The organism is Candidatus Eremiobacterota bacterium, from assembly GCA_031082125.1.
Taxonomy (GTDB): Bacteria; Vulcanimicrobiota; CADAWZ01; order CADAWZ01; family Ess09-12; genus Ess09-12.
The window spans coordinates 230687-286616 of the sequence record JAVHLM010000005.1 but is presented as its reverse complement, the minus strand read 5'-3'; the positions used below and the strand labels follow the sequence as shown (position 1 = coordinate 286616).

The following is a 55930-nucleotide window of genomic DNA, read 5'->3' as shown; positions in this document are numbered from 1 at the left end:
ATTTTTACAATAATCCAAGCTTCTTTAACATCAGGGACATCCTGAGGCAACAGCACACCTCTATACTTATGGTACGGCAGGCGGGAGTATAATTCTCTTGTCTCACGCCCCTGCTGATGCTATAATGAAAGAGGTGGCGCTGTGGCTGTCAAACTACGCTCCCACGGAGATGACGGGTGGAAGATTATCCTGCAGAGCTTTCTCCCCGAGTTCCTGGACTTCTTCTTCCCACAAGTGAGCAGAGATATTAAACGAGACCATTACGAGTTTCTGGATGGAGAGCTGCAGAGCCTGTCCAGGCGGGTCGGCACGGGGAAGAGGATTACCGACAGGCTGGTGAAAAGCCTGGATGAGAAAGGATTCAGTAGGCATGCCCGCAGGGATCTCTACCTCTTCATCGATTGGCTGCTGGCTCTGCCGGAGCCTCTTGATATAGAGTTTGTCGAAGAGATGAAAGTGTACGAGGAGGGGATGCACATGGCATATATCTCATCTGCCGAAAGGATTGGTATAAAGAAAGGCATTGAGAAAGGCCTGCAGAAAGGCAAGCTGGAGACTGCAGTGAACATGGTCAATGCCGGCTATGACAGGGAGACAGTGAAGAAGCTCACGGGTCTCACCGACGAGCAGCTTGCCGGGATTGACGAAAAGAAGCCGTAAGTCACAGAGAGCCGGACTCATCAACCCGGGCATTTTCAGAGGCGCTCACAGGGCGGCACCGATGACCCCTGGAATCTCATCACGCTCTGCGAGGCCTGCCATCTTAACCTTCTGCACGGCCTGGGAACCCTCATGGCAAGAGGTAAGGCGCCCCACGGCCTCACCTTCATATTCGGCTCCCTCTCAGAGGGCGGGCCCTTCCTGGTCTATGAAAAAGGTGTGAAGATCCCGGTGCTGACAAAAGTGCTTGGAAAACTTTGATCTGGGCCTCCCCCTCTAGAAGGGTTTTTCGAAATTTTGGAGAAACATTTTTCTCTGCTGTGCACGTTCGCAAGAATTGCATGGTTTTTTTTCTGAACAAGAATCGTATCAGGCAAAGGAGGGATAGCAGTGATATCAGCAAAAGGCCTCACCAAGTTCTACGGAGAGAAGTGCGCCATCAATGACGTCACCTTCGAAGTGGAAAAGGGTGAAATCCTGGGCTTTCTCGGCCCCAACGCGGCGGGAAAGACGACTACCATGAGGATACTGACAGGCTATTTTCCTCCCACAAGCGGGGAGGCCAAAGTGGCCGGCTACGACATCTTTGAGCAATCGCTTGAAGTGAGAAAACGCATAGGCTACCTGCCGGAAAACTTTCCCCTTTACAAGGATATGAAAGTCGTCGAGTTCCTCCACTTTGTGGCCGCCATTAAAGGAGTCCCCCCGAGAGAGAGGAAGAGCTCAATTGCCGCCATCATCGACAAATGCGGCCTCTCCGAAGAGGCAGAAAACCTGATAGGGAGGCTTTCAAAGGGGTACTGCCAGCGCGTGGGCATCGCCCAGGCAATCATAAACGAGCCCGACGTGCTCATCCTTGATGAGCCCACCGTGGGGCTGGATCCCAACCAGATTGTCGAGATAAGGACACTGATAAAGAGCCTTGCCGGAAAGTCCACCGTCATACTCTCCTCCCATATCCTTGACGAGGTGGCCAAGACCTGTGAGCGCGTCATAATCATCAACAACGGCAGAATTCTTACGATAGACACGCCGCAGCACCTCTCCGACACCCTCCAGATCTCCGACAGGGTCTACCTTGAAGTGGCCGGGCCGCAGGAGAAGATCGAAAGCCTTCTTCCAGACATAAGGGGAGTCTTGAAAGTGGACAAGGTGACGCCTCTCAGGGAGGACATTTTTGGCATCAGCCTTCAAACGGAAAAGAACATGCTCATAAGGAAAGAAATTGCTGAAAAGCTTGTGAATGAAGGCCTTGCCCTCTATGAGCTCCGCCCCATTCAGCTCACCCTTGAGGAGATATTCACCGAGATCGTGAAAAAGGGAGGTGTGAACAATTGATTACCATACTGAAAAAGGACCTCGCCAACTATTTCAAGTCGCCCATCGCCTACGTGACCACGACTTTTCTCTTGCTCCTCTGCGGCTACCTTTTCTTCATAAGGGTAGTCCATTACAGCATGGTGAGCATGCAGGCGATGATGAATCCTATGTATGCAAAGTCGCTTCTCATCAACGACCAGATCGTCGTGCCCCTTCTCAACAACACAGCCTTTCTGATGCTCTTTTTCACGCCCCTTTTCACCATGCGCCTCTTTTCGGAGGAGAAAAAGCTCGGCACCCTTGAGCTTCTCTTCACCTACCCCCTCACGGAGACCCAGCTCATTTTCGGGAAGCTCTTCAGCTGCGCGGCAGTAGTGCTCCTTGGCGGCCTCCTCACCGCCACCTTCCCTCTCACCTTGTTCAAATACGTGCAGAACATGGACTGGAGCTCCGTCATCACGGGTTACCTGGGCATTGTGCTGATGAGCATTGCTGCCATTTCAATAGGCATGTGGATATCATCACTCACCGACAGCCAGATCGTTGCTGCTTTCAGCACCTTTGCCTCTCTCTTGATGTTCTGGATTATCGGGTGGACAGGTACCGCATCACCGGGCCCCCTGTCAAAATTCCTCACCAGCATCTCCTTTCTCGATAATTTCGATAATTTCACCAAGGGAGTCATTGATCTCAACAGCGTGCTGTTCTTCGTCTGTTTTTCCATCCTGTTTCTCTACCTTACTTACTACAACCTCATCTCCAGAAAATGGAGAGGTTAGGAAAGGAGGCGCACCATGAAGAGAGCCATTAAATACGAACTGAATGCCATCGTCACCACCCTCATCGTCGTGGGGATACTTGTCTTTGTTATGCTTATCGCCTACAAGCATCCCAAGAGCTATGATCTCACCAAGAACAGGAAGCACACCCTTTCAGAGCAGACCACGAAGCTCCTTAAAAGCCTCACCACCCCGGTGAAGGCCATAGGCTTCTTCAACAAGGGAGATGAGGAGAAGGCAAAGGATCTTCTGCAGCAATACCGCTATGGGAGCAGCAAATTCTCCTACGAGTTTGTTGATCCCAACAAAAATCCCCTCCTCGCGAAAAAATACGACATCACCCTGGCGGGCGTGATAGTCCTGGAATCAGGCGACAAGAGGGAAAAGGTGCGCACCGTCGATGAGGAGAGCCTCACCAACTCCCTTCTCAAGGTGACCAGAAGTGGGAAAAAGGCGGTGTATTTTCTCACAGGCCACAATGAGCTGTCTCTTGACGATTCCCGGGACGAAGGGCTCTCCATCCTGAAGGAATCCCTGGAGAAGGAAGTGTACGAGGCAAAGCCCCTCAGCTTCGTGAGCGACAAGAAGGTCCCCGACGATGCAAAGATACTCGTCATCGCAGGACCCAGGAAGGCCCTTTACAAGGAAGAGCTGGACCTCATCAAGGCTTTTGTCGATAAGGGAGGGAAAGTATTCTGGCTCCTGGGAGGCGAATTCCCCGAGGCCACGGGGGAGTGGCTGAAGCAGTACGGCATCAAGGTGGACAAGGGCATCGTCATCGACCAGGTAAGCCGCTACTTTGGCGGCGACGTCGTAATCCCGGCCATCATGCAGTACGGATCCCATGCCATTACAGAGGGCTTCAGGCTTGTATGCTTCTTCCCCTTCACCAGGTCCCTGGAGATTGAAAAGAAGCTGCCCGCCGGCGTGACGGTTGCAGAGCTCGCCTTCTCAAGTCCCAAGAGCTGGAACGAGACCGGCCTGAAAGAGGCCGAGGCCACCTCGGACAAGATAAGATTCGACCCCAAGACAGAGCGCCAGGGACCTCTCTGCGTGGCAGCGGCAGTGACGAGCAAGACAGCCGGTGCCCCTCCACCCCCGCCGCCTTCGCCTGGTGCCTCACCGGCGCCGAAAGAGGAGAAAAAAGAGGGGCGCATGGTGGTCTTCGGGAGCGCCGAGATAGCCGACAATGCCTTTGTCACTCAGTCCGGCAACAGGGACCTTCTTATGAACGCCATGGGATGGCTCGCCGAGGAAGAGAGCCTCATATCGATCAGGCCCAAGGACGAGAGCGGCCAGCCCCTCTCGCTCACTCCGAAGGACATCAGCTTCATCCGCTTCTTCACCGTGCTCTTCTTCCCGCTGCTCTTCATATTCATCGGCATCTGGGTAAGGATAAGGAGGGGTTAAGGTGAACACGAGAGTCACGCTCATACTGGCAGTGGTGCTTCTCCTTATAGGCGGCTTCTATTATATCTATGAGGTAAAGATGGCCGCAAAGAAGGAGGAAAAGAAAAAGACCGAGGGAAAGCTTCTTTCCTTTGAAGGGAAAGACGTGACAGCTCTTGAGCTTGTAAAGGACAAAGAGGTGCTGCGCTTTGAGAAACAGGGAGGGCGCTGGATGATGACCTCTCCGGAGAGGACCCTGGCCTCCCAGAGCATTCTCGAGAACATGATAACCCTTCTCTCCGACATGAAAAAAGACGAGACCATCGAGGAGAACCCCCAGGACCTGACGATGTTCGGCCTCAAGCCGCCCCAGGTGACCGTGAAGGTCATGACGGCAGGCGCGAAGGGAAGCCCCGGGGAGCAGAGCATCCTCATCGGGAGCAAGAACCCCTCGGGAAACCTTTATTACGTGCAGCTTCCCGGAAAGCCTGCCGTGATCACCATCAACTCCACTCTCTCTTCAAATCTCGAAAAGAGCGCACTGGAGTTCCGAGAGAAAGACGCCCTTCCTCTTGAGCCGGAGAAGGTCTCCAAGGTCACCGTTCAGCTGCCCGACAAGACCTTCACGCTGGAGAACCCCCAGAATTTCTGGACGGCCATAAGGAAAGATCCCTCCTGGAAGCTCACTGCCCCCATGACGGCAAAAGCGGACCGCGCCAAGGTGAGCTCCTTTCTCTGGGACGTGAAAAACCTCAAGGCCGAAACGTTCGCCGGCGGGAAAACCAAGGTGGCTGTCTCCCCGGAAGACACCGCCTATACCATGAAAATCACCATAGACCAGAAAGACATGCCCCAGGAGACCCTCCTCATAGGGACACTGGACAAGAAGGCAAAGATCTTCGCGGCAATGCGCCTCGCGGGGGGAGAGAAATTCACCGTGAAGGAAGATGACGTGAAAAAGCTCTTTAAGTCAGGTGAAGATTTCATGGACAGGCATCTGCTTGCCGTCGATCCCCAGGATATCGACTCCTTCGAGCTCAAAACCGCCACGACGACGGTAAAAGCAAAAAGGAACAAGGAGGGATGGGAGATTACCGCGCCACCGAAGGTAAAAAAAGAGGTCCCCTCAATCGACTCGCTTATCTGGAAATTTGAGAGCGCCCTCTATACCGAGAAGGGCGAGAGCGGATCAGGCAGGGAACCGGCCCTCACGGTGACTCTCACCGGCAGTGACAAGGCGCAGATTGCCACACTGGTCTTTGAAAAATCACCTGAGGAGAAAAAATACTTCGTGCAGGTCACCCCTGGCGAAGGGGGATATTATGTCGTGAATGATGACATACCGGAGCTCGCGAAGACGGTGATGGCTGATATTGAAGCGGCGGTCGCGAAGGCGCCCGGGACGACACCTTCCCTGCCGGCAGCTTCTCCGTCACCTGTGGCTCCAGGGCTCCAGAGTCCTGTGGCGCCCCTTCCTTCCCCGTCATTGTTCCCGGCACCACCGGCCCTTCCCAAGGCGACGGCCCCTGCGCCGTCAAGTACTCCCTAGGGTTTTCCCAGGGCGCTTTTCACGGCTTCAAAGAGGGAGAGGAGAAATTCCTCCCTTTCACCGCCGGGAACCTCAAAGCGCTCTGCGAGCCTCGCAAAGAGCTCGCGGAGCTTCTTTTCCGATTTCTTTACCACCGCGGCGGCGATCTGGTCGCGGGACTTCCACTGCTTTTCCTTCAGATCCCAGAACATGTCCTCAGGATTGTAATAATAAGGCGCTTCAAGGAACTCGAGCTTTTCCTTGAGGCTCGGTATGGCATAGCCCTGGTCCACGACCATTCCCTTGATAAACCGCAGCTCCACCATATCATTGGGGGTGTATTTTCTCGCTTTTGTCCCCGATTTTCTCTGAAGCTCCGGGTGAAGAAGCTCCTGGCTCTCCCAGTAATTGATGAGCCTCGTGGTGATGCCCAGATGCTTCGCGGCATCGCTCTGAGAAACATAGAAGAGATCTTCCGGGAACAGGGGAAGCTGGGAGCCCGTCACTATCTTCCTGGGCATCGAAACAGGCCTCCTCGCGAGATTTCTCGAGAATCATGCATAATGCTGAATACCAACAATTTTTGTTGATATATTACCAGATTTGTCAATTAATCTACAAAAACCTGCTCTTGACAAATATTTTTTGTTGAGTATAATAATAAAGCAGTGGGGGAGTCCCACTGCATAAGTACCAGGAATTTAACGGCCCAGTGATTGCCTCCTTAGAGGGCAAACCTTCTCTCTTCGACCCTGCACAAGGGTCGTTTTTTTATGCCTTTTCGGAGACCGGTGCCGCGGGGCTCTCCTCGCCTCCCCCGGCCGACGGGGGAGGTTCTATTATCTGAGTGCTCTCGTTCTCTTTCAGAAACTCGAGGAGCTCGGCGCGATCGCCGCCATTATGGGGATATACCGCTATCTTGACAGTGACCTTCACGTTGAATTCGTAACCGCTGTCGTGATGCACAAAAATGTGCTTTTCTATCTGCTCTTTCACTTTTTCTCCCGCACGACGCGCCCCTTCAAGAGGAGTCTCGGGGAGAATGACCAGGACACAGTCGCCGTATCTTACGCCCACATCGATTGAACGGGTGTACATCTTGACAAAATTACCGAGCTGCTTGAGCACGCGGTACTGCATGTCCTGCTTCACTTTTGCGGGAATCTCTGCCGCCAGGAGGAGAAGAGAAAGCTCTCTCCCGAAGCGCTTGGCCCTCAATAACTCCTGCTCAAGCCCCACCTTGAGGTACTGCTCGTTATAGAGCTTGGTGAGCTTGTCTACCTCCACCTTATCCATGCCGTTTCCTCCTAAAGTTATATTTATGGCGACGCACATTCATTATACCACAGAGGGGCTTCCCCGGGAATCCTTCGGAAAAATTTATCTTTTTACTGGTTCCAGAGAGCGCCTGTCCCTAATAACTTCTCCACGTCATTCTGGAATTCCTTGGTGCAGGTCACCCAGAAGTCCTTTTCAAGCTCAAGGAGATTCTGGCCGCCTGAGCTCTCCAGCTGCAGAAACACTGGCATGCTCCCCCGTGAGCGCTCAAGAAGCTCCTTGAGGGGCGCAAGCTGGAGCATTTTCGACGGATCAACCCTGATATAGCATTTGTTCATTTTCCTTGTCTCCCGCCATGTAAGTGTTTCGACAGCATCAATGGCTTCCAGAGGATGGACCTCTTCGGCGATTATCTTTACCCCCTCCGAGAAGGCCTCCTCGTCGGCGACAGCCTCGGCTTCCTCTTCGGAAAGCTCCACCTTCCCCTTCACTATGATGAGGCCGTCCTCCTCAAGGTAGTCTCGCCCCTGATCATAGACCTTGGGAAGGACTACCACCTCGGCGGTACCGCTGAAGTCCTCTATTTTCACAAAGGCCATCTGCTGCCCCTTCTTTGTGCTTATCTTTTTGACGGTCTGGATAAGGCCGGCGCATACCACCTGGGCGCCGTTGCCAAGGGCGGTGCAGTCGGCTATGCGGTGCGGCACCTTTGCCTCCATCACCTCCTTGACGGAGTTGAGGGGGTGATCGGAGATGAAAAGCCCCAGCATCTCCTTTTCAAAGCGGAGGATGCTCTCCTTCTCATACTCTTCAAGAGACTCCGGCAGCTCAATCTCGCATTCGGAATCTGAATCGCCGGCCGCCTCGAAAAGGGAGATCTGGCCGCACCGCTTCCGCTTCTGCATCTTCTGCCCCGACTCGAGGAGGTAATCAAGCGATGCCATGAGCGTTGCCCGCGTTTCTCCCATGCAGTCCATGGCGCCGCTCTTGATAAGGCTCTCCAGGACCTTCTTGTTCACGAGGCGACCGTCAATCTCCGAGACAAAGTGGCCTATGGAGGTGAAGGCGCCCACTCTCTCCCTCGTCTCTATAATCGATTCTATGGCATTGCGCCCCACGTTCTTGATGGCTGCGAGGCCGAACCTGATGGCGCCCTTTGTCACCGTGAACTCCACGCCGCTCTCGTTGATATGGGGAGGGAGAACGTCAATGCCCATGTTCTTGCACTCCTTGATAAAGAAGCTCACCTTTTCTATCTTGTCCATCACGCTCGTGAGGAGCGCCGCTATGTACTCGAGAGGGTAATTGGCCTTCAGGTATGCCGTGTGGTAGGCGACCATCGCATAGGCCACGGTGTGGGACTTGTTGAAGCCGTAACCGGCAAATTTCACAATGATGTCCCAGATAGTCTTTGCGAGCTTTCTTTCCACGCTGTTTTTCTTGCAGCCCTCAAGGAAGTTCTTCTCCATCTTGTCCATGACTTCTTTTTTCTTCTTCCCCATGGCCTTCCTGAGGTCATCGGCCTGTGCCATGCTGAATCCGGCAAGCACATTGGCGATCTTCATGACCTGCTCCTGGTATACGATGACGCCGTAGGTCTCCTTCAGGATAGGCTCAAGCCTGGGATGGAAGTAGTCCACTTTCTTCCTGCCATGGCGGCCCTTGATAAAATCCTCCACCATGCCGCTTCCCAGAGGCCCCGGGCGGTAGAGGGCGCACATGGCAACGATGTCCTCGAAGCGGTCAGGCCGGAGCTGCCTGAGATAGCCCTGCATCCCCGAGCTCTCAAGCTGGAAAACCCCCACTGTCTTCGCTTCCTGGAGAATCTTGTAGGTGGGGCCGTCATCGAGAGCAAGGCTGTTGAGATCGATAAGCCTGCCATGGTTTTTCTTTATCATTTTCAGGCAGTTATCAATGACAGTGAGGTTGCGGAGGCCCAGGAAGTCCATCTTGAGGAGGCCTATGTCGGAGATGGAGTTCATCTCGTACTGGGCTACCACTTCTTCGGCCTTCATCCGCTGGACCGGCACATAGGTGCTGATGGGGTTCTTGGAGATGATGACGCCGGCGGCGTGGATTGAAGCATTACGGGCAAGCCCTTCCACGACCTTCGCCGTGTCAAGGAGCTGCTTCACGTCCTTTTCCCTTTCATAGCGGCTTTTCAGCTCATCAGACTTGAGAGCTTCCTCAATGGTGACATTCATGGGAATCATCTTGGCAATCCTGTCCACGGTGGGAAGAGGGAAGCTGAGGACTCTTCCCACGTCCCTGATGGCGGCCCGGGCCTTCATCCTGCCGAAGGTGATAATCTGCGATACATGGTCGCTCCCGTATTTTTCCGTTACGTAGCGTATCACCTCGCCGCGGCGCTCTACACAGAAATCGGTATCAACATCGGGCATGCTCTTTCTTCCCGGGTTGAGAAAGCGCTCGAAGAGGAGGCCGAACCTTATGGGATCGATATCGGTGACTCCCAGGAGATAGGCTACGAGGCTCCCTGCCGCCGAGCCCCTGCCTGGGCCCACGGGAATGCCGCTCTTCTTGGCATAGTTTATAAAGTCCCAGATGATGAGGAAGTAAGCGGAAAAGCCCATCTCCTTGATCACTCCCAGCTCGTAACGCATCCTCTCCTCAAGCTCGGCAGTCACCTCGGTATAGCGCCTTTTCAGCCCCTCGTGGCAGAGATCCTCGAGAAACTCCTCAAGAGTCTTTCCCTCGGGGACAGGAAAGTGGGGGAGATGGTACGTGTTGAAATCAAGCTCCACGCGGCAGCGCCCCGCAATCTCAAGAGTGTTCGAGAGAGCCCCGGGGATCTCGCCGAAGAGGGCAGCCATCTCATCGGCGCTTTTCAGGTAAAACTCTTCGGAGTCAAAGGCGAGCCTGTTGGGGTCGTCAAAGGTCTTCTGGGTCTGGATGCAGAGCTGGACCTCGTGGGCCAGCGAATCGCTCCTGTTGAGATAATGGGTATCATTGGTGGCCACCACGGGCACGCCTGATTTCTTTGCAAGCTCGAGCAGGAGGGGGTTCACCCGCTTCTGCTCGGCGAGGTTGTGATCCATAAGCTCCAGATAGAAGTTATCCCTGCCGAATATATCGCCGTAAGCTCCAAGGGTTTCCTCGGCTTTGCGGGCCTCACCCTTGAGCAGCAGCTGCGGAATCTCGCCCTGGAGGCAGGCGGAAAGGGCGATAAGCCCCCCGGAGCGAGAGGAGAGCAGTTCCTTGTCGATGCGGGGCTTATAATAATATCCCTCAAGGTGGGCCACGGAGACAAGGTGGAGAAGGTTCCTGTATCCCTCGTCATCCTTGGCAAGAAGCACAAGGTGGTAGTTTTCATCGTCAATCTTTGCCACTTTCTGCAGGCGGCTTCTCGGCGCCACGTACACCTCGCAGCCGATGACAGGGACCAGACCTGCCTCCTTGGCCGCCTTGAAAAACTCCACGGTGCCATACATGGAGCCGTGGTCCGTGACGGCCACGGCTCCCATGGCCAGTTCCCTGGCCTTCTTTACAAGGCCCTTTATCCTGCAGCTCCCGTCAAGGAGGGAATACTCGCTGTGCACGTGGAGATGGACGAACTCAGGCTTCGTGCTCATACTGTCCTCCTGATTATGAGATCCCCTTGGCGGCCGAGACTGCCTTCAGAAAATCGACAAAGAGGGGATGAGGCTTCATGGGCCGTGACTTGAACTCAGGGTGAAACTGGCAGGCGAGAAACCAGGGATGATCGGCAAGCTCTATGATCTCGACAAGCCCCGAGCCGGGATTGACGCCGCTCACCACGAGCCCATGGCTTGTGAGGGCGGGGATATACTCATTGTTCACCTCATAGCGGTGACGGTGGCGCTCATGGATTAACGGAGCCCCATAGGCGGCATAGGCCTTCGTCCCTTCCTTCACCTCGCAGAGGTAGCTCCCTACCCGCATGGTGCCCCCCTTTTCCTTGATATCCTCCTGGCCGGGGAGCTGATGAATCACCGGGCAGGAGGTGTGTGCGTCCACCTCTACACTGTTGGCGCCCTCCAGGCCGCATACATTACGGGCAAATTCCAGGATGGCTCCCTGGAGGCCGTAACAGAGGCCGAGAAAAGGCACTTTCCCCTCGCGGGCGTAACGGATTGCCCCTATTTTTCCCTCGATGCCCCGCCCCCCGAATCCTCCCGGCACGATAATGCCGTCAAGTGTGGAAAGGATCTCCTCGACGGGGCCCATGAGCAGGTTCTCGGCATCGATTCTCACAAGATTGACCGACACGCCGCATTTCACCGAGGCATGGCGCACTGCCTCGATTATGGAGAGGTACGCATCGCGAAGCTCCACGTATTTTCCCACGAGGCCCACTTTTACGACAGGCTTCTCCTTTTTGAGCTCCATGACCCAGTCTCTCCACTCGTCCATCGCGGGAGGGGTGACGGGGATATTGAGGAGCCGCATTATCCGCTCGTCGAGTTTCTGCTCAAGGAGATGGAGGGGCAGCTCATAAATATGCTCGAGATCACGGTTCTGAATGACATGATCGGGCTCCACATCGCAGTAAAGCGCGATCTTCTCTATCATGGAGGTGCTGAGGGGCACCGAAGTCCGGGCTATGATGAAATCGGGCACGAGGCCGATGCTCCTGAGATCTCTCACGCTGTGCTGCGTAGGCTTGGTTTTGAGCTCGCCCGAGGGGACAAGGTGGGGCACAAGGGTTACGTGGAGATAGACCGCTCTTCCGGGACCCACGTCCTTTTTCAGCTGCCTGATGGCCTCAAGGAAGGGGAGGCTTTCAATATCGCCCACGGTGCCGCCAATCTCGATTATCACGATCCGGTGCGACTCTCCGTCAGATGCCACATTTCGTATCTGGCCCTTTATCTCATCGGTCACATGGGGGATTACTCTCACGGTGTCCCCGAGGTAATCACCCCTTCGCTCCCGCTCCACGACGGCACCGTATATCTTGCCCATCGTGCAATTATTCTCCCTTGCGAGGTTCTCATCAATAAAGCGCTCATAATGGCCCAGATCGAGATCGGTCTCGGCGCCGTCTTCGGTGACAAAAACCTCGCCATGCTGATAGGGGTTCATAGTCCCCGCATCGACATTGATGTAGGGATCAAGCTTCTGAATGGTCACCTGGAGGCCCCTGCTCTTGAAAAGGCATCCCAGTGAGGCCGAGAATATGCCCTTCCCTACGGAAGAGACCACACCGCCGGTAATGACAACATAACTCACCATGACATATCAACCTTACTTTCTTATGCAATGAGGAACACGGTAATGAGCCTGAAAAGGCCTGTCTCCTGAATCATTCTGTACCAATCGGGGGAACGGGGAGCCTGCCGGGACACGCCGGGATTATTTCTCTCTGGCGCTCCGGGGAGAATGCTCCATTCCCGGGGATATTACCTAACCATGATCGAGAACCATCACCTTCGTTGATGCCGGGAGCCGGCCCAGTTCCACGTTGGTGGCCACGGCATGAAGAAACTCCACTTTTTCAAACCTGCTGGTAAAAGCCTCAATGGGCTCCTTCACCAGCGACATGAATTCCGCCTCTGGCGTCTTGTAATGCATGGGGAAGACAATCTTGGGATTTATCTGGTTAATGACAAGCACCGCTTCCGTCGGATCAAGGACAGTGCCCCCGCCCACCGGGCAGAAGAGCACATCAATGTCGCCGACCATCTTGAGCTGCTGATCGGTGAGCATGTGGCCCAGATCGCCAAGATGGCAGAGCTTCAGGCCTTCCATGAACCAGAGATAGATGGTGTTGGGTCCCTTTCTCCGGCCCGAGAATTTATCATGATGGGTGGGAATGCCCTTGAAGGTGACCATCTCGCCAGTTCTCTGGACAGGAGTCTCAAATTCCACGATGAAATCACTGGTGCGCTTGATGACAATCGGCGTGCCCTGGACCCTCCATCCTGCATTGTGATCGTTATGTTCATGGGACATCACCACGATATCGGCCGATAAATCGGGAAAGTTATAAGGCAGGCTTGTCCCGTATGGATCGATTATTATGGCAGTGCCTTTCGTGGAGCTCACATAAAAGCAGCTATGCCCGAGATATCTGACGACCATGCAAATTCCCCCTCTCTACCCCTTAAGCAGGAATGGAAGGTGCAACCATTACCACGAGATTCTTGTTCACTGCAATGAAGTCCAGGGTGTCAAGAGGCGTTTCTCCCGAAATATCATAGACCGTTGCATTGGTCAAGGGAATAAAATCTCTCTCCTTGTTGATTTCATCGAGCAGTCGGCCCCCCGGCACAACATGCATCTCACCTTCCAGTCGATAAGACGTCGTAAGCAGAATTACTGGAATTCGCTCCTTGACAGCTTTTACTCCCAATTTGTCACCCCCTCAGTGAATTTAGGGCTCATGGCACGCATTTCAGGGCAGCAAAGCACCTTCCTGCACACTGTTCATTTCCTGTTGCCTGCAGGAAATTCCTCCTGGAATTTGACATAGATCCCATAAAATCCTTCCTGAAAGGCACCACCTTTTCTACTGACGCACATGGTACTCTCGAGTATGATGATGTTGTCTGGTATGCTCTGGAGACTAAAAGCGGGGCGGCTGGTCAGGAGTTCTCCTCCAATTTCAGCTGAAAGAGGTCAATTATTCTTGCAAGCACTATTCTGAGGGCCTCCAGAAGTGCCAGGCGCCCCTTCACAAGCGAGGGATCGCCGGAGAGAATCTTGGTATTCCCATAGTAGGAATGGAAATCATTGACAAGGTCAGCCATGTAATATGCAAGATAGTATGGCTCAAGGCCCTGGATGGTGTCACTTATCACCGAAGGAAACCTCACTATCTTCTTGATAAGGGCAAGGTCGGCCTTTTCATCCATCATCTTTATGTGCACCAGGTCAAACCTGAGAGGTGAAATTCCCTGTCCTTCCGCCATTTTGAAGACGCTCTTGATCCTGGAGAGGGCCGACTGGATATAATAGAGAGGGTTTATATTGCTCTCCTTGTGCGCCAGGGTCACGTCAAACTCCAGGGCGGTGTTGATGCTCTTGAGATAGTAAAAAAACCTCACGGCATTCGTCCCTGCGCTTTTCACCAGCTCTTCGAAGGACATGCTCTCGCCCTTGTGGATATCCTCGGCATGGCCTGCCTCTCCGATTTTCATTCTCGCCACGGCAAGCACCTCAATAAGATCGTGACGGTAGCCGAGGACTTTGAGGGCCAGAGACATCTGGGTAAAAAAATCAAAGGCCTCCTCGTGGGGCTTGATATAGATATTTCTCCCGTACCCCTGGCCGATGCGAGTCAACAGGACCGAGAGATCAACAAGGTAATCTGAGGGCTCCCGGTGCTCTGTCAGAAAGAGCCTGTCTTTCTGATCACCGAAGGACGTGCTTTTTATCCAGACCTGCTCATCTTTTTCATAAAGAAACCCCAACGAAGTGAAGCGTTCCTGAAGATCACCGATGGTTCTGTCCTTTTCGGCGAGCTGGCGGGCGTCTGTCCACTGCTGGTATTCAATTCCGATCTCCTTGAGGGTGCGCTTCATGGAGGATGCTATCTTCTCGCTCGCCTTGTCCTTGAGGACATTGATGCGCTCGGCTTTGGTGGATTGGAGAAAAACCGCGCCATCTTCATCGAGGATCTCCCTTGCCAGTTCAACTGAAAGCTTGCTCTTGTAACCGTCATGAGGAATCGGTGAATCATCGCCAAGAAGTTCGCGGTAACGGGCTTCCACTGAGATGCCCAGGAGCCATATGGACTCTCCCTGATTCCTTATAAAAGGTGCCAGCTGCACATCAAAGCCCATCTCCTGCATCACCTGATAAAGAAAATTGCCTATAAGAACACGCCTTCCGTCATCTACATTCAGGAACCCCATTCTGGCCGTGTCTATTGAGCTGATATGCACTTTCTCGCCGGCCCCGATATTCTCCCTGCCGAACGACTCCTTCTCCTGGATCACGGTGAAGAGCCCCCTTGAGAGGGCATCCTTTGAGAGGGTGATATTGATGAAGCCGTTGGACGCAGAGGAGATATTCTGGCAGAACGAAGGAGGGTATTCAATGGTCCCGATGATCTTCTTGGCCACGAGGGCGGGTTCCATCGAGAGCTTCGTGGCGATGCGGAGAGCCACGGGGGAGCAGTAATCGCCGTAATCGTCATGCCTGCATACCTCGACAGTGGCAGGAACAGCCTCGCACTCAGGCAGCACCTTCAGCAGTACTGCCTGTTTTATGGCCTTTTCAAGCATTTCCGTTATCTGTTTCCTGTACATCTTACCTCACTGGCTGAGATGTTCAACAGTCAAGGTCACCTTTTTCTTTTTTCCCAGATGCCAGAGCGTCAGTTCTATCATCTGTCCCGGTGAAAAGCCGTTGAGGACGGCTTTAAAGTCTTCAACGGACACGATGCGCTGGCTGTTGATCTCGGTAATCACATCACCGGGCGTGATTCCCGCTTTTTTTGCCGGGCCGTACTGCACGATGTTATCGACTAGCACCCCGAATTTCACTGGCAAATCGTATGCCTCAGCCGTTTCCTTCGTGAGGGTGACTGCGGAGATTCCCACCCATGGTTTGGGAGATGCCTGAACTTCGCCCTTCATAAGGTATTTTGCCGTCTCAAGAGCTCCATTGATGGGTATGGCAAAGCCAAGGCCAACGGCATGGGGGAATTCAGAGGTTCCCGTGTACACGAGAGTATTGATGCCGATGACCTCGCCCTTGGAATTGACAAGGGCACCTCCCGAGCTTCCGGGATTGATAGCGGCATCAGTCTGGATGAGATCGCGGTAAAATACCCCCTTGGCTTTCACATCCCTGTTCAGAGCGCTGATACACCCCGCCGACACGGTCCATGAAAACTTGAGGGGGTTTCCTATGGCGATGGCTACCTGCCCGAGCTGCAGTTTGCTTGAGTCTCCGAACCTGGGAACAGGAATGCCGTTGGCGCTTATCTTTATCACGGCAAGGTCCCTGTCTTTCGCCGCGCGGACAATGAAACCGCTGAATTTCTTGCCGCTTGCGAGGGTCACCTGGATTGTCTTGGCTCCCTGCACCACATGGGAATTGGTGATGATATAGCCATCCTTGGTGAGAATAACGCCCGAGCCGCCGCCTTCCTTACCCGACTCGGCACTCATGGTGGCAATCGTCACCACCGAGGGCTTGACGGATTTCACGGCATTTATGATGTATTCTTCCTGGCCGGGGATGGCTCCATATGTCTCCTTTGCCGGCCACGCGAGAACCGCTATCAGTGCGCACAGGCAGAAGAGCGCTTTTTGAAGTATGCCCGGGAGATCTCCCCATGGTTTTTTCATTATGTCCCCCTTCAAGGGCCTTATATGCGCTTTTTTCTGTATTTCCAGAGATCAGCAAGCTGCTTCAGGTAGTTCAGCACTTCCCCCGAGTTCATCTTGCTCTGCCCGCTCCGCCTGTCGGTAAATACATAGGGCACTTCCACAGACTTTTTGTAGTTTCCCTTCACAAAGATCTCAAGCCCGATTTTGAAACCGATGGGATTAAGGGATATTCCCTCGATGACTTCCTTTTTCAGAAAAAAATAACCCGAGGTCACATCCCTCACCTTGGTGAGAGGGGCGCCCATGAGAATGGCGGTTCTTGAAATAATCCTCCGCTTGAGGGGCCAGTTCCTGATGCCTCCCCCGGGGGCATATCTGCTTCCCACGGCAAGCTCTGCCCCGCCCTCTGTAATGGCTTTCACCAGGGCGGGGATTGCCTTGGGATCATGGCTGAAATCCGCATCCATGACACCGAGAATAGAGCCCTTTGCAATCTTGAATCCATCCATGACGGCGCTCGAGAGGCCCAATTTCCCTGCGCGGTGGAGCACCTGCAGAGGGAATTCGCTTTTCAGGCCCTCGGCAACGTCACCGGTGCCGTCGGGGGAATTATCATCGACGATGACTACTTCACCCTCTATCTGCTCATGGCGCAGCTCATCGAAAATCGCCTTGAGGAGATCCCCTATTCCTTCTTTCTCATTATAGCAGGGAATGACTATTGATACCATAACTAAAGCGAGATCACCTTCCACGCCTCGAGCATCTGCTCGCAGATATCATCCATATGGGCTACAAATCCCACCTTGAGCCTGTCGCTCACCCCGTACTCATCGGCCGAGGAGACGCAGACCATCACTTTGCACCCCTGCTCCTCCAGCACTATCAGTCTGCCGATGGCCTGCTCGTTTTCAGCGGCAAGGTTCACCGCGCTGTTGAAGAGAATCACCGCCTTCGGTTTTATCTGGCTGTTCACAAGGGCCTGCAGAAACTCCTGGAGGAGCTTTTCCCCCAGCTTCTTTTTCCCAATCCCCACCTCAGTGGAATGAAAGACAATCACGATATTCTTGACCGAGATAGGACCCCTTATCTTTGCGGTCTGCAGTTCTTCCAGCTCAGAGAAATCACCGCGGACCATCCTGAGATAATAATTGAGGTCTTTCTCTGCGAATGTCGGAGGAAGTACGGTTCTCTCCCCCACAAGTATCCTCTCCTCTGTATGGTTCTACTCTTGCGGCACCCCTTTTATTCCCCGGCCATCTTCTTCTCAAGGGCTTTCAAGACTGACTCCACCGCATCACGGGCACTGTGAGCACACATGATCCCGGCCGAGGGGACCCCGTTCTTTCCAAGTTCCCAGGTCTCTATCCCTGCCACAGGCTTTCCGAAGCAGAGGGCAAAGGCAATCTCGGAAAGGGTGCCGAATCTACCTCCCACAGCCACAAGCCCGTCAGAGCATCTCACCACGATGCTGTTTCTCGCCTCTCCTATACCGGTGGGCACTGCAATGTCAACGAACTGATTGGCATCCTCCCGTTTTTCACCAGGAAGGATGCCAAGGGTAGTGCCTCCTGCGGATTTTGCACCCTTCGCAGCAGCCTCCATAATACCGCCCAGTCCTCCACATACAAGAACAGCTCCTGACTGTGCAATGAATCTTCCCACTTCATAGGCGACCGAGGCGCTGCGGGTATCAGCCGTGCCATCTCCAATCACGCCGATATAATGCATATCAAGTACTTCCACGGCCGCTCCCATTATCCTTCAGAGCGTGCCGCTGCCGCCGTCACCCGGGAAAAAGGAGGGACTAGGCAGAGGCGGACGAATACCTCTTAATGGATCGCCGCCTTGGTCTCATTCTCTTCCTTCTCACCACCCTGTTCTTTTCATTCCCTGCGGTGCCTGCCTCCCCCGGCACGGCGCCCCTTAAAAAGTCGCTTCCCGACGCTTCATGGGTGCTCTTGCAGATCAAGGATCGGAACAGGAAGCTCCTTGATTTCACCGCCACTATGGATATCACGGTATACGCCTACCTGATGAGGTTTCCTCTCACGGCAGAGCTCTCATTCAAGAAGCCCGACAAGGTGAAAATGGAATTCACCAGGGTTCCCTCATGGCTCAAGGCAAGGGAAAGCACCTTCAGAACTGCACTCCCTACGGAGACCCTTTACAGGAGCTACAAGAGCAGGGTCATTGGAATCGAGACCGAGAGAGGGAAACAGTGCTATGCTCTCAGGATGACGGCACCGGACCGGGGAAATGTAAAAAATGTCTATCTCTGGGTTGATTCCTGTAATTTTACCCCCCGGAAGTTTTATCTTTCCTACCGTGACGGGGGAACGGTGGAGCTGGAGAATGAATTTGCCTCATTCGGGGGATTTCATCTGATCACCCGCCAGAAAATCACCTTTGACCTGCCGGAGTTTACTGCCAAAGCTCTCGTGAAGTATTCCGGCTACAGGGTAAACCAGCAGCTTTCCGACGAGATCTTCAGGAAGAAGGAAAGCCCTCTTCCTGGTAAATGAGATTCCTTTCCGTCTCGGGATCAAAGAGATGCATCTTGTGCATGTTCAAGGTCACCGTGAGATCGTTGCCAATCTTCGCTTCGGTATGTGAATCCACGCGGGCCGCCAGGGTTGCCTCACCCACCTTGATGTGGAGCATCACTTCGGAGCCCATGGGCTCCGAAACCTCCACCCGGGCATTCACTGCGAACCTCTTGAGATCTTCTTTTGAAAAGCGCAGGTCCTGGATATCCTCGGGGCGCATGCCAAAGAGGACTTCCTTTCCGATATGGGGCTCCGCTGCGGTGAGCCTCTCTTCGGGAATCTCCACCTCGAGGCCTTCTGCCGAAATCTTCAGCTTTCCTCCTTCGTCCTTCACCACGCGAGCCTTCAGGAAATTCATGGAAGGGCTCCCGATGAATCCTGCAACGAACTTGTTGGCAGGAAACTCATAGAGATGGAGGGGCGTGTTAATCTGCTGCACAATGCCGTCCTTGAGAATCACGATCCTGTTCCCGAGAGTCATTGCTTCCGTCTGGTCATGGGTGACATAGATAGTGGTGACACCAAGACGCTGGTGAAGCTTCTGAAGCTCGGCTCTCATCTGCACCCTGAGCTTGGCGTCAAGGTTGCTGAGGGGCTCGTCCATAAGATAAACCTTGGGCTTCCTCACTATGGCCCTTCCCATGGCCACCCGCTGACGCTGGCCTCCCGAGAGCTCCTTGGGCTTTCTTGCGAGGAGATGCTTGATGCTGAGAAGCTCTGCTGCCTCCTGGACGCGTTTGTCTATCTCTTCCTTGGGAAACTTTCGGAGCTTCAGGCCGAAGGCCATGTTCTCGTAAACATCCATATGGGGATAAAGGGCGTAGTTCTGAAAGACCATGGCGATATCCCTGTCCTTCGGCGACACCTCGTTCACCATCTGTTCCCCTATGAATATCTCTCCCTCAGTCACCTCCTCGAGACCGGCAATCATCCTCAGGGCCGTTGACTTGCCGCACCCCGAGGGGCCCACAAGGACCATGAACTCGCCGTCATTAATCTCAAGGGTGACATCCTTGATGACATGGACGTCACGCTTTTCGGCGCTGGGCTTCCAGAGCTCCCACCATGCCTTTTTTATGGCCTGTGTGCCCGAATATATCTTTTTTACATGCTTCATCACAACATTTGCCATTTGATTCCTCGCACCCGACGATTTGAGTATACTCTTGTTTCCGTATAGTTCTCTTTCCCCGGGAAAAAACCTCTCACCCCTTTGCCGTGAGGGATTTCCCGGGCAGAGGGCCTCCAGTGAAAAAAGTCGGGGGAAAAGGATGAGTTTTCACCGCCATTCGCGAATTTTCCGAGAAGTGCCCCGTCCTGCCGGGATGAGAGGTACGAAGTCTTCATTTCCTGTGAGCCTGGAGGAAAAATGAACGCATCATGTGATATTGACTCGCCTGAACAGTTTGGATCGCTTGATAAAGAGGGAATGATGGAGCTTGTGCTCAACCTTCCCGGCCAGATGGCCCACGCTCTGGAGTCAGGCAGAACCCTCAACCTGCCGCACCTCTCTGCCGCTCAGATACTCCACCTGGGCATGGGAGGGTCGGCCATGGCAGGCCACCTGCTGAGGGCTCACCTCCGCGACGAGCTTGCAATACCCTACGAGATAAACCAGTCTTACGACATCCCCGCATGGGCAGGGAGCAGAACCCTTGCCATTGCCGTGAGCTATTCGGGAGAAACGGAGGAGACCCTCACTGCCCTCGACAAGGCGGCGCGCAAAGGGTGCCAGGTCATCTGCGTGGCCTCCGGGGGGAGCCTCAGACAGAGAGCCCTGGCCATGGGAGCCCCATTCATTGAGGTTCCTTCAGGCTATCCGCCGCGCGCCGCCCTGGGCCATCTCCATGGGGCTCTGCTTGCCGCCCTGGAAAAAACCGGCATCGCGCCTCCCCATGATAAGGAAATCACCGAGACCATCGCCCTGCTTGAGTCCCTTCGCGAGGAGTGGCACCCCCGCGTGCCCCTGGAGAAAAACGAGGCCAAGAGGCTCGCAACAAGAATCGCAGGCAAGGTGCCCATCGTCTTCGGGTCAAGCGATGCATCAGCCGCCGTGGCCTACAGGTGGAAAACACAGTTCAACGAGAATGGAAAGTCCCTCTGCTACACGGAGAGATTTCCCGAGCTGAATCACAACGAGATCGTGGGATGGGCCCACAGCTTCATTCCCCAGAAGGCTTTTCACGTGTGCTTCCTCAGGGACAGCGGAGAACCGGAGCCTATCAAAACGCGGATTGACTTCACCGAGGAGATTATCAGCGGGAAAACCACCACCGACCATCTCTGGTCAAGGGGCACCTCGGCTCTTGCGAAGCTCATGTCCCTCGTATTTCTCGGCGACCTCGCGAGCACCTACCTCGCGCTCCTTTACGGCACCAATCCCACGTCAATAGATGTCATCACTGAAATGAAAAAGAGACTGAGCACGCTTTCGAAGGGCAAAAAATAATTACTGGACGAGGAGGCCTCCCATGACAGCAGAGGGAAAACCTATCGTAATAGGCGTTGACCTGGGCGGGAGCCATGTATCGGCTGCTGCAGTCGATCAGAAAGGTACACTCCTGCAGTTTTCCGAGCGGGACATAGATAACAACAAGTCGGCCGACGAGATACTCTCAGGCGACATTGTGCCGGTCATCCAGGAGACCCTGGAAAAAATCTCCGGCGTCCATGCCATTGTGAAGGGTATCGGCATGGGAATCCCGGGCAGGACTGACGGAGAGCGGGGAGTCTGCATCTTCGCTCCCAACCTGAAATGGCGGGAGGTGCAGGTCAGGGAGCCCCTCGAGAGCCTTCTCCATGTCCCCGTCTTCATCATCAATGATGTGAGGGCGATGACTGTGGGGGAGAAGTGCTTCGGAAACGGAAGAGGCTTCAATGACTTTATCTGTATGGCCCTCGGCACGGGAATCGGGGGCGGGGTGGTGGCCAACGGGAAACTGGTCCTCGGCGCCATTGAAGGTGCCGGCGAGATCGGCCACATCACCGTGGAGCCCGAGGGCCCCCTCTGCGGGTGCGGAAACAAGGGATGCATGGAAGCCTTCTCTTCAGGCCCCGGCGTCGCAAGGAGGGCGATGGAAGCTCTCAAGCGTGGAGCATCCAGCATTCTCAGGGATGCTCCCGAGATCACCTCGAAAAAAGTTTTTGAGGCCGCAAGAGAGGGCGATGCCCTTGCCCTGGAAATCTGGCGCGAAACGGGAATATACCTGGGAAGGGGGCTCGCCAGCATCATCACCGTGCTGAATCCCCGGAGGATCCTCATGGCTGGCAGAGTATCAAGAGCAATAGAGTTTTTCCTGCCTGCCCTGAAGGAAGAGCTCACATCGAGGGCCAGGATGGTGCCCCCTGATTTCACGGAGATTGTCACCGCAAGGTTCGGGAAGGATGCGGGCATGATAGGAACTGCGGCCTTCGCCTTCGAGAAGCTTGAGCTGGTCTGAGAGGCCGCGGCCCGTCATTGGCGCCCGATTCCCGTATAATTGAAGCCCAGGGCCCTCATGCGGGCCGCATCGTAGATATTTCTCCCGTCAACAATGAGAGGGCGCTTCATGACCTCCTTGAGGCGGGCAAAATCCAGGTGCTTGAACTCAGACCAGTCGGTCACCACGATGAGGGCATCGGCGCCGCGGGCAGCCTCGTACGGGTCCGAGAAGAATTCTATGCCCTTGAGAAGCTCCTTTGCCCTCTCCAGCGCCACTGGATCGCAGGCCTTCACCAGGGCGCCTTCATTCCTGAGGTGCTTGATTATCGTAAGGGACGGAGCATTCCTCAGGTCATCGGTGTTGGGCTTGAAGGCAAGGCCAAGCACCGCCACGGTCTTTCCCTTGAGCTCCCCGAGGCCATGGCGGAGCTTCTCCACCACTACCTTCTGCTGGTGGGAGTTCACCTTCTGGACCGCTTTCAGAATCTGGAAATCGTATCCGAGCTGATCGGAGATGTTGATGAAAGCCGACACATCTTTGGGGAAGCATGAGCCTCCGTACCCTGCACCGGCCTGGAGGAAGTGCATTCCTATGCGCTTGTCAAGGCCAATTCCCCGTGCCACCTTGTGGACATCGGCGCCCACAATGTCGCAGATATTCGCAATCGAATTGATGAAGGAGATCTTCATGGCAAGGTAGGCATTGGCAGAGTGCTTGATAAGCTCCGCGCTCCTGATGTCGGTGATCAGAAGGGGCGCGTTGAGAGGCTCATAGAGGCTTACGAGGAGCGTGGCGGCCTTTTCGCTGGTCACTCCCAGGACCACCCTGTCGGGGCTGAGAAAGTCGTCTATGGCCGTCCCTTCCCTCAGGAACTCCGGATTGGAGGCCACGTCAAACTGCACGCCGGGGCTGACGGACTCCCTTATGGTCTTCATTACCCATTCGCCGGTCTGCACGGGCACCGTGCTCTTCTCCACGATAAGCCTGTATTCTTTCATGTGCTCGGCAATCTGCCTCGACACTTCTTCCACGAAGGAGAGATCTGCCTCGCCGCTTGTCTTGGAGGGAGTATCGACAGCGATGAAGATGATAAGGCCGTGGTCAACGCCATCCTTGATCTGTGTGGAAAAGAGGAGGCGCTGCTCCCTTTTGTTGGCCTTCACCAGCTCCTCAAGCCCCGGCTCATAGAAAGGGATGATCCCTTTTTCAAGCATCTCAATCTTTTTCTCGTTGTTATCAATGCACATGACCTTGTGGCCCAGCTCTGCGAAACAGGCGCCCGATACAAGCCCTACATATCCTGCTCCCACTATGGTGATATCCATATCTTCATCTCCTTATATTTAAAATAGAATCTGGTGTGCATCCCGTGCCTGCACGGCGCTATTCTTCCTTTTCGAGGGAGAGAAAGAGCCTTATGATACCCTCCCTCTGCTCTGCATAGAGAGATTCGGGAACGACGGCGCATGGCAGTGGAAACGACCTGCAGAAGCGCCCTACATTCCTCTCCCTGGTGATGAAATCCTTTTCCTCAACGCCCTGGGCCTCAGGGACATGGCCATCGATTATGAGGAGCGTGGAAGTCAGGTGCATCGATACATCCTCTTTTCTCACTCCCGGGAGAATCGCTTCCACGACGAGGGCTCCTTTCCTAAGGTAGACATCAAGGGGGGGCTCCCAGGGCTGCTGCGGAAAAAAGGTGCGGCTCCTGGGGAACAGGCTTGCAAGAAGACCGTTCATGGTAAGCCTCACACTTTCGAGACCAAGCAGGGGATCCCATCCCCATCCCGTGCTCCCAAAGGGAAACATCCTGGTCCCCACCGAGAGGATGCTTTTTTGAGGGGGCTTTTCAGCATCCTTTTTCCTTCTTGCAGCCATAGTATTCCTTTCAATCCTCTATTTCTTCGGCAGAAAGCCGGTATGTCCGGGGAGGAAGGCCCCCGCAGGTGACTTTCAGTGTCATTCCCTCCTGCAGGCCCCCCAGCTGCACCAGGGCACTCCCCTTCCCTTCGGTCATGAGTTTTCTTGATGCTTTGAGGGTATCCCTCTCAAGCACATCAAACTGCACTTCGACGCCTGGCAGGAGATTACGGTACTGGTCTTCCGTGATGACTTCGACTGTGCAGGCTGAATCAGATGCCTGGAGGGGAGCCTCACCATCTGCGTCAGATCCCGATGGCTTTTTCTCCTTCAATGTCCCTTTGAGAGGTGAGGCTTTCACATGGAACTCTGCCAGGCTTCCCGGAAGGAACTCAACGAAAAGAGGCTCGGGCCCGCCAAGACCGCACTCAATCTCCACAGTGGCTTTACCGGGGAAACCTGCCGAGTGAAGCCTGTTCTTGGCTACGCCGTTTCTTGTGCTCACCCAGGGGGCTATCACGCCGCGGGATGCGCGGAATCTCACCACGGTGCCGTCAGGGACTGTCTTCCCCTTTCCGTCCTTCACTTTCACCGAGAGCTCGGCAAAGCTTTTCCCGTCAGCTGGAATGCTTTCAGGAGAGCACCGCACCTCTTCAAACTGGTAAGGTAAAAGGCGCGGTGATGAATCCACCAGGAGGATTCCATTTCCCACAGGCCTCTCTGGATTCCTGTTCCCCGCTCCCCTGCTCACGTCGTACCCCATGATATCCATCACCGATGAATTGCCGCCGTCAACGCACATGGCCTGCACCATGGAGTGTTCCTTCAGGTAAAGGGCCAGTTCTTCCAGTTTCATGCCGGCATTGTGGCTCTCAGAGAAGCCGGTGACCGTATAGATATGGAGATGCCCCCGCCTGTCAAGGGCAAAAGCGGTCCTCCCGGCTCTCCTGGTGATATCATTCCCGGACTTGCCCAGGCCCTCTTCATCGGCAGTGACGTCTACGGTACCGTCCCTTATGAGCCTTGGGCCGCCGCCGAGAGCAAAATCAACCTTCCTGAGAGGCCTGCCTTCCAGGGTCAGCAGAGTATTGTCACGGACCACAAGCTTCTCAAAAAGCACCTTCTTATTCTCCATGACCGCAAGGACTGTGCGCGGAGGCCTGGTTGAGACCGGCCCGGCAATCACTTTCCCTTCATTGTACACGAGGCCGAGAGCTCCCCCCTTGGTGGAAAAAAAACCTCCGTTCACGGCAGCGAGGGCGTCAAGGCGCTTCCTCATGGCAGTGGTCTTTTCACGGCTCGTGTTGTTGTCATTCGCAAGGGCAAGCCTGAGTGAGGCATTTCCCTTTGCCGGGTCGAGGACAAGCTCGTTGATAAGGGCGTAGCCCTCCCTTGTGGCGCGTTCAACCCACTTCCATCTGACGTCGGAGGTGACGGCGCTCTCACCCGCCCTGTAGAAGCATTTTTCCACGTCAATGACAAGCCTTTGAGGCGATTCGTCTTTCAGCAGCATCACCTTGATATTCTCAGGGGGAACCTCGTAGTGGAGGGCTACCTCCATGCGCGCGCGCCTGAAATTCTCCTTTACAAGGCGCCATCCCTGCACCAGGCTGTCCTTGTAGTCCTTTCCTCTCGCAGCGCTCTGATCGAAGCCGCAGGCAGGCAGATCCACCACAAGACGCGCGGGATTTTGAAGCTGATAGACCCGGTAATGAGGGGGAAGCCGGTCAAAATCAAGGACCATGCGGACTTTTTCCTGTCCCAGAGAGCTTCTTATTGCATTGAGAGTACTCGGCCCATCACCGAAGGCTGGGGAAAGGGCGGCGCAAAGAAGAACCAGCGTTATAATTGACTTGAAGGCCATCTGTTTCATAGGCTATTGATAAAAATTCATATAATAGTGCTTTTCGAGCTTTTTGTAGAAAGGGAGAAAATAGTGGCTCACCAGCGATTCCACCTCGGCCTCAGGCTCAAACCTCTCCCTGAACTCAGAGGCGATGGCGGCAAGGCTCTGCTTTCCGCAGCTTCGCCTGTAGATAAAAATCTGCCGGGGGTCCTGAAGTTTCATGGAACGGGTCGATCCCCGCAGCAAAAGGCTTCTCCCTTCATTATCGTATTCCAGGAGGGCCAGAGTCCTCATGGGAATGATTTCATCGAGGGAGCGCCTGCCAAAATCCTCGATACGAAAAAAGCGGGGGCTGCCAAGGTGGAAGAAATACTTGTTCAGAGCCTCGTGCTCACGGAGGTAACTATACCGGAAGGAGGTAAGGCCATACCGTTGAGCCCACCGGAAGTGATCGCAGACCCTCCTGTAAGGAATTTTCCCGCAGGTGCGCTTCATCACCTTGTCAATCTCCCGGTGAAAAATCTGCCTGAGCACCCTGAGACGCTCTATGGAAAGGGATTTTGTCGCGCATGAAGCTTCAAGCGTCGAGAGATTGTCAAGAAAAAGGGGATCTTTTACTATTATATCAAAATCCGATGGTCTCATGGAGATTTCCGTGCCAGGGTAAGGGCAGAAAAAGCCCACGCCGGTCTCAAACACGCCGGGGGCCATCTCTATGAGGTGCCTGGCGAAATCAATGCTCTTCCTGACGGTCTTCTCCGTCTCAAAAGCCCCTCCCACGATGAAATGGCCCACAAGGGACATACCTCCAAGCCTGGCGGCATGGGCCACCAGGTCCTCCACTTGGCCAAGGGTGATCCCCTTCCTGTAAGCGTCAATGACAGACTGATCGCCTGACTCGATGCCCACCTGGAGCCTTATGAGGCCTGCCTCCCTGAGGGTGTCCAGCAGATCGGGGGAGCGGGAGAAGATATCGGCACGGCCTTCGCAGTAAAAGGCAAAATCTCTTTCTGACTTCTTCCGATACTCGCCGAGAAGCTCGCAGATCTTCCTGACTCTCGGGGGATTGGCCACAAAGGTGTCGTCGCCCAGGGAGAACACGTTGAGATTATAGCGCTCAAGATTCTCTGTGATCTCTGCTACCACATGCTCAGGCGACCGGAAGCGGTAGCGCCTTCCATGGACCACCTGGAAACAGAATGCGCAGCCAAAAGGGCACCCTCGACCCGAGGTGATGGTGAGCACCTGGGGACGGCCGACGCTTGTGAGGGCATGATCGGGAAGGGGAAGGCTGTCAAGATCCTCGATGAGGGGTGCCTGAGGATTCTTTAAAACCTGGGCACCGCTCCTGTAGATCATGGATGGGACTCCCCCGAGGGTCCCCTCTCCCCTTACCAGGTATTTTGCATAGGCCACGATCCCCTCCTCGCCCTCTCCAGGGATAAGGGCGTCAAAAAAGGGCCATGAGAGGAGCTCTTCGCCCAGCGCCGAGGCAAGAGGCCCCCCTGCAATTATTTTTGCCGAGGGAACCCATTTCTTTGCCTTCCTCGCGAGATCCTTGACGGGGAAAATATTGTCAGAGTTGGTGTAGAAGCCTATGACCGAGGGGCGGGAAGCAGTGAAAAAGCCCTCGATGTCACTGAGGGAGAGGCTGAATAAATCAAGCGGCGTGAGGACTTTCACCGTGAAGCCTTCACGGTGCAGCACCGCAGCGAGGGAGAGAAGCCCGGGATTTCCCCGGGCTATCAGGTAAAAGCTGTCCAGGTGGACAAGCACTACGTCATAGGCTGCCTCTTTTCGCCTGAAGCTTTCAAGAAGCTCTTCTATTCTTTTTCCCACGGCCTGCCGCTAACCTCTCCCGCAGTATGAGCGTGCAAATAAACTGGTGCAAGTGTGCTGGATATACTGACGCGCATTATACCCTCAAGTATAATGATGCCATCAGGTATGCTCTGGAGTATAAAGATGCCTCACGGGAGGCCAATCCAGAATTACAGGCGTTCGTGCAAGAGGTACGTTGCGAAATAGTTCACATTCCCTTTTCAGGTGCGCCTGGTGACGGGCTATGATATGCTTGCAATCGCCTCTTCTTCGCTTTTATAGATACCGAAAATCTTCACCAGTCCCGTGATGTTGAAAATCTTCTTTATCTGGGGATTGGTGCAGATGAGGCTGATGCTTCCGTTGTGCTCCCTCACCTTTTTGAGCGCACCGATAAGGACCCCGAGACCGGTGCTGTCAATATACCTTACTTCTTCCAGATTAATGATGAGCACATAGTTTTCTTTCTCTATCAGCTCATTGATTGTCTCTTTTACCCTCGGTGAAGTATAGACATCAATCTCGCCCTGTACCTCTATGACATAGCCCTTCTTCACCTGTTTCGCAACCACCTTGATATCCACGTGGCGACCTCCCTTCTCGCTGCAGAAAATCTCTCTTCGCCCTGCCCGTGCAATTGGTAAAGGAAAAGAAAGAAAAAAGCGGTCTTTTTTCTTTCTTGTAACCCTTCACCCTGACCGGAGCGCCTGGCGGAGCCCCCGGCATGAATGAGTGCTTACAGAAGCTCACTGCCCATTATTCCTGGGCACCTGCGGCATCTTCCTTCGCCTCACCCTTGTCACATTTTTTCTTCGTGAGTGATTCCTTGATTTCCTGGCCCTTCTCATCCACAAAGTGATGAGTCTTCTCTATCCACTCCTCGGCTTCTTCCTTGAAATCCTTGCCATACTTCTCGAGCTTCTTCCTTACATCCTCAGCCTTCTCTTTGATCTGTTCCCTTGTCTGTGTCCCGGACTGAGGGGCAAGAAGAATAGCGATAGAAGCTCCCACAAGGGCACCGACAAGCAGGCCCAGTATAAAATTGACGCCTTTTCCTTCTTCCATTGTTTCACCCCCTTCCTCTTCTGCAGAGTTACGATAAATATGTGGCATTGAAATCTCTGTATTGAAATATACTATTCTACCTGCATCGACTCTTTCCTTTCCGCTTTCCATGAAATAAATCTCATGGGAAGGGGCGGAGGCCTCCAGGACATTTCAGGCAGGGAAAAATCTCCCTCTGGAAAAAGAAATTAGGAAGAGAACTTCCGGAGAGAGAACCAGTCATGGAACTTACGGAGATACAGGAGAGAATCCTCAGCTTTATCGAGGAAAGGGTCAGGGAAAAAGGCATACCTCCCTCCATCAAGGAGATCGGGAGCAGCGTGGGCCTTTCCTCAAGCTCTTCGGTCCACCACCAGCTCCAGAACATTGAAAGGCTCGGCTACATCAGGCGTGATAAGACTAAGTCCCGCTCCATTGAGCTTCTGAGAGGCTCCACCTCTTTGCCGAGGTCACCAGAATCAGTGGAGACAGTAGCGCCTTCTCCTCAAAGCGACAGGGAATCAGAAACAACGGCCCCGCTCTCCTCTGCCACGCCGCCTGCCCATGACCGCAGGCTCGGCGAGTATCCGCTGGTCAGGTTCGACGCCGAAAACGGGTTCAGCCCTTTCTGTGCGAGCACTATCGCCCTCCCCACGGATTTTGTCGGCTATCCCGATGCCTATCTCATTGCAATGGAAGGCGACGCAATGAAAGAAGGCGGAATTCTGGACGGGGACCTCTGCGTGGTGAAACATGCTGAAGAGGCCATGGAAGGCGACATAATAGTCGCAAAGGTGGAGGAAGGGATAGTGATAAGGACCTACCGAAGCCGCGGAGGCTACCCGGTCCTCGAGCCCCAGAACGCCAGGATGCGCCCCATGATGGCCAGGGAGGCCCTCATCGTGGGAAAGGTCATCGGCGTCATGAGGCACCTTGAGGGAAAATATCCCTGCCCCGCGCAGGAAATCCCATGAAAATGTCGTAATTGGGAATGATTGGTGATTGAGAATCCATTCCACTGTCCATTGTACTAAAATTCCTTCCCGCACCAAGGTGTGCTGTGCTATAATGAAAGTACCACTATGAGGGGGTGCACTATGAAAAAATTGAAAATGATGCTCGTCGCGATGCCGATCCTGGCCCTGATGTTCGTGCTGCTTGCCGGGGCTATTCAGCCGGAGTGGAAGCTGGTGGTAAAGCTTTTTGGCACTGTCGAGAGCCAGAAGCAGAATTCTGCCGACTGGATTATGATAAACCAGGCTCGAGAGCTCAAAGATGGAGACAAGGCCCGGACTCTTGCGGATTCCCGCGCAAAGATACAGCTGGCCGATCAGAGCGTCGTGACTCTGGGCTCAAACACCAGCGTTGAGATTGCCCAGTTCCAGCTCAAGGAAAACAAGAGAATCGTCGAGCTCAAGATGACCCTGGGAAGAATCAGGGCCGATGTCTCAAAATTCTTCAAAGGTGAATCGAGCTTTGAAGTAAAGACCAAGAAGGCGGTGCTTGCAGCGCGCGGCACTGATTTTTACGTGGATGTCCAGGAGGTCGGCGATGCTCCACAGAAGCCTGACTCAACGAGTGCCGCGGGCCTGGTGGCTTCGCTTGGGCCCCTGATCTCAGACGGGGAGACGGCTCAGGCACCTGGTAATGCAGGAGAAAACGTATATCTTGCGGTTTACGAGGGATCTGTGCAGGCTACTGTAGGAAATAACACCCAGACTTTCTATACCGGCCAGACAGGCCTTATCACCCCCCAGGGAAATATCATCTTCAACCCGCCGCAGCCCCCGCCACCCATTACCGGCGGGCAGGGCTTCTCCCATGACCAGGACATGCGCAATGAGGGCCCCGGAGGAGGACCAGGTGCTCCCGGAGGGACCCAGGGCGCCATGCAGCCTCCCCCGCCGCCGGGACCTCCCGAGGATCAGGGCCATATAGGGGCACCGGGCGGTGGTCCTGGCGGGAGTGCACCGCCGCCTCCACCGGTAGGAGGCCCTCCGAGCGGCGGGATTATCCAGCCGCCGCCTCTTCTCACGCCTTCTGAGGGCACAGGGGTGAATATTATTGAGAATGTCATCAACAATAACACGGGTACGCTCCATATCAACATAAGGTAAGCCAGGCTTCAGCCTGGAGAGGTTATGAAGGTCTCTCTCTTTCAGAAGTCGGCCTTTACAAGGAAGGAAAAGCAGAATTCCTTCCTTGTTGTATTGTGTTTTGCCTTTGTCATCCTATGCTTTCGAGATTTGGTAAAAAAATATGAATTGGATATTCAAGATACCTTTTTTAAAATGAGGGCCAAATCCAATGAATTTGAAAACTTTGGAAGAGAGCAAACAGATTTCCCCTATACTCTTGTTTTGCTTGATGATAAGAGCCTGAAAGAGATGAAACTCTCATGGCCGGTGCCGCGTTCAACCTATGCAAAACTTATAGAAAAAATCGAGAAGTTTAAACCAAAAGCGATAGGGATGGACTTCATTTTTCCAGACTACGATGACACCGCATACAGGAACTTCAAAGAAATGATGAATACATACCATAAACTCAAACTAGAATATGAAAGTATCAATAACCTTAATAGAACCATAAGAAGTCCATTTATCCTAGATTTCAGTAAAAATTTCAATAATTTTGATGAAATTCTCACCAAATGGAAAGAGACACAACCCTCTTATCAGGATATGGTTCTGTCAGAAACCCTAAACAGATATGATAACATTATTCTTGGTCAAACCATCCAGGAAAGCTCTCCGGACAAACCCGCCGAGATAGCTCCCCCTGCCCGAAGTCTCACTGATGGATGGTCTGCTGAAAAAAAAGAGAAAAATATTGGTTTTGTAGATGCAGGTCTCCACGAATCGGAACGTGGTGATATCATCAGAGATGCTTGTTTATTGAAAGAAATTGACAGAAATGTCTATTCATTTGACCTTCTATTATGGTCAAAACAGCACAACTTGCCACTTGAAAACATTAATCTTTCGAAAGACAAGAGCACTCTGAACCTTGGAGTTTTTAATGTTCCTCTTCAGAATGGAAAACTAAAAATCAACTACTTTGGTAAAAAATGGGAAGTCGTGAAAGCAGGAGATGACACATCTACTCAGTCATATGAAAAAATACTTTATCCATTCAAGGCCGTTGAGAGAAATGTGGTCGAGTCGTTCAATGATATATTGAATGTTGAAAATGAGAAAACACTGGAACGTTGCCTGAAAGATAAAATAATATTGGTGGGTGTATCAGCAGAGCAGGCTTTTGAGAATAAACCATCTCCTATAGGGCGTATCACTGGACCTGAAATTCATCTCAATATCCTGCTCACGCTCTATTTCAAAAAATTTCTAAGAGAACCACCTTTATGGGCTCGTATTCTCTTTGTTCTGATACCAGGATTGCTCCTGGCGCTAGTTATGCCCTTTTTGTCAATAACGGGAGGAACTGTTCTTTTCTTTTTATTATTTGCAGCAATCTTCCAATACTCTCTTTGGGACTTTTCCCATAACGGCATTATCCATAGAACAGCTGCATCGCTCATTATAGTGCTATTCGCTTATTGCGCCACCACCATCCAGCACTTCATCGTGACGCAGAAGACCAAGAACCGCCTCAGGCAGATGCTCCTTGAGCTTGCGCCGGTGCCCGAGCCCGTCCTCGAGAAGATCATGCACCGCTACCAGGGGCAGGTCACCCTTGGCGGTGAAAGGGTTGAGCTCTCCATCCTCTTCTCCGATATAAGAGGATATACCAACCTTTCGCAGAATCTAGAACCAACGGAGGTTATGAACACGCTGAACGAATATTATGCCGCCATGGGAAAGTCATACAAAAAGAACGGCGGCATGGTTTTCGACTATATGGGCGACGGGCAGATGGTGGTCTTCGGAGCCGATGAGACAATCAGGGAAAATCACGCGCTGATGGCCTGCAAATCAGCACTGGAGATGCAGAATGAGCTTGCCAGGCTCAACGAGCACTGGGTAACGCAGGACAAGCAGCCTCTCGAGATGGGTATAGGCGTCAACACTGGACCGGTATCGCTCGGCTTTCTCGGCTCAGGCTCACGGAAACAGTTTGCCGCCATCGGCGATACGACAAACGTAGCCTCAAGAATCCAGGGGCTCTCCCAGAAATACATGGCGCCTGTCATCATGAGCGATACAACCTATGAATTAATCAAGGCTCACGTCGTGGTAGAAAGCCTTCCCGCCACGATAGTGAAAGGGAAGACCGAGCCCATCAAAATCTACAAGCTGGTGAATATAAAAGAGGGAACTAAATAAGGGAACACCATGCAGAGCGACGCACTGAACACCCAGACCATGGAAGAGCTTGAAAAGGCAATCTCTTCAAGCCCCCTCTTTTTTTCCCTCGAACAGCCGGTCATCAGGTCGATAGCGACCCTCAGCCAGACCGTCTCCTTCAAGGCGGGAGATATCATTTTCAGGGAAGGAGACCCCGGTGACAGCTTCTATCTTATTAAGGAAGGCCATGTCAAGATAGTAAGGATGGATGGCGACCAGGAGCTCGTCATGGCCATCCTTGACCCCCCCGAGGGGTTCGGCGAGATGGCCCTTCTCATCAAGCAGCCCCGGACAGCTACGGCAAGAGCTTCAGACGACATCATCCTTATCCAGATAAAGAGGAGCGACCTGGAAGGGCTTGTACGGAATCACCCGGAGCTCCTCATCCAGCTCAACAGGCTCATGGCTCAGCGTGTCTCGCTGCTTGACGAGAAGCACGAACAGAAGCACAAGTTCCGCTCAGAATACAGGCTGGAGCTTGACCCCGCCATCCTGGACCTTCTCTTCCAGCTCAACGAGGTGGCCGGCGGCCCCGAGCAGGTGCAGCACTGCAAGGAGACGGCCATGCTCGCCCGCGAAATGAGCAAGATACTCTGCCCGATGGTCCATGAACAGCTCTTTTACGCCGGGTACCTCCACGAGATAGGGAAGATCTCCCTCTGCAACGATCTCGTCAGAAAGGAGCGCGCAGGCAAGGAAGAGCTCACCGACGATGAGAAGGCGCAGGTCTCGAAAATATTCTCCACTGCCGTTGAGATACTGAAGCCCGACAAGATCCTTTACGAATCGGTGAGCTTCATAGAATACCTGGAGCGTGAATCCTACCTCCTGATGCCCATTGAGACGCAGATCCTCCAGACTGCCGATGATTTTCTGATGAAAATCTCCCGGAACTACCTGGCCGTCAACCCTCAGGAAGCCCTGGCCCAGATCAAGGATGGCTGCGAAACCCGCTACAATCCCAAGGTCGTCGCCGCCCTCGAGAAGACCGTTGAAAAGTTCAACTCTCTCAAGGTGGAAAAACAGCTTGTCTTTATCAAGCAGATGAATATCGCCCTCGACTTCAAGGACCATTATACGCTGAGCCACTCAATCCACACAAGGGAGATGTCGGAGAAAATCGGCACGAGAATAGAGCTCTCCAAGAGGGAGATGGAGTTCCTCCGCTACGGGTGCGAGCTCCATGATGTGGGCAAGATTTACATCCCCACCAAGATTCTCGTGGCACCGAGGAAGCTCACCGACGATGAGATGGAGATCATGCGCAGGCACGCCACATACTCGGCGCAGTTCTTCCAGGATATCCCGGGAATGGATGAGCTTACCAACATCATCAAGCATCACCATGAGCGCTGGGACGGGAAGGGTTACCCCGACGGCCTTGCCGGCGAGGAGATCCCCCGGATCTCAAGGATAATGGTCATCGCCGACGTCTACAGTGCCCTCACCACCAAGCGCCCCTACAGGCTTGACGATAAGGGAAACAAGGTGGGCTTCTCGAACACCAAGGCCCTCGAGATAATGGAAAGCATGCCCGGCCACTTCGATCCTGAACTCTTCGACATATTTAAGAAAATTATCGTCGAAGAGGAGGAAAATCCCGAGAAAAAGTAAAATTTAGCCATGGCGGCCCTCACCGAGGGTTTATTTTGCCATGGAGATTACAATGGACCAGACATCAACCAAGGGTACCGCACCAGACAATGCCGAAATGGAGGCAAAAGCCCGTTCCATGCGGGTTCCCTTCGTAGATATCTCCCAGGTCCAGCTCGACAAGGAAGTGGCCATGATAATCCCCGAATCCATGGCCCGGCGCTATTCCCTCGTCTGCATTGACAAGAAGGATAAAAAGATCACCCTCGGCATGGCAGACCCCCTCGACGTCTTCGCCATAGACGACGTGCGCTTCAGGACAGGATACGATGTGGAATCGGTGCTCACCAGGCAGGAAGACATCGAGTCGGCCCTCGACTATGTCTACGGCGAGGACACAAGCTGGAAAGAGGTCATCTCCCTCGTGGAAGACACGAGCCTGGAGCTGAAAAAGGAGGAAGAGGGCTCCGAGGAGGAAGTGGTCATCGATCAGCCCGTCATCAGGCTGGTGAACATGATCATCACCCAGGCAATCGAGAAAAAGGCAAGCGACATCCATATCGAGCCTTTTGAGGGCGAGCTCCTCATCAGGTACCGCATTGACGGCATCCTTCACGAGGTGATGACGACGCCCAAGTCCCTCGTCCCCGCCGTGATCTCCCGTATCAAGATCATGGCAGGCCTCAAGCTTGACGAAAAGCGTATCCCCCAGGACGGCCGTATCCATATGAAGATCCGCGACCGCGACCTGGACCTCCGCGTCTCCACGTGCCCCTCGCTCCATGGCGAGGACGTGGTCATGCGTCTGCTGGACAAAAAATCCATGCAGGTCGATCTCACCAAGCTCGGGTTCCGTGAGCTTGACTTTGCCAACCTGAACAAGCTCGTCTCACGGCCCAATGGCTGCTTCCTCGTGACGGGGCCCACAGGAAGCGGCAAGACCACCACGCTTTACTCTGCTCTCAACAAGATAAACCAGCCCGACATCAAGATCCTCACCGTCGAGGATCCCATTGAATACAACCTGAAAGGGATCATCCAGGTGCAGACCCATGCACGGGTGGGCCTCACCTTTGCTTCAGCCCTGAGGGCATTTCTCCGCCAGGACCCCGACATCATCATGGTCGGCGAGATCCGCGACAAGGAAACGGCCACTATCGCCATCGAGGCGGCGCTTACAGGCCACCTTGTGCTGTCAACACTTCATACAAATGATTCCATAGGCTCGGTGACCAGGCTGACTGATATGGGAGTGGAGCGTTTTCTCATCTCTTCGACAATGCTCGGCGCCCTGGCACAGCGCCTTGCAAGAACAGTATGCGATGCGTGTGCCGAGCCGAGGCCCCTCCACCCCGAACTCAAGAAGCTTTTCGAAAAATACGGTATCCAGGAGAATGACGTGAACATGCGAATAGGCGCAGGGTGCCACATCTGCAACATGACGGGCTATAAGGGCAGGATGGGAATTTACGAGCTCATGGTCGTCGATGACGAGATACGGGCACAAATCGTCAACCATGCTTCGGCAAAGGAGATGGAGATCGCTGCGAGGAAATCCGGCTTCATAAGGCTCTTTGAAGATGGCCTGATGAAGGTGGCCCAAGGCAGGACCACTTACGAAGACCTCTGCAGAATCACCGCTGACTGAGCCGCCATGGAGCAGCGCGCCACCTTCAGCATTCACACCCTCGGGTGCAAGGTCAACCAGTACGAATCAGAGAAAATAAGGGAAACCCTCCTCTTAGCAGGCTACTGCGAAGTCCCTTTTGGCGCCCCCGCCCAGGTGCAGATCATCAACACCTGCACAGTCACCCATACCGCCGACAGAAAATCAAGGCAGAAGATCCGTTCTGCCCTCAGGGCGGCTCCCGGGGGGACCGTGGTGGTCACCGGGTGTGCTGTGGAGCATGACAGCCCGGGGATAAAAACGCTCGATGAGAGGCTCGTCATTGTGCCGCAGAAAGACAAGGAGAAAATCGCTTTCACCCTCACCCCTCCGGCCATTACTTCCCCCGAGGTGCATCATTCCCCGAGAACAAGGGCAATGCTCAAGATAGGCGATGGCTGTGATCATTTCTGCTCATACTGCATAGTCCCCCACGTGCGGGGAAGGATAAGAAGCCGCCTTCCCGACGAGGTGGAAGAGGAGGCTGAAAAGCTTGCAGGCAGGGGATTCCGTGAGATTGTGCTGACAGCCATCCACCTGGGAGCCTATGGTCGTGATCTCCCCGGGGGGGAAAGCCTGCCCGGCCTCATAGATCGGCTTGCCCGCCGCTTCCCCTCATTGAGAATACGTCTCAGCTCAATCGAGCCCCAGGACTTTTCAGAGGACCTCCTCGAGGTGATGGAGCGCCACAAGGCGCTCTGCAGGCACATCCACCTTCCTCTCCAGCACGCGAGCCCCTCTGTCCTTGAGCGGATGGGAAGAGGCTATACCATCGAGGAGTACCAGCGCATTCTTGAGCGCATTACGGCAAGGATCCCCGACGTGGCCCTCACCTCCGACATCATTGTGGGATTTCCCGGCGAGACTGAAGCTGATTTTACGGCATTGTTCAATTTCATCGATAAGGCCTGTTTTTTCAGGATTCACGTCTTCAAGTTCTCTCCCCGCCCGGGGACGCCTGCAGCCCATTTCCCCGGCAAGGTAAGAGAGGACGTGAAACAGGAGCGGAGCGCTCTTCTTATAAAGAAAGGCGTGGAGCACGGGGAGCGCTTCTGCCGGCGCTTCATCGGAGAGACCCTCGAGGTCCTCGCCGAGGGCTCATCGGGGGGCATGCTCCATGGCTTGGCGGGCAATTATATCAAAGTCCGCTTCAGGGGAAAAAAGAGGGATCTGGGCCGCATCATACCTGTGCGGATCAGCAATGCCCTGGGCAGCGAGCTCTCAGGCTCGGTCACTTGATGCCATAACTTGCTTTAATCTTCAGGGCAATGCGATCCACTGCCTCACTTCGTGATTTTATGGCTTGCGCATCGGCAGAAAGAGTGGTAAGCCCCGAGACATCACCTGACGAAATAGCCCTTTTCATGGTGGAGAGGAGCTGCACGCTGGTATTCAGGACCTCCAGGGTCTTCTGCTTGTGTTCCTGGCAAGCCGGAGGGGCGTTCACATTGGCGATCTGATCACGGACCGTGGAGTACGCGGACAAAAGCTTGTCCATCCCGGACATGTCACCGCCCAGAGTAGCCTTTACACACTCCTGGGCAAAGGCCTCGGGGTCGTCCCAGGTCTTCGCTGCTGAGCTTATCGCATCGAGCTGGTTGAAATAGTTCACCACCTGGGCCCTCGCTTCAGGGGAGACTTCAGCGGTCCTCTGGGGAGCCTCAGGGTTCCGGGCCGGCTGGGTAAAGCGGTGAAGCACCGGGGGCTGGGTGGCAGGAGGCTGGAACGCCTGCTGGGTGCCTGAGCCCTGGACGGAATATTCCGGCGGCACCTGTGCAGGAGGCTGGTAGTTCTGCGGCGGCTGGTAATTCTGCGGCGGGACATTGGGATCAGTATTCTGCTCTGCAGGCACAGGGGTTATGAACTGGGCTGCCACAGGGGTGGCGGGAGCGGTCCCTCCACCCGGCGTCACCCGGGATTGTGCTGCCGAGCGGCCCGACTCCCTGCCCAGCAGAAAGGCAATCGCCATGATAGCTGCCACAAACATAATCACCCCGAGAACCAGAAGCTTCGTGCTTATCTCAATTTTACTTTCCCTGTGCTCTTCCACGCCGCACCTCCATTTGCAAGACTGCCGGCATCCTTATAATACCATTATACTCCAAGAATTCCTCCCTCCACAAGTGGAGGTGCCGCAGGACTTCACATAGGAGTTTATCGCTTTTTCACGAAGATGAAGGTGATGATACGAATGGGCACATGCGGATTCAGTTTCAAGGACTGGAAGGGAACGGTCTATCCCCAGACCCTCAAGGACGCGGATATTCTCTCTTACTACAGCAGGTCTCTTGGTTTTGACACGGTAGAGATAGACTCAAGCTATTATTCATTTCTTTCGAGAACCACCGTGGCGGGATGGGACAGAAAAACCCCGCCGGGCTTCCTTTTCGCCGTAAAATGCCACAGGGAGATGACGCAGAACGAGGAAAAAGATCTGGACTCCCTGAAATTCCCTGACCTGGAGCTCTTCAGAAAATTTCTCGGCTCCTTTGACGGGCTCATCTCATCAGGAAAGCTTCTCTGCTTTCTTGCACAGTTCGGACCTCTTTTCAGAAAATCGGCAAAGACCTGCGATTTCCTCGCGGCATTCAGGGAAGCCCTGGGATCCTTTCCGCTGGTGGCGGAGTTCCGCCACTCGTCCTGGCTTTCCCCTGAAGAAAAGGACCATACTTTGAGGCTCCTGAGGGATTATAGCCTCCTTTATGCCATGGTGGATTTGCCGCACCTGCGGTCCCTTCCTCCCTTTGTACCCGCTGCCACCGGGGAAATCGCCTATATGCGCCTTCATGGCAGGAACAGGAACTGGTTCAGGGCCACGAGGGAAGAGCGCTATGATTACCTCTACACCGATGAAGAGCTGAAAGAGTTCATCCCTGCGATTACATGCCTTGCAGGAACGGTAAAGCACACGATGGTGTTTTTTAACAACTGCCATGCTGGAGCGGCACTTCGGAACGCGCTGAAATTAAAAGATCTTATGGGACTTGAGAGCCCTTTGCCGGCACAGCCGATGTATATCCAGGGAGAGCTTCCCCTGGGCAATTAAGAAAAATCCATGGAAAAGAAAAAACCGGCTTACAGCACCAAGATGCTTGAGAAGCCCACGAAGACCGTGGAGCCTCTCAAGAAGCCCCCCTGGAATCCTTTCGAGAGGATCACCCAGGAGGATCTTCTCGTTTTCACGAGGCAGCTTCACACGCTGCTCAACGCCGGGGTCCACATGGTGAAGGCCTTTGATACCCTCGCGGGGCAGATAGACAAGGAAGCCATGCACCGCATGCTCTTTCGCATCAACACGCGCATAAAGACAGGATTTACCCTCTCGAAAGCCCTTAACGAATACCCCGAGGTCTTCAACCAGATATATGTGGGGATTATCCGCACAGGGGAAGCCCATGGCGATCTCCCCCTGGTGCTTGAGAACCTTGAGCAGTTCCTGGAGCGCGAGGTAAATATAAAAAAGAGAATCGCCAATGCCTCGGTATACCCCCTTTTCGCCCTGGCAGTATGCCTTCTCTTCGCCCTTTTCACCTTCAAGTACATCCTGCCCAATTTTGTAAAATTCTTTCAGAACATGCAGGTGAGCCTTCCCCTTCCTACCAGGATCATGATCTTCCTCACCGAGATCGTGGATAATCCTTTCTTCGTCGTTGCCGGCCTTGTCCTTGGCGGATTCCTCATGTTTGCCCTCAAGCGCTTCTCCCTCAGTGCCCGCGGGAAATACGTCATTGACCAGGCGTCACTCTCTTTTCCTTATTTCGGGGAGCTTGCAAAAAAAATCTGCATTGTGCGCTTCACCAACAGCCTCTGCACCCTCCTGGAGGGAGGGGTGGAGCTCAGGAAAGCCCTTGAGCTTGCAGGAAAGGCTTCGGGCAACAGCGTTTATGAACAGTCCGTGGCGTCTATTACCTCTTCTATCAAGGAAGGAATGGATCTGGCCACAGGTTTTGGAACCCACAGGAACCTCTTCGGGGGGATGTTCCCGAGCATGATAAGAGTAGGCGAAGAATCAGGCGAGCTCCCTGTGGTGCTGAGAAAGCTCAGCCATCTCTATGAGCAGGACGTGGAGAGCTCCCTGGGGTCACTCTCGGTGCTCATTGAGCCCTTCCTCATCCTTTTCACGGGGGTCATCATCGGCTTTATCATCATTGCCGTGTTCCTGCCCCTTTATGCGCTGCTGCAGAAGCTCGGCTGAGGAAAGCAAATGGTCATCGTAGGCGAAGGCCAGGGTGAAAAAGGGGATGGTAAAGGGAAGATACCTGAAAAAAGTCTCCTCTTTATAAATCACCACATTTTTTTTCAGCACGCAGCGCTCCGGAATAAGCCCGAGAAGGTCCTCCCTGATGAAATGGCCGTAAGTCCTGCAGGAGAGGGGCCTGACCTCGTAAATGGCGCATCCCTCAGCTTTCCGGTCATAAAAGGGGCATATGAGCTTTTGAGGCCTCACATCGGGAGGCTTCCTCACGGTAAAGATATAGTCCCTGAAAAGGGCTGCCCCTTCCACGTCCCTGCCGGATCTTTCGAGGAACTCATGAATATAGTCAAACTCAAGCTCAGTGACGCCGAGTGAGGCAACGCTGCTGCAGCAGATATTGCAGGCAAGGCATACATTCCCCCCTGTGGAGGGGAGGAAGCTTTCAACCTCGCGGAAGACCTCGCAGGTGCGATTATAAAAATCTGCAAGCATGGCAGCTCCCTGGGGAATCTTCTCCTCCAGAAACTTCTCCACTGCCGCTTCGGCCCCTGCACAGATTTTCAGATCCTGAGGGGAGTGGGGCAGCAGGAGAGGAAAGAGGCTCATTGGAGACGAATTTCTAATAAGGGCTCGCCATTGCACAGTTCAGATGCCATTCCCACAAGATTCCCACAAGGAAAGGACCGGTGCATCATGAAAAGTATCGCATGCCTGCTTGCAGCTTTATTCTTCATCACGGTGCTTGTCGCCCCTTCGTGGAGCGACGACAAAGCCACTGTCACCTCCATCATTGACGGCGACACTGTCGAGGTCACCTTTGCCGACGGCGCCGTGAAGAAGGTACGCCTCATAGGCATCAATGCCCCTGAGCTTTTTGAACCTGAAAAAAACGCCAGGGTCCTTGCCCAGGCATCAAAGAAGCACCTCTCTGAGCTTGCCCTGAATGCCCAGGTTGAGCTCGCCTACGATGAAACCAAGAGTGATATGTACGGAAGAACCCTGGCCTTCCTCTGGAAGGGCTCCGTCATGATAAATGAACAGATGATAGGCGAGGGCTATGCCCGTGCCTACCTGAAGTTCCCCTTCCAGAACTGCTATATGGAAGTTTTCCAAAAAGCGGAGAATTTTGCCAAGACCCGCCGCCTGGGGCTCTGGAGCAACGCCGCCTTTGCCACTGCCGGGGACAAGGAATACCTTCACCAGACTTCGCCCTCCACCATAATCCAGGGGAAGTAAGGCACCTCCGGGAAAGGGGCGATGAAATCACTTCATCATGATACCGAAAGTGACATCGGCCTTTTCATTGACCTGCCGCGGCGCACTGCGCCAGAGCCTGGTCTCGACATACGCGGGGAGATCCTTGAGCCTCACTATGAGCTGGCTGCAATAAGGGCTCATGTTGTTGACTCCCTCAGGATTGCCGCAATTATAAGCAAGATGAATATACTGGGGTATGCCCACAAGCCTGTTGTCGGGAATGATCACATTGCGGCACCGAGAGGCATCGACATAAAGGAAAGGGAACCCGAGGTCCCTCGCGTTATAGGCAATGAGGTAAAGCTCCTTGATGTCCTCGTTCTGGAACCTTATATGCTCTTTTTTCAGAAGATCGTCAAATTTTTTCCAGAACCGGCTCACGTCATAGGTGACCTTGCCTTCGGTGCCGTCACTGCTCCACTCAAGGGCAAGGGCGCGGGGGGAGAAATCCTCAGGCTTCAGGCTCTTCCTCCCGAACTTTGCAAGGTCATAGGAGCAGGACTCCCTCACTCCCACAAGGAGATAGGGATTGACAATGAACCGGGACTCCTCTGAAGGGCCCTCGGTGCACTTCTCGCCGAAGCTGTAATAGTAGACTCCCAGCATCCCCCACCATGGCTTCCTGTCAACGATTCCTCCAAATACGCCTTCGGAAGGCTCATAGGAGGCGGGGATAAAAGAAGGATGCTTTTTCATAGCGGCACGCCTCAGCGAAAAGATCTCATTTCTGGTGAGATAATCAAGCTCAACAGGGGGGGACAGGGGAATCCCGACGGTCCGCGATGGCATTTTCTCCTTGGCAGCGCCAACCGGGGTCCCCTGCCAGAAGAGCATGAGAAGAAGAAGCAGCGCGAGAAACAGCACTATGACTCTCATCACGATCATATTTATCGGGCCGGAAGATAATTCCTTCCCCTGCCCCTCTGGTGGCTCCCGAAAGAAGGACTTTTCCCTCTTCCGGTGAAGTACTCTTATGCGGGAACCGGCTAGAGCAATCTAGTCCGGTTCCTTTTTGCTTCCTTGATGCCAGGCGCTGCCTGAGCACGTTTCCCGGCGGCACCATAAACCGCCAAGAAAGGAGCACCATGCTGGTGGAATTTGATCGTACTGATCTGAATGAAGTCCATGACCACTTTCTTTCAACGGCTGATGACTATTCCGAAGCCGATCTTGCTGCCATAGGAGCACTCTGGGATTAACCTTGGGGCCTCAGGAGCCTTCACTCTCAAGAGGGAATGACTTGATATAAGCAAGGTATTTCCCCCCTTCCGGGGGAGAAGCCAGGGCGTGGACCGGCGAGAACACCGTGGCTGTCGCCATTGCTACGCCGTTTATGAGAGCCTCCTGAGGCGATCTTCCCTGGACCCGTGTGGCAAGATACCCCGCAAGAAGGGAATCACCGGCTCCCACGGCAAGCCCTTTCCTGGTTTTCACCGAGAAGGCTTTCCATCTTGTTTCCTTTTCCGAGACCACCGCGCCTTGTGCTCCCCCTGACACAAGCAGCGTCATTTTCTTCGAGAGCCCCGCCACCACGTCATCGGAAAAAGCGTCCTCAATGCTCCCGTGGAGCTTTCCCGTAAGATGGGAGAGTTCCAGCAGGTTTACCTTGAGCAGAGACAAAGGCCCCTCCACGCCCTCCCTGAGAGCTGCGCCGGAGGTGTCAATGACTGTCCTGACGCCCCGGGAAGAGACTCTTTCCGAGAGTGTCCGGTAAAACTTCCCGCCCATGCCGGGAAGGAGCGAGCCGCAGAGGACAAGCCAGTCCCCCCGGCGGCAGTGCAGGGCCACCCATTCGCCCAGCGCTTCTTCCTTCTCCCCGGGCAGCTCTGGCCCGGGAGGATTCACCTTGATTCTTGAGCCATGCTCATCCTCAATGGTCACTGTCCGGCGCGTCGGGCCGTCAATCTGCCAGCAGCTGAAGGGAACATCGCAGGCTCTCAGGAGGGCCGAGAGCTCTTTTCCTGCAAAGCCTCCCGCAGTGAAAAGGGCAAGCACAGGGATGCCCTGGAGCCTGAGAAGGCGGGCTACATTGATTCCCTTGCCGCCGGGGTGGACCGTCTCGCTGTGTGCCCTCACCAAGGTATCATCCTTTAAGGCAGGGACTGAGAGAAACCAGTCAAGAGCGGGGTTGGGAGTGAAAGTGACAATTCTCATAGGGTGATCATTTCCCGGGCCTCAGCACGCCGTCATCTCCCCGCCTCAGGGGAGCGGGCTGCCGGGGAAGCGGGGCGCCGGGCGCCTCAATGACTGTCACGCCATGAGGCCATTCGGGGGGGCACACGGCGATATAGCGGGCTATCCCTCCCGTTCCTCCCTGGGCCTTGGCAAAACCTATGAGAATGAGAGCCCCGGCCTCGGGAACCTGGTCAAGGCTGGCTACATTCTCCGCCTGACAGAAATGATGATGCATCAGCCAGTACTCGCCTTCAAGGTTCGGAGTCATATCCGTATCGGGGGGCTCATGGCCGTGAAAGAGAATTTTCCTGTCCAGGTGGAGGTACTTGAGGGCATCAAGGGTGATGCCGGGAAAAGGCTTTTCACAGAAGCGCTCCGGCTGTGACCACTTCTTGTGCCAGTCTGACCGGATCATCACGACCGAGCCTGCGGGGACGGGGCCATGCTTCTTCTCCCATGCCTTCACGTCCTCAGTGGTGCAGTGGTAACCTTCATTCTTTGCCACTTTTTCGTGGATGTCCACGACCACGAGAGGGCGTACGGAGAAAGTGGGGGGGATATCGCTTACGGTGGCGCCGTATTCATCCCAGTGGGCGGGGGGATCGAGGTGGGTGCCATACTGGTCCGTGGGAATCTGGTAGGCCGTCGAGATAAAGCCCTGATCCTTATAGGTGAACTCATCACCCTTCTTGATGTATCCGGGTATGTCGGCCCCTGCCCTGCAGGGAGAGAAGATGGCTTTGCCGAAGCCGGGCCATACCGGTATCGAAGGATTAAAAGGGTGGGTGAGATCGACATACTTGCAGCCTTTGAAAGCATCTGCATAAGCGTCCCAGAGCTTATGCCTTTCCTGCGCAAAGGCAGGAGTGAAGACCAGCATTGTCAGGATCGCTGCTGATAAAACAGCCAGTTTCATGGAAAAGTCCCCCCTTCGCAGGCGACAGTGCTCTTATCGGGCCTCTCAGCGAGGAGCGTGGGGAAAAAGGGCGTTGAACTTCATCAGAAGGCCCACATCGCCGGCCACTTTGTACTTGCCCGAAAGGAAGGCCGTGGCCCCGTTGGTTTCCCCCCGGTAGATACCCAGCCATACCGGTGCCGGTGTCGTCACCGTGGCACTGGGCTTCTGGTGCTTTCCCTGCCAGGCGCTGCAGCGGCCGCTCTCGATGACTAGATAATATTCCCCCGGTTTCTCGTCGGTGACCACGAACTGCACCGCCGCCTTCAAAGAGCCCGCGGCCTTCGGGTTGAAGGCTGCCGCCATGGCGGCCACGAGATCTCCCATCGTCTCCACTTTCCCGGGGGGAGGCAGAGGCTTTCCTTCCGGTGCTCCCTGTTCATCGGGCGCCCCCTGCGCGTCCACCTCCTGGAGCTTTACCCCCAGGGAGCGCCAGTGCTCATTGGCAAGGCTCGCATAGAGGTTGTGATCCTCCATGAGGGGGCGGTCAAGAACGGCCGAAGTGCCCTCGGAGACTTTCCCTTCCTTCACCACCTCGGCGCCTGCCTTCTTCACTGCGTCAAGATACCATGCAAGGCCGTCCCTGAGCTCCTTCACCTTCAGCAGCTCCCCTCCGGCGCAGCATATCATGCCTTTGAGCTCGCTTTTGTCTCCGTGGAGCATTACGCGGAATGTCTCTTTCAATCCTGAAAAATGAGCCTGCTCGGGAAAGCCGCAGTTGGAGATTACCACAAGGTTCCAGAGACCGCTGGTATAACGGGGAGGGTGGCCGCAGCAGTCGCCTTCCACCTCGAGGAAAGGCTGCGACAGGGGAAGGGTCCGGTCCAGGAAATCCTTCATGAATCCCGAGACCGTATAATAATAGAGAGGCGTGGCGAGGACGAGCATATCGGCCTCCCTGACCTTCAAGAGAAGCCCGGGCATGTCGTCGTGGTGGACGCAGACTCCCGGCGTGCGCGTCCAGCAGGAGAAGCACCCGATACAGTGCTTTATGTCCTTCTCCTTTAAATAAACGGGTTCCATGATGTCGGCGCCGGCTTCCCTTGCGCCCTGGATAAAAGCCTGCACGAGGACCTCGGTGTTTCCATGGGCCCCGCGGGGGCTCCCCTGTATCACAAGCAGCTTCATGACAATTCTCCTTTCACAGGTGGGAGTGGGCCCCTCTCAGGCCGGGGTGGGCTTCGCATCTTTCTTGCAGGGCTCAAGGCCCAGGGAGCGCCAGAACTCGTTGGTCTGGAGGGCATAAGCCTTGGAATCCTCGAAGAGAGGGCGCTCAAGGAGGGCCGAGGTTTCTTCGGAGATTTTTCCTTCCTTCACCACCTCGGTGCCGGCCTTCTTCACCGCGTCAAGATACCACGCGATGCTGTCGTCGTCATCCTTGGATTGCAGCTTCTCCCCCCCTGCGCAGCATATCATCCCGTTCAACTGAATCTGATCGCTCCTCACCAGGGTACGGAACACCTCCTTGAGGCCTGAGAAGTGGGCCTGCTCGGGAAAGCCGCAGTTGGAGATGACCACCAGGCGCTCAAGGCCGTTTGAATAGCGCAGGGGGTGCATGCACCTGTCGCCATGCACCTCAAAGAAGGGCTGGCAGAGCGGGAGGGTCCTGTCCATGAAATCCTTCATGAGCCCCGTGATATTGAAATAATAGAGGGGCGTGGCAAGGACCACTCCCTCTGCCTCACGGAGCTTCAGCAGAAGCTCCTGCATGTCGTCCTTGTGGACACAGACCCCCGGAGTGCGCGTCCAGCAGGTGAAGCACCCTATGCAGTGCCTGATATTCTTATCCTTCAGGTAGATGGGGGCCATGAGCTCAGCCCCGGCAGCCTTCGCACCCTCGATAAACCTCTGCACGAGCAGCTCGGTGTTTCCATGGGCCCCGCGGGGGCTCCCATTCACCACTAAAAGCTTCATTGAGATTCTCCTTTAATGAAATTTCGGACCCTGGAGACTTCAATGGGAGCCGATTTGATTCCTTTCTGAGAGGCCCGTGCCTTGTCAGAGCTCCTGTCCTTCGATATAGACCACCCTGAGGCACTCTTCTATGGTGGTGACGCCGTCAAGCACTTTTCTGAGGCCGTCGTCAGGCATGGTCTTCATGCCCTCCTCTATGGCGCACTGCCTGAGCTCTGCCGTTGAAGCGCGCTGAAGAATCAGACCTCTTATCCTGTCCGACATGGTGAGCAGCTCATGGATCCCTGTTCTCCCCCTGTAGCCTGTCATCTTGCAGTGATCGCATCCCCTTCCCCGGTAAAAAACGATCTCCGAATCGGTATAGGCGGAGAGGCCGAATCTTCTCACCGACTCCACGGGGGGAGTGTAGGACTCCCGGCAGTTGGGGCAGATGCACCGCGCCAGGCGCTGGGCAAGAACGCCTATAAGCGAAGAAGCGCAGAGAAAGGGCTCGACGCCCATTTCGGTGAGCCTTGTGACAGCCCCTGCCGCATCATTGGTATGGAGGGTGGAGAGCACAAGGTGCCCCGTGAGTGCTGCCTCCACGGCGGTCTTTGCTGTCTCCTGGTCACGGATCTCGCCCACCATGATGATATCGGGGTCCTGGCGGAGAAATGCCCTCAGGGCCGTCGCAAAAGTGAGGCCCGCTTTTTCATTCTGCTGCACCTGGCTGATGCCCTGGATCTGGTACTCCACGGGATCTTCAACGGTGACGATATTCACCTCTCCCTTGTTGAGCCTGTTGAGAATGGAATAAAGGGACGTTGATTTCCCCGAGCCCGTGGGGCCCGTGACCAGCAACATTCCGTAGGGCTTCTCCACGATCTGCTCCAGGCGGCTCTGCACGTCGGGGTAGAAGCCAAGGTTATTGAGACCGAGGGTCACCGAGCCCTTATCCAGGATTCTCATGACCACCTTCTCGCCGTGGACCGTGGGTATTGTGGAGACGCGGAGGTCAAACTCCCGGTGGTCGTGGCGCATGTGAATCTTCCCGTCCTGGGGCACGCGGCGCTCGGCAATATCCATCGAGGACATGATCTTGAGCCTCGAGACCATGGGAGCGTGAATATGGCGTGGAGGCTCCATGACGTCATGGAGCACGCCGTCCACCCTGTAGCGGACCCTTACCAGCTTTGTCTCGGGTTCTATATGAATATCAGAGGCTTTGTCACTGATGGCCTGAGAGATGATGAGATTCACCACGCGGACAATAGGCGCCTCATTGACAAGCTCCTTGATCTGCTCCGGAGAGAATTCCTCTTCATCGGCATTGTCCGCTTCGAAGGCTTCCACGTCGGCTGCGCTGAGGCCCTTGAGCACATCATTGGCCTCAACCATGGCGGTGGTGGAATAGTGCCTGTTGATGGCGTCCATGATGGCGCCCTCGGTGGCAATGACCGGCTCGATGTCATAACCGGTGACAAGCCTGATGTCATCGATGGCAATGACATCAAAGGGGTCCACCATGGCAAGGGTGAGCCTGTTCTCCCTCAGCTCCACGGGAAAGACCTTGTATTGATGGGTAAAGCGCTCCGGGACTGCATGGACGAGCTCGCCGTCATATTCCCTTTCCTCCAGGTCCACGAAATCCACACCCATTTTTCTTCCCATGACCTCGGTGATCTCTTTCTCCGTGGCAAAGCCCATCCTCGCCACTACCTTTTCCAGGGGCTCATGGAACTTTTCCGCCTGATCCCGCGCCTTTTCAAGCTGCCTTTCCGTCACCATGCCGTATTCTGCAAGCAGTGAACCCATGTCGCTCTCTCTTGACCTTGCCATTGGCTTCCTCCTTTTTCTGATCGTCGATCACAGGTTAAATATGGCTCACCCTCAGAGCCTCCTCAATGGTGGTCACCCCCGCGAGGGCATAGGAGAAAGCTCTTTCCCTGAGCGTGAGGAAGCCTTTTTCCAGCAATGCTTCCATGAGCTTGTCGGGCTCAAGACCCTGGGAGAGTATTTCCTTTATCTCCCTGTCCGGGTTGAGCAGCTCATAGAGGAGCGTTCTGCCGCTGAAGCCTGTCATGCGGCAGCTGCTGCAGCCCTTTCCCCGGAAAAGCTTCACGGGGCCTCCCCGGGAAGGGCTTCCCCCCTCATTGAACCAGCGCCCGTAAAGAGGAAGAAAGTAACGGTCAGATATTTCCCTGGAGGGGACATATTCTTCCCGGCACTCTTCACAGAGGGTCCTAACGAGCCTGAGGGCAAGAACTCCCTCCAGCAGCGTCGAGAGGGTGGAGATATCGATGCCGAGGGCCCGGAGCTTCACCAGGGCGTGCATGATATCGGGGCTCTCTGCCTGGAGAATGACCAGGTGCCCCGTGAGGGCAATCTCGCAGGCAAGGCGGGCGGCCTCCCTGTCCGGGAGGGTGCTCAGGAACACCACGTCGGGATCCTGCCACATCACCGCCTGGAGGGTCTCCACCATGCCCCTGCTGTCGGCTCCTTCGAGCTTTACCTGGGTGATGCTTTCGGAGCGGTAGGCTATCTCATCCTCGAGGGCGATAATATTGGCGCTTCCCGCAGCCTTTCTCTGGATATGGTTCAAGGCGCTGTGGCAGGCCGTTGTTCTCCCGCTCCCGGCGGGGCCCGTCACGACGACGACTCCCGATTTCTTGTCAAATATCTCGCTCACGGTGGTGATATCGGCGCCCCTGAATCCCAGAGATCCAAATCCCTGTTTCATCGCTGCTTCCACGCTGGAGAAGGGGTCCAGGGAGACAGTGATCCTCTCTCCGTCCAGAGTGGGGAGCGTGCTGAGTTTCAGCGAAATCGGAGAGCCTTCAACGAATTCTCCTGCATCAAAACTGAACTTTCCTCTTTCTGCTGCTCCTGTTGACAGAGGGGAAAGCCCCGCCATCTCTCTCAGCTGAACCGCCATATCAGCTGCCACATCAGGGGCAAGATCCATAAGGGCTTTCAGAGCCCCGCCTGTCCGGTATTTTACCGTCAGGGCGCCGCCGCTGCGGGGTTCAAGGTGAATATCGCTGGCCTTCTCCTGAAAAGCATCAAGAAAAAGCATGAATACAAGCCTTCTCAGAAGATCCTGCTTTTCAAGCGAGCTCGTCACCTGAACTCTCTCCGCCACTGCTTTTTTTCCCAGGCGCTTTTCGGTGACCCGCGTGGCAAAAAAATCCAGGGCTTCCCTTATCTCTCCCCTCTGCTGCAGCAGCTCCGTTCCCGTGGTCTCCAGGAACGCCACGAGGTCGCTCCTGTAGAAGCGCCATTGCTTTCCCGCCTTGAAGCCCTGAATTTTTCCCGCTTTGAGCCAGCGGTAAAATGTGGGCTTCGAGGTCTTCAAGAACTCCCGGGCTTCCTCGGCATCCAGAATGTCTTTTTCCATAATAATTTACCTCATTTACTATCTTTTAATATCATTATATATCATTTGTTATCAAATGTCAAGGTGCCACAAAAAAGACCCTGGGCTTCTCTCTGGAAATCAGAAGAAGCCGGGTCTTTATCAAAAACTCCTTTTCCATAAGAAAGGCGATACTTTGAGCTGCCTGGCTGGTCTCGCAGTGCGCTTTACTTGGCTACCTCGTAAACCACCTTGCCCTCTTTTCCCGCCTCACCCTCTGCTCCGCGGGGCCCATCGGCGCCCTTGGTGCCGGGACGCCATACCTGGGTGCCGTCAGAAGCGGTCTCATAATAGCCCGCGCTGCCGCCGCTCCCTCCGGCGCCGCCACTGCCGCCGGGGCCGCCTTTCACTGAGACTTTCACATACTTGCTGAGATCTGTCCCTTTGGAGAGCACCGTGACTTTTCCACCGTCGCCGCCGGGGCCACCCTTGCCACCGGGGCCACCGCTGCTTCCCGAGACCGACGAGACATACATGCCTTCCGCACCGGCAGCACCTGTGCCCCCGGGACCGCCCTCGGAAGAGATGGTGACGGGGCTCACGGGACTCTTCTGGATGAGAAAAGCTTCCTTCGGGCCTAGAGCAGGCTCAATGGTGACCTCGATAAAGCCTCCCTGCTCCTGGAGCATCACTTTCACCTCAGCACCGGTGCCTCCCTGGGCTCCCGTGGCGCCGGCAGCGCCGTTATGGGAAAACTCCGTGCGGGATGAGGTGGTGAATTTGCGAAAATCAGCCGGGGACTGGTAACCACCATTGACATATTCCCGGAGCTTCCACCGGTACTCAAGATCAGGCTTGAGCGTCAGGGAACAGGAACCGCTTCCCACCGGTTTTGAGAACACCGTCGCCGATCCCGAGTAGACCTCAAGATAGTGCATACTCCCGTGATAGTCCCACTGGAAGGTGACGACGGGGCTCGGCCCCACGATAAGAGCTCCCTCAGGAGGAAGCATTGTCTCAGCCTCCACGGGGAAAGCCAGGAGAAGAAAACCTGCAAGAAACACCGCGAAGAACTTCATGATACCCACCCTTTCAGTTGATTATTACTATTCAGATGCTGACCACCTGGCAATCACATAACACTTCCGACCTCATCATTCGCCGCTGAGGAGAAGCATCGGGCGGAAGCCGAAAAGGAAGTTCGTCTCGCCCGGGGGACTCCCGGTGCGGTAGGCGCAGCGGAAGCCCGTCGTTGCATCATTATTCCATGCGCCGCCGCGGTAGACCCGGGCATCTCCCTGGAGGGGCCCCGGAGGATTCCTCACAGGGCTTTTCTGATAGTATTGCTGGTCATACCAGTCCCCGCACCATTCCCACACGTTCCCGGCCATGTCCATGCAGCCATAAGGGCTCGCGCCTTCAGAAAAGGCCCCCACGGGCGTCGTGCCTCTTCTCAGGTAGAGATGGGCGCGGAGAGCCCTGTATTCACTGCTGTCAGTGTCAACATTGTTGCACTTGTTCCTGTCCCAGTGATCGCCCCAGGGGAACCTTCTGCCGTCAATGCCCCGGGCCGCCTTCTCCCACTGCGCTTCTGTCGGGAGGTCTCCGCCTGCCCACTGACAGTAAGCCTGGGCATCAGTCCAGGTGACATTGATGACAGGATGGCTCTCCCTGCCCTGGACGGCATACTTTTCCCAGTCACCCTTGGCCTTATACCCTGTTTCATTGACAAAGCGGGCGAACTGCCCGTTGGTCACCTCGTATTTATAAATATAAAAGGGATCAAGGTATATATTGCGCTGGGGATGCTCCTCGCCATAGCCTTCACCTACGGGTGACCCCATCAGAAACTCCCCCGGGGGTATGAGAATCATCACGGCATTGTCAAGGGAATTCTCATGCTCGTCATAGCCGAAGGTGTTTTTCCGGGGATACCCCGAAGGCCTTCCGCCGCCGGGAGAGGAGAGGGCTTCAAGGGCGCTCTGGCACTCCCTGTCATAGCCGGCCCGCTTCACGCTGTCGCCCAGCACCCCGTAAGCCTCGATGATATCGTTCAATCTGCCCTCGGTGCCGGCTTCACGGGAATCCTGATACTTCCCCAGGAGCGCCTTGTACGCGGCAGCGACGACCTCCGGCTCCGCCAGCGGGTCCAGGCCCAGTATCCTGTAATAGTCCTTCATGGCCTCCCCCTTCGATAATGATGGTATAGAGGTTCTGTACCGCAGCGGAAAACTCCTCGCGCTGGAGAGGAGGGACCTCCATGGGGAGGGGAAAATAAAAACCCCTGTATTTATAAATAAAACCACCACCTCCTCATGGCAGCTTGAGCGGCTAGGCTGTAACTTCTATTTGACCTTCACAGGCAGCTTTATGGAGAAGAGATTCGCCGCCAAAATACTCTTTTTCATTAACTTGTGAGCCCTTTTCAAGAAACCCTCCACTGGAGAGGTGTAACACCGGCGATATTCCTTGCATCGAAATTGGCGCCCTTTGAGATGAAATAGGGATTACATCATGTCAGTGGTCTGATAAGCAAAAATGCAGAGCTGGAGCACAAACTCAACGACGACACCCGAGGTTCCCCTGTCAAGGGAAACGCAGTAGGAGAAAATGGAACAATGAGTTTAGCCTGGAAATTCCTCGTTATACTCCAGAGCATAAGTAATTGCAGCATTCTAAATTGCCAAATGAGCATGGATACTTAACTCTGGAAACTACGATACTGCAATTTATAATGCGCATTCCTATAGCTTTATCTAATTCAATTATCCTAATTTGTCTCTAGTTTAATGAGTTTTATACTAGTTGCTTCTGAATTAGCATCAACAACGACTGTCTCTTTAAATAATGCGGTCCCATTTGGCTCTAAATTTTTTATGCAGGCATTATGACTCTTAAGCTGAGCACCGTCTTTGTTGTAGAGAGTCCAAGCAATAGTAACGGAAGAAAAAGCGGTTTTCGTTCTGTTCGTTAGATTACCTTCAATCGTATACATGGCTTGATTCGCATAGGGTTTCAATTCAAAATTTATGAAAAATTTTTCGGAGATAACGGTTTCCAGCTTTGCCATTGCAATGGAAGCACAAATAAGCAATAGAACTGAGCATAAAATAACCTTTTTCACAAAAATCCCACCATTCCTTATCATATCTTCTACTCTCATTATACCTCTTGCTTGTCCCGATTCATACGAGAAAAAGTCTAGTCAATGGGGGGCTGGTCCACCTTTGGGACAGGGCACTTTCCAGAATGGCTTGAAGTATAGGTTTTGCCTCTAAGAATGTGTGCCATATTTGCGCCAAAACTTTCCCAAAACAGCCCTTTTTTGTCCCAAATTATCCTTCCTTGTGCCAAATAAAAAACCGCGGCTTTCGTTATCACCACGGCGTTTCTTGAGTGGAGCTGAGGAGACTCGAACTCCTGACTTCCTCCGTGCAAGGGAGGCGCTCTCCCAGCTGAGCTACAGCCCCTTTTACTATGGCAAGTGGGCCTTTGTGGAATCGAACCACACACCTCACCCTTATCAGGGGTGCGCTCTAACCAACTGAGCTAAAGGCCCATCTGTGAAAACAAGTTTACCATACCAATGGAGTGGTGTCAAGATATTTTCCCCCCTCACCTCTCTAAAAATTCAGAGGCCCCTGAAAAGGCGTCCCAGGTAAAAGCGAAGCTGTGAATCATGCCAGTCCCAGAGCTTGCCGTGGTCTCTGTCCACATGGTTCATTATGTCCCACAGGCCGTCATAGAGAGCGCTCCCGGCATACTGCACCACAATGGAAAACACCAGGAACACCATAAAGAGCGCCACAAGAAAAGGGGATGCCATAATCCTTCGCGACTGGTGCGCGATGAGGAGCACAAGAAGCGGCACTCCCTCGAGAAGGTAGCGGTTTCCGTAGCAGACGCCGCCCCACCAGTCAAAATACATGGAAGGCATGAACGTCAGCGAGAGAGAGCCCGCGGCGAAGAAAAACACAAGAGGCCTTTCGAAGGCGCCGCCCCGGTGGAAAAGGCTGTAAAGCGCGAAAAGAAGAAAGGGTGAATAAACAAAGAGACCTCTCGAGGGGGAGAACAGGTTGCCCCAGAGCCCCGTAAAATAACCGGTCTGCCATATCAGGGGCGAACCGGTCTTGATAAGGGCGACGGAAGCCCACGATTTCTGTGCTGAGACGATGAAAGGCGATCCGAAATAGTAATAATGGTAAAGGCCGTTAAGAGCCAAGGCAGGCATGGCGAGGAGCACAAAAAGGGGCAGTTCTTTTCTCCTGTAGAGAGCGCCGTAGAGGAACAGGCAGAGCACAAGGGGCAGGAGGGCAGGGCGCAGGCAGAGGGCAAGCGACGCCGGGATGGCGGAATAGCTGAAATGACGGCTTTTTCCCCCGCTCAGCACAAGGAAGTAAAGCATAAGCACCACCAGGAACACCGCGGGGCCATGCTGCCACGTCCCCTCGCTGGCGGTGGTCCACATCGCCGTTCCCAGAGCAAAGGCGCAGGGAAGCACGATACGGGTTCCCTCGCTGAGGGGGACCCTGACAAGGATAAGATAGAGAAAGCCTGCCGCAAGGGCCGAGAAAAAGGACATGACGACCCTTCCCGCGGCGGCGAGAAGAAAGATGTCTCTGGCATCCAGGGGTTTGATCCTGTCCATAGAGTAGAATGCCGGCACGAGGAGGAGCGCCACGCCCACCCCTGAATTGGAGAGCACATGGCGCCCTGCGGGGCCCGTGCCCTCGACAAGGTAATAGGGGAGCACCCCGAAAGAGCTTTCATGGGGGTCGGAAAGGTATGTCGTTCTGAGAAAGGGGGCATACTCGTCAAGGTCAGGATTTCCCTCACGGAGGAGGGAGAGGGCGACATACTTCGCGGGGATTGAGTCATAGGTCTCATTGACCCTGAAATTCAGGCAGTACACAAGAAACAGTAGATCCACCAGCAAAAAAAACACGAGAACAACACGCTTTTTTCTGTCCAACTGCCGCCTGCTTTACCGGTACGGTATGTGTTCATGGCTTTTCACCGCGGATTGCCGCTTATCCTCTTGCCCTCCTGGAGGCGGCGGCAAATTTTTCCGAAGGACTTGCACACTTTGCCGTTTTATGCTAAAATATCTAAGCTTTCCATTGAAAGAAAGGAAACCATCCATTCACCGGAGGAGGAATCGCTATGGCAGCGTTATGTCAAGTATGCGGGAAAGGCCCGATAAGCGGCAACAAGGTGAGCCATTCCAACAGAAGAACCCGCCGCAGGTGGCTCCCGAACCTTCAAAAAATAACAGCTTATCACAAGGGCTCAAAGCGGACCATCAGAATATGCACACGGTGCCTGAGGACATCGCGCCTCAAGGAGACAAACCTTCCCTCGTAGCACCGGACCGGACCCTGAAACAAAAAAGGAATGGCTCCCATTCCTTTTTTGTTTTCTCCACAGGCCCCTTATGGCGGGCTTCCCCCGCCGCGCTTTTCCCTCTCGACCGAAATCCCCATCCGCCTTAAAGCCTCTTCCGCCCGCGGCGCCCACTTTGCGTCGGCGCTCCTGCAAACCGCCATATAGGTCTCAATCCCTTTTTCCCTCTCGCCCTTTGCCACAAGGGCGTCGCCGAGCCTCATCATGGCCTCGGCATTGCGGGGGCGCGTCGTAAGGATCTCTGCATAGATCTTTATCTCATCATTGTAGAGAGCGCAGTAATCGTAGGCCGATGCAAGGTTGAAGAGAGCCTGCACTTCTTCGTCGGGGCTCCCCGCATGGTAAAGGGCAATGGTAAAATATTCAATG

52 protein-coding genes and 2 tRNA genes (1 of these 54 only partly in view) are annotated in these 55930 nt (G+C 54.4%); 20 read left to right on the top strand and 34 right to left on the bottom strand.

Annotated features, from left to right (window positions below; translation table 11 throughout):
* Positions 1–141: 141 nt before the first annotated feature.
* The 6 genes from RDV48_08205 (at position 142) to RDV48_08180 (ending at position 5697) form a co-directional block, all read left to right on the top strand.
* A complete protein-coding gene (locus tag RDV48_08205) occupies positions 142–660 on the top strand; it encodes a hypothetical protein (GenBank protein ID MDQ7822758.1) in 519 nt (172 codons plus the stop codon).
* Between the two features lie 132 nt (positions 661–792).
* A complete protein-coding gene (locus RDV48_08200; GenBank protein MDQ7822757.1) occupies positions 793–921 on the top strand; it encodes a hypothetical protein in 129 nt (42 codons plus the stop codon).
* 129 nt (positions 922–1050) lie between these two features.
* A complete protein-coding gene (locus RDV48_08195) occupies positions 1051–1998 on the top strand; it encodes an ATP-binding cassette domain-containing protein (GenBank protein MDQ7822756.1) in 948 nt (315 codons plus the stop codon).
* Positions 1995–2759: an ABC transporter permease subunit gene (locus tag RDV48_08190; GenBank protein ID MDQ7822755.1), complete on the top strand. Its 765-nt coding sequence runs from the start codon at positions 1995–1997 to the stop codon at positions 2757–2759. The genes RDV48_08195 and RDV48_08190 overlap by 4 nt, the downstream gene beginning before the upstream one ends.
* A gap of 15 nt (positions 2760–2774) precedes the next feature.
* Complete coding sequence (locus tag RDV48_08185) at positions 2775–4169, top strand: GldG family protein (protein MDQ7822754.1); 1395 nt, start codon at positions 2775–2777, stop codon at positions 4167–4169.
* A gap of 1 nt (position 4170) precedes the next feature.
* A complete protein-coding gene (locus RDV48_08180) occupies positions 4171–5697 on the top strand; it encodes a DUF4340 domain-containing protein (protein ID MDQ7822753.1) in 1527 nt (508 codons plus the stop codon).
* Here the strand turns inward: RDV48_08180 and RDV48_08175 are convergent.
* The 11 genes from RDV48_08175 to RDV48_08125 all read right to left on the bottom strand — a co-directional run bounded on the left by RDV48_08175 (position 5694) and on the right by RDV48_08125 (position 17966).
* Entirely contained in the window at positions 5694–6197 is a 504-nt protein-coding gene (locus RDV48_08175; protein ID MDQ7822752.1) for a MerR family transcriptional regulator, read from the bottom strand. The genes RDV48_08180 and RDV48_08175 overlap by 4 nt on opposite strands.
* Before the next feature lie 250 nt (positions 6198–6447).
* On the bottom strand, positions 6448–6972 hold the full coding sequence (locus tag RDV48_08170) for a diguanylate cyclase (GenBank protein MDQ7822751.1): 525 nt from the start codon (positions 6970–6972) through the stop codon (positions 6448–6450).
* A 92-nt stretch (positions 6973–7064) separates the two neighbouring features.
* Complete coding sequence (locus RDV48_08165; GenBank protein MDQ7822750.1) at positions 7065–10547, bottom strand: DNA polymerase III subunit alpha; 3483 nt, start codon at positions 10545–10547, stop codon at positions 7065–7067.
* Positions 10548–10560: 13 nt separating this feature from the next.
* Entirely contained in the window at positions 10561–12171 is a 1611-nt protein-coding gene (locus RDV48_08160) for a CTP synthase (GenBank protein ID MDQ7822749.1), read from the bottom strand.
* Between the two features lie 171 nt (positions 12172–12342).
* Positions 12343–13020: an MBL fold metallo-hydrolase gene (locus RDV48_08155; protein ID MDQ7822748.1), complete on the bottom strand. Its 678-nt coding sequence runs from the start codon at positions 13018–13020 to the stop codon at positions 12343–12345.
* Positions 13021–13042: 22 nt separating this feature from the next.
* A complete protein-coding gene (locus tag RDV48_08150) occupies positions 13043–13219 on the bottom strand; it encodes a hypothetical protein (GenBank protein ID MDQ7822747.1) in 177 nt (58 codons plus the stop codon).
* 304 nt (positions 13220–13523) lie between these two features.
* Positions 13524–15191: a DALR anticodon-binding domain-containing protein gene (locus RDV48_08145; GenBank protein MDQ7822746.1), complete on the bottom strand. Its 1668-nt coding sequence runs from the start codon at positions 15189–15191 to the stop codon at positions 13524–13526.
* Positions 15192–15197: 6 nt separating this feature from the next.
* Positions 15198–16238 carry a trypsin-like peptidase domain-containing protein gene (locus tag RDV48_08140; protein ID MDQ7822745.1) on the bottom strand — a complete coding sequence of 347 codons (1041 nt, stop codon included), beginning with the start codon at positions 16236–16238 and terminating at the stop codon, positions 15198–15200.
* Between the two features lie 20 nt (positions 16239–16258).
* Positions 16259–16951 (bottom strand): polyprenol monophosphomannose synthase, encoded by a 693-nt coding sequence (locus RDV48_08135; GenBank protein MDQ7822744.1) that lies wholly within the window; start codon positions 16949–16951, stop codon positions 16259–16261.
* 2 nt (positions 16952–16953) lie between these two features.
* Positions 16954–17421 carry a DsrE family protein gene (locus RDV48_08130; GenBank protein ID MDQ7822743.1) on the bottom strand — a complete coding sequence of 156 codons (468 nt, stop codon included), beginning with the start codon at positions 17419–17421 and terminating at the stop codon, positions 16954–16956.
* A gap of 44 nt (positions 17422–17465) precedes the next feature.
* Positions 17466–17966: a TIGR00725 family protein gene (locus RDV48_08125; protein MDQ7822742.1), complete on the bottom strand. Its 501-nt coding sequence runs from the start codon at positions 17964–17966 to the stop codon at positions 17466–17468.
* Positions 17967–18055: 89 nt separating this feature from the next.
* Here RDV48_08125 and RDV48_08120 point away from each other — a divergent pair, with 89 nt between their 5' ends.
* On the top strand, positions 18056–18745 hold the full coding sequence (locus RDV48_08120) for a hypothetical protein (protein ID MDQ7822741.1): 690 nt from the start codon (positions 18056–18058) through the stop codon (positions 18743–18745).
* Here the strand turns inward: RDV48_08120 and ugpC are convergent.
* Positions 18711–19901, bottom strand: a complete 1191-nt coding sequence (gene ugpC, locus RDV48_08115; protein MDQ7822740.1) for a sn-glycerol-3-phosphate ABC transporter ATP-binding protein UgpC — start codon at positions 19899–19901, stop codon at positions 18711–18713. The genes RDV48_08120 and ugpC overlap by 35 nt on opposite strands.
* 237 nt (positions 19902–20138) lie before the next feature.
* On the opposite strand from ugpC, the gene RDV48_08110 reads away from it, so the two are divergent.
* Entirely contained in the window at positions 20139–21218 is a 1080-nt protein-coding gene (locus RDV48_08110) for a bifunctional phosphoglucose/phosphomannose isomerase (GenBank protein ID MDQ7822739.1), read from the top strand.
* Between the two features lie 22 nt (positions 21219–21240).
* Positions 21241–22209 carry an ROK family protein gene (locus tag RDV48_08105; GenBank protein MDQ7822738.1) on the top strand — a complete coding sequence of 323 codons (969 nt, stop codon included), beginning with the start codon at positions 21241–21243 and terminating at the stop codon, positions 22207–22209.
* 14 nt (positions 22210–22223) lie between these two features.
* Here RDV48_08105 and RDV48_08100 read toward each other — a convergent pair whose 3' ends face one another.
* From RDV48_08100 to RDV48_08075, 6 genes are all read right to left on the bottom strand, one after another.
* A complete protein-coding gene (locus RDV48_08100; protein ID MDQ7822737.1) occupies positions 22224–23516 on the bottom strand; it encodes a UDP-glucose/GDP-mannose dehydrogenase family protein in 1293 nt (430 codons plus the stop codon).
* Positions 23517–23574: 58 nt separating this feature from the next.
* Positions 23575–24069, bottom strand: a complete 495-nt coding sequence (locus RDV48_08095) for an Hsp20/alpha crystallin family protein (protein MDQ7822736.1) — start codon at positions 24067–24069, stop codon at positions 23575–23577.
* Between the two features lie 10 nt (positions 24070–24079).
* Positions 24080–25795 carry a phosphodiester glycosidase family protein gene (locus RDV48_08090; protein MDQ7822735.1) on the bottom strand — a complete coding sequence of 572 codons (1716 nt, stop codon included), beginning with the start codon at positions 25793–25795 and terminating at the stop codon, positions 24080–24082.
* 132 nt (positions 25796–25927) lie between these two features.
* Complete coding sequence (locus tag RDV48_08085) at positions 25928–27736, bottom strand: radical SAM protein (protein MDQ7822734.1); 1809 nt, start codon at positions 27734–27736, stop codon at positions 25928–25930.
* Positions 27737–27960: 224 nt separating this feature from the next.
* Positions 27961–28302, bottom strand: a complete 342-nt coding sequence (locus RDV48_08080; protein MDQ7822733.1) for an STAS domain-containing protein — start codon at positions 28300–28302, stop codon at positions 27961–27963.
* 172 nt (positions 28303–28474) lie between these two features.
* A complete protein-coding gene (locus tag RDV48_08075; protein MDQ7822732.1) occupies positions 28475–28894 on the bottom strand; it encodes a YtxH domain-containing protein in 420 nt (139 codons plus the stop codon).
* 110 nt (positions 28895–29004) lie between these two features.
* Here RDV48_08075 and RDV48_08070 point away from each other — a divergent pair, with 110 nt between their 5' ends.
* From RDV48_08070 to mtaB, 6 genes are all read left to right on the top strand, one after another.
* Positions 29005–29736: a S24 family peptidase gene (locus RDV48_08070; GenBank protein MDQ7822731.1), complete on the top strand. Its 732-nt coding sequence runs from the start codon at positions 29005–29007 to the stop codon at positions 29734–29736.
* A 123-nt stretch (positions 29737–29859) separates the two neighbouring features.
* Positions 29860–30879 carry a FecR family protein gene (locus RDV48_08065; protein MDQ7822730.1) on the top strand — a complete coding sequence of 340 codons (1020 nt, stop codon included), beginning with the start codon at positions 29860–29862 and terminating at the stop codon, positions 30877–30879.
* Positions 30880–30903: 24 nt separating this feature from the next.
* Positions 30904–33048, top strand: coding sequence for an adenylate/guanylate cyclase domain-containing protein (locus tag RDV48_08060; protein MDQ7822729.1), 2145 nt, complete (start codon positions 30904–30906; stop codon positions 33046–33048).
* A 9-nt stretch (positions 33049–33057) separates the two neighbouring features.
* Positions 33058–34683: a cyclic nucleotide-binding domain-containing protein gene (locus RDV48_08055; protein ID MDQ7822728.1), complete on the top strand. Its 1626-nt coding sequence runs from the start codon at positions 33058–33060 to the stop codon at positions 34681–34683.
* A 52-nt stretch (positions 34684–34735) separates the two neighbouring features.
* Positions 34736–36310 (top strand): ATPase, T2SS/T4P/T4SS family, encoded by a 1575-nt coding sequence (locus RDV48_08050; GenBank protein MDQ7822727.1) that lies wholly within the window; start codon positions 34736–34738, stop codon positions 36308–36310.
* Positions 36311–36316: 6 nt separating this feature from the next.
* Entirely contained in the window at positions 36317–37567 is a 1251-nt protein-coding gene (gene mtaB / locus RDV48_08045) for a tRNA (N(6)-L-threonylcarbamoyladenosine(37)-C(2))-methylthiotransferase MtaB (GenBank protein ID MDQ7822726.1), read from the top strand.
* Here the strand turns inward: mtaB and RDV48_08040 are convergent.
* Positions 37560–38378 carry a hypothetical protein gene (locus tag RDV48_08040; protein ID MDQ7822725.1) on the bottom strand — a complete coding sequence of 273 codons (819 nt, stop codon included), beginning with the start codon at positions 38376–38378 and terminating at the stop codon, positions 37560–37562. The genes mtaB and RDV48_08040 overlap by 8 nt on opposite strands.
* A gap of 141 nt (positions 38379–38519) precedes the next feature.
* Here RDV48_08040 and RDV48_08035 point away from each other — a divergent pair, with 141 nt between their 5' ends.
* Together RDV48_08035 and RDV48_08030 are read left to right on the top strand one after the other, a co-directional pair.
* On the top strand, positions 38520–39374 hold the full coding sequence (locus tag RDV48_08035; protein MDQ7822724.1) for a DUF72 domain-containing protein: 855 nt from the start codon (positions 38520–38522) through the stop codon (positions 39372–39374).
* Between the two features lie 9 nt (positions 39375–39383).
* Positions 39384–40523, top strand: a complete 1140-nt coding sequence (locus RDV48_08030; protein MDQ7822723.1) for a type II secretion system F family protein — start codon at positions 39384–39386, stop codon at positions 40521–40523.
* Here RDV48_08030 and RDV48_08025 read toward each other — a convergent pair.
* Positions 40410–41057, bottom strand: a complete 648-nt coding sequence (locus RDV48_08025; GenBank protein ID MDQ7822722.1) for a YkgJ family cysteine cluster protein — start codon at positions 41055–41057, stop codon at positions 40410–40412. The two genes, RDV48_08030 and RDV48_08025, sit on opposite strands and share 114 nt — an antisense overlap.
* A gap of 159 nt (positions 41058–41216) precedes the next feature.
* Here RDV48_08025 and RDV48_08020 point away from each other — a divergent pair, with 159 nt between their 5' ends.
* Entirely contained in the window at positions 41217–41759 is a 543-nt protein-coding gene (locus RDV48_08020; GenBank protein MDQ7822721.1) for a thermonuclease family protein, read from the top strand.
* A 27-nt stretch (positions 41760–41786) separates the two neighbouring features.
* Here RDV48_08020 and RDV48_08015 read toward each other — a convergent pair whose 3' ends face one another.
* From RDV48_08015 to RDV48_07975, 9 genes are all read right to left on the bottom strand, one after another.
* Positions 41787–42656 (bottom strand): hypothetical protein, encoded by an 870-nt coding sequence (locus tag RDV48_08015; protein MDQ7822720.1) that lies wholly within the window; start codon positions 42654–42656, stop codon positions 41787–41789.
* A gap of 333 nt (positions 42657–42989) precedes the next feature.
* The gene (locus tag RDV48_08010) at positions 42990–43934 is read right to left on the bottom strand and encodes a 1-phosphofructokinase family hexose kinase (GenBank protein ID MDQ7822719.1); all 945 of its coding nucleotides are present in this window, start codon (positions 43932–43934) and stop codon (positions 42990–42992) included.
* A gap of 7 nt (positions 43935–43941) precedes the next feature.
* Entirely contained in the window at positions 43942–44871 is a 930-nt protein-coding gene (locus tag RDV48_08005) for a cyclase family protein (GenBank protein MDQ7822718.1), read from the bottom strand.
* Between the two features lie 45 nt (positions 44872–44916).
* Complete coding sequence (locus RDV48_08000; protein MDQ7822717.1) at positions 44917–46038, bottom strand: NAD(P)H-dependent oxidoreductase; 1122 nt, start codon at positions 46036–46038, stop codon at positions 44917–44919.
* Positions 46039–46074: 36 nt separating this feature from the next.
* Positions 46075–46824: a flavodoxin family protein gene (locus RDV48_07995; GenBank protein MDQ7822716.1), complete on the bottom strand. Its 750-nt coding sequence runs from the start codon at positions 46822–46824 to the stop codon at positions 46075–46077.
* An 84-nt stretch (positions 46825–46908) separates the two neighbouring features.
* A complete protein-coding gene (gene gspE, locus RDV48_07990; GenBank protein ID MDQ7822715.1) occupies positions 46909–48642 on the bottom strand; it encodes a type II secretion system ATPase GspE in 1734 nt (577 codons plus the stop codon).
* 34 nt (positions 48643–48676) lie between these two features.
* Positions 48677–50200 carry an ATPase, T2SS/T4P/T4SS family gene (locus tag RDV48_07985; GenBank protein ID MDQ7822714.1) on the bottom strand — a complete coding sequence of 508 codons (1524 nt, stop codon included), beginning with the start codon at positions 50198–50200 and terminating at the stop codon, positions 48677–48679.
* 185 nt (positions 50201–50385) lie between these two features.
* The gene (locus RDV48_07980; protein ID MDQ7822713.1) at positions 50386–51237 is read right to left on the bottom strand and encodes a hypothetical protein; all 852 of its coding nucleotides are present in this window, start codon (positions 51235–51237) and stop codon (positions 50386–50388) included.
* A 75-nt stretch (positions 51238–51312) separates the two neighbouring features.
* Positions 51313–52338, bottom strand: coding sequence for an SUMF1/EgtB/PvdO family nonheme iron enzyme (locus RDV48_07975; protein ID MDQ7822712.1), 1026 nt, complete (start codon positions 52336–52338; stop codon positions 51313–51315).
* Here RDV48_07975 and RDV48_07970 point away from each other — a divergent pair.
* Positions 52337–52576: a hypothetical protein gene (locus RDV48_07970; protein ID MDQ7822711.1), complete on the top strand. Its 240-nt coding sequence runs from the start codon at positions 52337–52339 to the stop codon at positions 52574–52576. The genes RDV48_07975 and RDV48_07970 overlap by 2 nt on opposite strands.
* 352 nt (positions 52577–52928) lie before the next feature.
* Here RDV48_07970 and RDV48_07965 read toward each other — a convergent pair whose 3' ends face one another.
* The 4 genes from RDV48_07965 to RDV48_07950 all read right to left on the bottom strand — a co-directional run bounded on the left by RDV48_07965 (position 52929) and on the right by RDV48_07950 (position 55130).
* Positions 52929–53321 (bottom strand): FxLYD domain-containing protein, encoded by a 393-nt coding sequence (locus tag RDV48_07965; protein MDQ7822710.1) that lies wholly within the window; start codon positions 53319–53321, stop codon positions 52929–52931.
* A gap of 234 nt (positions 53322–53555) precedes the next feature.
* A tRNA-Ala gene (locus tag RDV48_07960) sits at positions 53556–53628 on the bottom strand.
* 15 nt (positions 53629–53643) lie between these two features.
* A tRNA-Ile gene (locus tag RDV48_07955) sits at positions 53644–53717 on the bottom strand.
* A 72-nt stretch (positions 53718–53789) separates the two neighbouring features.
* On the bottom strand, positions 53790–55130 hold the full coding sequence (locus RDV48_07950) for a hypothetical protein (GenBank protein MDQ7822709.1): 1341 nt from the start codon (positions 55128–55130) through the stop codon (positions 53790–53792).
* Positions 55131–55321: 191 nt separating this feature from the next.
* Here RDV48_07950 and rpmB point away from each other — a divergent pair, with 191 nt between their 5' ends.
* A complete protein-coding gene (gene rpmB / locus RDV48_07945) occupies positions 55322–55522 on the top strand; it encodes a 50S ribosomal protein L28 (GenBank protein ID MDQ7822708.1) in 201 nt (66 codons plus the stop codon).
* A gap of 68 nt (positions 55523–55590) precedes the next feature.
* Here the strand turns inward: rpmB and RDV48_07940 are convergent, their stop codons facing one another.
* Positions 55591–55930 carry the final stretch of a tetratricopeptide repeat protein gene (locus tag RDV48_07940; protein ID MDQ7822707.1) on the bottom strand. The gene runs 2009 nt beyond the window's last position, so the window shows 340 of its 2349 coding nt (coding positions 2010–2349); its start codon lies beyond the right edge, outside the window; the stop codon is at positions 55591–55593.

Bases quoted from the DNA above. Each gene is read 5' to 3' on its own strand.
- RDV48_08200 (MDQ7822757.1), top strand. From the start codon at position 793: ATGGCAAGAGGTAAGGCGCCCCACGGCCTCACCTTCATATTCGGCTCC.
- RDV48_08185 (MDQ7822754.1), top strand. From the start codon at position 2,775: ATGAAGAGAGCCATTAAATACGAACTGAATGCCATCGTCACCACCCTC.
- RDV48_08175 (MDQ7822752.1), bottom strand. From the start codon at position 6,197: ATGCCCAGGAAGATAGTGACGGGCTCCCAGCTTCCCCTGTTCCCGGAA.
- RDV48_08170 (MDQ7822751.1), bottom strand. From the start codon at position 6,972: ATGGATAAGGTGGAGGTAGACAAGCTCACCAAGCTCTATAACGAGCAG.
- RDV48_08165 (MDQ7822750.1), bottom strand. From the start codon at position 10,547: ATGAGCACGAAGCCTGAGTTCGTCCATCTCCACGTGCACAGCGAGTAT.
- RDV48_08160 (MDQ7822749.1), bottom strand. From the start codon at position 12,171: ATGGTGAGTTATGTTGTCATTACCGGCGGTGTGGTCTCTTCCGTAGGG.
- RDV48_08155 (MDQ7822748.1), bottom strand. From the start codon at position 13,020: ATGGTCGTCAGATATCTCGGGCATAGCTGCTTTTATGTGAGCTCCACG.
- RDV48_08150 (MDQ7822747.1), bottom strand. From the start codon at position 13,219: ATGCATGTTGTGCCGGGGGGCCGACTGCTCGATGAAATCAACAAGGAG.
- RDV48_08145 (MDQ7822746.1), bottom strand. From the start codon at position 15,191: ATGTACAGGAAACAGATAACGGAAATGCTTGAAAAGGCCATAAAACAG.
- RDV48_08140 (MDQ7822745.1), bottom strand. From the start codon at position 16,238: ATGAAAAAACCATGGGGAGATCTCCCGGGCATACTTCAAAAAGCGCTC.
- RDV48_08135 (MDQ7822744.1), bottom strand. From the start codon at position 16,951: ATGGTATCAATAGTCATTCCCTGCTATAATGAGAAAGAAGGAATAGGG.
- RDV48_08120 (MDQ7822741.1), top strand. From the start codon at position 18,056: ATGGATCGCCGCCTTGGTCTCATTCTCTTCCTTCTCACCACCCTGTTC.
- ugpC (MDQ7822740.1), bottom strand. From the start codon at position 19,901: ATGGCAAATGTTGTGATGAAGCATGTAAAAAAGATATATTCGGGCACA.
- RDV48_08110 (MDQ7822739.1), top strand. From the start codon at position 20,139: ATGAACGCATCATGTGATATTGACTCGCCTGAACAGTTTGGATCGCTT.
- RDV48_08105 (MDQ7822738.1), top strand. From the start codon at position 21,241: ATGACAGCAGAGGGAAAACCTATCGTAATAGGCGTTGACCTGGGCGGG.
- RDV48_08100 (MDQ7822737.1), bottom strand. From the start codon at position 23,516: ATGGATATCACCATAGTGGGAGCAGGATATGTAGGGCTTGTATCGGGC.
- RDV48_08095 (MDQ7822736.1), bottom strand. From the start codon at position 24,069: ATGGCTGCAAGAAGGAAAAAGGATGCTGAAAAGCCCCCTCAAAAAAGC.
- RDV48_08090 (MDQ7822735.1), bottom strand. From the start codon at position 25,795: ATGGTCCTTGATTTTGACCGGCTTCCCCCTCATTACCGGGTCTATCAG.
- RDV48_08075 (MDQ7822732.1), bottom strand. From the start codon at position 28,894: ATGGAAAGCGGAAAGGAAAGAGTCGATGCAGGTAGAATAGTATATTTC.
- RDV48_08070 (MDQ7822731.1), top strand. From the start codon at position 29,005: ATGGAACTTACGGAGATACAGGAGAGAATCCTCAGCTTTATCGAGGAA.
- RDV48_08065 (MDQ7822730.1), top strand. From the start codon at position 29,860: ATGAAAAAATTGAAAATGATGCTCGTCGCGATGCCGATCCTGGCCCTG.
- RDV48_08060 (MDQ7822729.1), top strand. From the start codon at position 30,904: ATGAAGGTCTCTCTCTTTCAGAAGTCGGCCTTTACAAGGAAGGAAAAG.
- RDV48_08055 (MDQ7822728.1), top strand. From the start codon at position 33,058: ATGCAGAGCGACGCACTGAACACCCAGACCATGGAAGAGCTTGAAAAG.
- RDV48_08050 (MDQ7822727.1), top strand. From the start codon at position 34,736: ATGGACCAGACATCAACCAAGGGTACCGCACCAGACAATGCCGAAATG.
- mtaB (MDQ7822726.1), top strand. From the start codon at position 36,317: ATGGAGCAGCGCGCCACCTTCAGCATTCACACCCTCGGGTGCAAGGTC.
- RDV48_08035 (MDQ7822724.1), top strand. From the start codon at position 38,520: ATGGGCACATGCGGATTCAGTTTCAAGGACTGGAAGGGAACGGTCTAT.
- RDV48_08030 (MDQ7822723.1), top strand. From the start codon at position 39,384: ATGGAAAAGAAAAAACCGGCTTACAGCACCAAGATGCTTGAGAAGCCC.
- RDV48_08020 (MDQ7822721.1), top strand. From the start codon at position 41,217: ATGAAAAGTATCGCATGCCTGCTTGCAGCTTTATTCTTCATCACGGTG.
- RDV48_08015 (MDQ7822720.1), bottom strand. From the start codon at position 42,656: ATGAGAGTCATAGTGCTGTTTCTCGCGCTGCTTCTTCTTCTCATGCTC.
- RDV48_08010 (MDQ7822719.1), bottom strand. From the start codon at position 43,934: ATGAGAATTGTCACTTTCACTCCCAACCCCGCTCTTGACTGGTTTCTC.
- RDV48_08005 (MDQ7822718.1), bottom strand. From the start codon at position 44,871: ATGAAACTGGCTGTTTTATCAGCAGCGATCCTGACAATGCTGGTCTTC.
- RDV48_08000 (MDQ7822717.1), bottom strand. From the start codon at position 46,038: ATGAAGCTGCTTGTGATACAGGGGAGCCCCCGCGGGGCCCATGGAAAC.
- RDV48_07995 (MDQ7822716.1), bottom strand. From the start codon at position 46,824: ATGAAGCTTTTAGTGGTGAATGGGAGCCCCCGCGGGGCCCATGGAAAC.
- gspE (MDQ7822715.1), bottom strand. From the start codon at position 48,642: ATGGCAAGGTCAAGAGAGAGCGACATGGGTTCACTGCTTGCAGAATAC.
- RDV48_07985 (MDQ7822714.1), bottom strand. From the start codon at position 50,200: ATGGAAAAAGACATTCTGGATGCCGAGGAAGCCCGGGAGTTCTTGAAG.
- RDV48_07980 (MDQ7822713.1), bottom strand. From the start codon at position 51,237: ATGAAGTTCTTCGCGGTGTTTCTTGCAGGTTTTCTTCTCCTGGCTTTC.
- RDV48_07970 (MDQ7822711.1), top strand. From the start codon at position 52,337: ATGGCCTCCCCCTTCGATAATGATGGTATAGAGGTTCTGTACCGCAGC.
- RDV48_07975 (MDQ7822712.1), bottom strand. From the start codon at position 52,338: ATGAAGGACTATTACAGGATACTGGGCCTGGACCCGCTGGCGGAGCCG.
- RDV48_07965 (MDQ7822710.1), bottom strand. From the start codon at position 53,321: ATGAGAGTAGAAGATATGATAAGGAATGGTGGGATTTTTGTGAAAAAG.
- rpmB (MDQ7822708.1), top strand. From the start codon at position 55,322: ATGGCAGCGTTATGTCAAGTATGCGGGAAAGGCCCGATAAGCGGCAAC.